The organism is Rhodoplanes azumiensis (assembly GCF_042682915.1).
GTDB lineage: Bacteria > Pseudomonadota > Alphaproteobacteria > Rhizobiales > Xanthobacteraceae > Rhodoplanes > Rhodoplanes azumiensis.
Genome location: NZ_JBHUIW010000010.1, coordinates 110,743 through 161,585, shown reverse-complemented (window position 1 = coordinate 161,585; position 50,843 = coordinate 110,743). Strand labels below are relative to the sequence as shown.

The 50,843-nt window shown below is 70.5% G+C and carries 36 protein-coding genes (1 of these 36 running past the window's edge); 13 read left to right on the top strand and 23 right to left on the bottom strand.

Features of this window, described 5'->3' with window-relative positions:
- Positions 1-97 precede the first annotated feature (97 nt).
- From argJ to ACFSOX_RS10965, 9 genes are all read right to left on the bottom strand, one after another.
- Positions 98-1,336: a bifunctional glutamate N-acetyltransferase/amino-acid acetyltransferase ArgJ gene (argJ, locus tag ACFSOX_RS11005; RefSeq protein WP_378477855.1), complete on the bottom strand. Its 1,239-nt coding sequence runs from the start codon at positions 1,334-1,336 to the stop codon at positions 98-100.
- A gap of 469 nt (positions 1,337-1,805) precedes the next feature.
- Positions 1,806-4,907: a pyruvate, phosphate dikinase gene (ppdK, locus tag ACFSOX_RS11000; RefSeq protein WP_378477854.1), complete on the bottom strand. Its 3,102-nt coding sequence runs from the start codon at positions 4,905-4,907 to the stop codon at positions 1,806-1,808.
- A 187-nt stretch (positions 4,908-5,094) separates the two neighbouring features.
- Positions 5,095-7,413 (bottom strand): glycine--tRNA ligase subunit beta, encoded by a 2,319-nt coding sequence (gene glyS / locus ACFSOX_RS10995; RefSeq protein WP_378477853.1) that lies wholly within the window; start codon positions 7,411-7,413, stop codon positions 5,095-5,097.
- 57 nt (positions 7,414-7,470) lie between these two features.
- Positions 7,471-8,448 (bottom strand): glycine--tRNA ligase subunit alpha, encoded by a 978-nt coding sequence (locus ACFSOX_RS10990; RefSeq protein WP_378477852.1) that lies wholly within the window; start codon positions 8,446-8,448, stop codon positions 7,471-7,473.
- A gap of 186 nt (positions 8,449-8,634) precedes the next feature.
- Positions 8,635-8,832: a hypothetical protein gene (locus tag ACFSOX_RS10985; RefSeq protein ID WP_378477851.1), complete on the bottom strand. Its 198-nt coding sequence runs from the start codon at positions 8,830-8,832 to the stop codon at positions 8,635-8,637.
- Between the two features lie 108 nt (positions 8,833-8,940).
- Positions 8,941-9,891, bottom strand: coding sequence for a S49 family peptidase (locus ACFSOX_RS10980; protein WP_378477850.1), 951 nt, complete (start codon positions 9,889-9,891; stop codon positions 8,941-8,943).
- Between the two features lie 446 nt (positions 9,892-10,337).
- Complete coding sequence (locus ACFSOX_RS10975) at positions 10,338-11,183, bottom strand: tRNA1(Val) (adenine(37)-N6)-methyltransferase (RefSeq protein ID WP_378477849.1); 846 nt, start codon at positions 11,181-11,183, stop codon at positions 10,338-10,340.
- Positions 11,173-11,403, bottom strand: coding sequence for a putative signal transducing protein (locus ACFSOX_RS10970; RefSeq protein WP_378477848.1), 231 nt, complete (start codon positions 11,401-11,403; stop codon positions 11,173-11,175). Before ACFSOX_RS10970 ends, ACFSOX_RS10975 begins: the two co-directional genes overlap by 11 nt.
- Positions 11,400-12,386: a glycosyltransferase family 2 protein gene (locus tag ACFSOX_RS10965; RefSeq protein ID WP_378477860.1), complete on the bottom strand. Its 987-nt coding sequence runs from the start codon at positions 12,384-12,386 to the stop codon at positions 11,400-11,402. The genes ACFSOX_RS10970 and ACFSOX_RS10965 overlap by 4 nt, the downstream gene beginning before the upstream one ends.
- 132 nt (positions 12,387-12,518) lie before the next feature.
- Between ACFSOX_RS10965 and ACFSOX_RS10960 the strand changes: the two genes are divergently transcribed.
- Positions 12,519-13,529, top strand: coding sequence for a polyprenyl synthetase family protein (locus ACFSOX_RS10960; RefSeq protein WP_378477847.1), 1,011 nt, complete (start codon positions 12,519-12,521; stop codon positions 13,527-13,529).
- Between the two features lie 198 nt (positions 13,530-13,727).
- Here ACFSOX_RS10960 and ACFSOX_RS10955 read toward each other — a convergent pair whose 3' ends face one another.
- The 3 genes from ACFSOX_RS10955 to ACFSOX_RS10945 form a co-directional block, all read right to left on the bottom strand.
- Positions 13,728-14,618, bottom strand: coding sequence for a 4-(cytidine 5'-diphospho)-2-C-methyl-D-erythritol kinase (locus ACFSOX_RS10955; protein ID WP_378477846.1), 891 nt, complete (start codon positions 14,616-14,618; stop codon positions 13,728-13,730).
- A gap of 178 nt (positions 14,619-14,796) precedes the next feature.
- Positions 14,797-16,602: a tetratricopeptide repeat protein gene (locus ACFSOX_RS10950; protein WP_378477845.1), complete on the bottom strand. Its 1,806-nt coding sequence runs from the start codon at positions 16,600-16,602 to the stop codon at positions 14,797-14,799.
- A 406-nt stretch (positions 16,603-17,008) separates the two neighbouring features.
- On the bottom strand, positions 17,009-18,676 hold the full coding sequence (locus ACFSOX_RS10945; protein WP_378477844.1) for an electron transfer flavoprotein-ubiquinone oxidoreductase: 1,668 nt from the start codon (positions 18,674-18,676) through the stop codon (positions 17,009-17,011).
- A 297-nt stretch (positions 18,677-18,973) separates the two neighbouring features.
- Between ACFSOX_RS10945 and ACFSOX_RS10940 the strand changes: the two genes are divergently transcribed.
- Positions 18,974-19,885 (top strand): uracil-DNA glycosylase, encoded by a 912-nt coding sequence (locus tag ACFSOX_RS10940; protein WP_378477843.1) that lies wholly within the window; start codon positions 18,974-18,976, stop codon positions 19,883-19,885.
- Between the two features lie 81 nt (positions 19,886-19,966).
- Here the strand turns inward: ACFSOX_RS10940 and ACFSOX_RS10935 are convergent, their stop codons facing one another.
- On the bottom strand, positions 19,967-20,434 hold the full coding sequence (locus ACFSOX_RS10935; RefSeq protein ID WP_378477842.1) for a hypothetical protein: 468 nt from the start codon (positions 20,432-20,434) through the stop codon (positions 19,967-19,969).
- A gap of 1,010 nt (positions 20,435-21,444) precedes the next feature.
- On the opposite strand from ACFSOX_RS10935, the gene ACFSOX_RS10930 reads away from it, so the two are divergent.
- Positions 21,445-22,002, top strand: a complete 558-nt coding sequence (locus ACFSOX_RS10930) for a helix-turn-helix transcriptional regulator (protein ID WP_378477841.1) — start codon at positions 21,445-21,447, stop codon at positions 22,000-22,002.
- Positions 22,003-22,102: 100 nt separating this feature from the next.
- Here the strand turns inward: ACFSOX_RS10930 and ACFSOX_RS10925 are convergent, their stop codons facing one another.
- Entirely contained in the window at positions 22,103-23,173 is a 1,071-nt protein-coding gene (locus ACFSOX_RS10925) for a KpsF/GutQ family sugar-phosphate isomerase (RefSeq protein ID WP_378477840.1), read from the bottom strand.
- 140 nt (positions 23,174-23,313) lie between these two features.
- Here ACFSOX_RS10925 and ACFSOX_RS10920 point away from each other — a divergent pair, with 140 nt between their 5' ends.
- Positions 23,314-25,032: an outer membrane beta-barrel protein gene (locus tag ACFSOX_RS10920; protein WP_378477839.1), complete on the top strand. Its 1,719-nt coding sequence runs from the start codon at positions 23,314-23,316 to the stop codon at positions 25,030-25,032.
- A gap of 216 nt (positions 25,033-25,248) precedes the next feature.
- Here ACFSOX_RS10920 and galU read toward each other — a convergent pair whose 3' ends face one another.
- Positions 25,249-26,130: a UTP--glucose-1-phosphate uridylyltransferase GalU gene (gene galU / locus ACFSOX_RS10915; RefSeq protein ID WP_378477838.1), complete on the bottom strand. Its 882-nt coding sequence runs from the start codon at positions 26,128-26,130 to the stop codon at positions 25,249-25,251.
- A 257-nt stretch (positions 26,131-26,387) separates the two neighbouring features.
- Here galU and ACFSOX_RS10910 point away from each other — a divergent pair, with 257 nt between their 5' ends.
- Both ACFSOX_RS10910 and ACFSOX_RS10905 read left to right on the top strand, forming a co-directional pair.
- The gene (locus tag ACFSOX_RS10910) at positions 26,388-27,791 is read left to right on the top strand and encodes a lytic murein transglycosylase (RefSeq protein ID WP_378477837.1); all 1,404 of its coding nucleotides are present in this window, start codon (positions 26,388-26,390) and stop codon (positions 27,789-27,791) included.
- 184 nt (positions 27,792-27,975) lie between these two features.
- Positions 27,976-29,769 (top strand): SGNH/GDSL hydrolase family protein, encoded by a 1,794-nt coding sequence (locus ACFSOX_RS10905; RefSeq protein WP_378477836.1) that lies wholly within the window; start codon positions 27,976-27,978, stop codon positions 29,767-29,769.
- A gap of 167 nt (positions 29,770-29,936) precedes the next feature.
- Here ACFSOX_RS10905 and ACFSOX_RS10900 read toward each other — a convergent pair whose 3' ends face one another.
- Together ACFSOX_RS10900 and gltB are read right to left on the bottom strand one after the other, a co-directional pair.
- Complete coding sequence (locus ACFSOX_RS10900) at positions 29,937-31,352, bottom strand: glutamate synthase subunit beta (RefSeq protein ID WP_378477835.1); 1,416 nt, start codon at positions 31,350-31,352, stop codon at positions 29,937-29,939.
- A 223-nt stretch (positions 31,353-31,575) separates the two neighbouring features.
- Complete coding sequence (gene gltB / locus ACFSOX_RS10895; RefSeq protein WP_378477834.1) at positions 31,576-36,330, bottom strand: glutamate synthase large subunit; 4,755 nt, start codon at positions 36,328-36,330, stop codon at positions 31,576-31,578.
- 552 nt (positions 36,331-36,882) lie between these two features.
- Here gltB and ACFSOX_RS10890 point away from each other — a divergent pair.
- Entirely contained in the window at positions 36,883-37,389 is a 507-nt protein-coding gene (locus ACFSOX_RS10890) for a hypothetical protein (RefSeq protein ID WP_378477833.1), read from the top strand.
- Positions 37,390-37,578: 189 nt separating this feature from the next.
- Here ACFSOX_RS10890 and ACFSOX_RS10885 read toward each other — a convergent pair whose 3' ends face one another.
- Positions 37,579-38,058: an Hsp20 family protein gene (locus ACFSOX_RS10885; RefSeq protein ID WP_378477832.1), complete on the bottom strand. Its 480-nt coding sequence runs from the start codon at positions 38,056-38,058 to the stop codon at positions 37,579-37,581.
- A 261-nt stretch (positions 38,059-38,319) separates the two neighbouring features.
- On the opposite strand from ACFSOX_RS10885, the gene ACFSOX_RS10880 reads away from it, so the two are divergent.
- The 4 genes from ACFSOX_RS10880 to ACFSOX_RS10865 all read left to right on the top strand — a co-directional run bounded on the left by ACFSOX_RS10880 (position 38,320) and on the right by ACFSOX_RS10865 (position 41,634).
- The gene (locus ACFSOX_RS10880; RefSeq protein ID WP_378477831.1) at positions 38,320-39,267 is read left to right on the top strand and encodes an alpha/beta hydrolase; all 948 of its coding nucleotides are present in this window, start codon (positions 38,320-38,322) and stop codon (positions 39,265-39,267) included.
- A 288-nt stretch (positions 39,268-39,555) separates the two neighbouring features.
- On the top strand, positions 39,556-39,831 hold the full coding sequence (locus tag ACFSOX_RS10875) for a DUF6460 domain-containing protein (RefSeq protein WP_378477830.1): 276 nt from the start codon (positions 39,556-39,558) through the stop codon (positions 39,829-39,831).
- Between the two features lie 156 nt (positions 39,832-39,987).
- Entirely contained in the window at positions 39,988-40,617 is a 630-nt protein-coding gene (locus tag ACFSOX_RS10870) for a S24 family peptidase (RefSeq protein ID WP_378477829.1), read from the top strand.
- Between the two features lie 219 nt (positions 40,618-40,836).
- The gene (locus ACFSOX_RS10865) at positions 40,837-41,634 is read left to right on the top strand and encodes a carbonic anhydrase (RefSeq protein WP_378477828.1); all 798 of its coding nucleotides are present in this window, start codon (positions 40,837-40,839) and stop codon (positions 41,632-41,634) included.
- A 554-nt stretch (positions 41,635-42,188) separates the two neighbouring features.
- On the opposite strand, the gene ACFSOX_RS10860 is transcribed toward ACFSOX_RS10865, so the two are convergent.
- Both ACFSOX_RS10860 and ACFSOX_RS10855 read right to left on the bottom strand, forming a co-directional pair.
- Positions 42,189-42,932, bottom strand: a complete 744-nt coding sequence (locus ACFSOX_RS10860; RefSeq protein WP_378477827.1) for a TSUP family transporter — start codon at positions 42,930-42,932, stop codon at positions 42,189-42,191.
- Between the two features lie 397 nt (positions 42,933-43,329).
- Positions 43,330-44,973: a lysine--tRNA ligase gene (locus tag ACFSOX_RS10855; protein ID WP_378477826.1), complete on the bottom strand. Its 1,644-nt coding sequence runs from the start codon at positions 44,971-44,973 to the stop codon at positions 43,330-43,332.
- A 223-nt stretch (positions 44,974-45,196) separates the two neighbouring features.
- On the opposite strand from ACFSOX_RS10855, the gene ACFSOX_RS10850 reads away from it, so the two are divergent.
- Positions 45,197-46,348 (top strand): DUF3616 domain-containing protein, encoded by a 1,152-nt coding sequence (locus ACFSOX_RS10850; RefSeq protein ID WP_378477825.1) that lies wholly within the window; start codon positions 45,197-45,199, stop codon positions 46,346-46,348.
- Here ACFSOX_RS10850 and ACFSOX_RS10845 read toward each other — a convergent pair whose 3' ends face one another.
- Positions 46,349-47,293 carry a transporter substrate-binding domain-containing protein gene (locus ACFSOX_RS10845; RefSeq protein ID WP_378477824.1) on the bottom strand — a complete coding sequence of 315 codons (945 nt, stop codon included), beginning with the start codon at positions 47,291-47,293 and terminating at the stop codon, positions 46,349-46,351.
- A 276-nt stretch (positions 47,294-47,569) separates the two neighbouring features.
- On the opposite strand from ACFSOX_RS10845, the gene ACFSOX_RS10840 reads away from it, so the two are divergent.
- On the top strand, positions 47,570-49,564 hold the full coding sequence (locus ACFSOX_RS10840) for a glycosyltransferase family 2 protein (RefSeq protein ID WP_378477823.1): 1,995 nt from the start codon (positions 47,570-47,572) through the stop codon (positions 49,562-49,564).
- Here the strand turns inward: ACFSOX_RS10840 and ACFSOX_RS10835 are convergent.
- Both ACFSOX_RS10835 and rlmN read right to left on the bottom strand, forming a co-directional pair.
- Positions 49,456-49,968 (bottom strand): hypothetical protein, encoded by a 513-nt coding sequence (locus tag ACFSOX_RS10835; RefSeq protein ID WP_378477822.1) that lies wholly within the window; start codon positions 49,966-49,968, stop codon positions 49,456-49,458. The two genes, ACFSOX_RS10840 and ACFSOX_RS10835, sit on opposite strands and share 109 nt — an antisense overlap.
- 154 nt (positions 49,969-50,122) lie before the next feature.
- Positions 50,123-50,843: the 3' portion of a dual-specificity RNA methyltransferase RlmN gene (rlmN, locus tag ACFSOX_RS10830; protein WP_378477821.1), read on the bottom strand. 548 nt of this gene lie beyond the right edge of the window; 721 of the gene's 1,269 nt are visible here — the last part of the coding sequence; the start codon falls outside the window, past its right edge; its stop codon occupies positions 50,123-50,125.

Below are 50,843 nucleotides of genomic sequence, written 5' to 3'. Positions count from 1 at the left end.
GGCAGGCGATCTCGCCTGTCCACAAATCCCCAGCTCCTAAACCACTCAAAATCTAATGGTTGCTACGTCTACGTCGAACGCGGCGACGGTCGAACACTCACGACCGATAGTCGCCGTTGATGGCGACGTATTCCTTCGTGAGATCGCAGGTGAGCACGCGGTCGCGGCCCTTGCCGATCCCGAGATCGACCTTCAGCTCGATCTCCGGCTTCTTCATCAGGGCCGAGACCTTCGCCTCGTCATAGGCGGGATCGCGCGCGCCCCTGTGGGCGACCCGCACGCCGCCGAACCAGATCGACAGCTTGTCGCGATCGGCCTTCTCGCCGGCCTTGCCGACCGCCATGACGACGCGGCCCCAGTTGGCGTCCTCGCCGGCGATCGCCGTCTTCACCAGCGGCGAGTTGGCGATCGACATGGCGATCTTCCGCGCCGCCTTCTTGGTCGCCGCGCCCTGGACGATCACCTCGACCAGCTTTCGCGCGCCCTCGCCGTCGCGCGCCACCTGCTCGGCCAGATCGGCGAGCACGCGGTCGAAGCCTTTGCGGAACGGCTCGAGCCGCGGATCGCTGGCGCGCGATATTCTCGCCACGCCGCGTTTCGCCGCCGCGCCGGTCGCGAACGCCAGAAGCGTGTCGGACGTCGAGGTGTCGCCGTCGATCGTCACCGCGTTGAACGTGTCCGCGACGCCCTTGGTGAGCAGGCTCTGCAGCACGGCGGGCGCCAGCGGCGCGTCGGTGAACACGAAGGAGAGCATGGTCGCCATGTCGGGCGCGATCATGCCGGCGCCCTTGGCGATGCCGCAGATCGTCACCGGCTTGCCGTCGATGCGCACCACCGCGGCCGCCCCCTTCGGGAACGTGTCGGTGGTCATGATGGCGCGCGCCGCCTCCTCCCAGCGGCCGGGCTGCACGGCCGCGACGAGATCGTCCATCACGCCGGCGAACTTCTCGGCCGGCAGCGGCTCGCCGATCACGCCCGTCGAGGCGAGGAAGACCTCGGCCGGCTTGCAGCCGGCGGATTTCGACGCGATGTCGGCCGTCAGCTTGACGGCGGCGACCCCGGTCTTGCCCGTGAAGGCGTTGGCGTTGCCGGAGTTGACGACGAGGGCGCGCGCCTTGCCGCCCTTCAGCTTGCCGCGGCACCAGTCGACCGGCGCCGACGGGCACTTCGACCTGGTGAACACGCCGGCGACCGCGGTGCCCGGATCGAGCAGCGCGAGCAGGACGTCGGTGCGGCCCGCATAGCGGATGCCGGCCGCCGCGGTCGCGACCGCGACGCCGTCGATCGCCGGCATTTCGGGAAAGCGCTCGGGCGCGAGCGGTGAGACGGCGGCCATCGGCCTTGCCCCCTGGTCGACGGGCGCGAGCCTGCCCCGCGCCACGAAAGTCGTCGCAGGGTCGATTAGGTGGGCCGGCGCACCGGGTCAAGCGGGAGGGGACAGGCAATCCCGCGGACCGGACCTCCCGTGTCCCGGACGCGTTGCAGCGCGCAGCGATGCAGCGCGAGCCGGGATCCAGGGGCGCGAAAATCCGCCTCGGCCTGTCGGCGCTCGTTGTCCACGCAGGCGAGGGCTTTGCATCCGTCGTCACCCCGGGGCGCGGACCGCAAGTCCGCGAGCCCGGGATCCATAGCCCCGGTGCAGGCGGCTCACGAAAGACAGGGCGTATGGATCCCGGGCTCGGCGCTGACGCGCCGCCCCGGGACGACCGAGCAATCCTGCAAAGCCGTCCGCAGGGGACAGGTAAAGGGAGTGCTCCCGGTACAGCTCCGGCCATACGGCCGGAGCCTCGATCGTCAAGCCCCGCTCACACCGTGCCGGACGAGCCGCCGCCGAGCGCCGCCTGGGCGGCGGCGAGGCGGGCGATCGGCACCCGGAACGGCGAGCACGACACATAGTCGAGCCCGAGCTTGGCGCAGAACATCACCGAGGCCGGATCGCCGCCGTGCTCGCCGCAGATGCCGGCCTTGAGCTTCTCGCGCACCGCGCGGCCGCGCTCGGTGGCGATCTTCATCAGCTCGCCGACGCCCTCGGTGTCTATCGACACGAACGGATCGACGGGGACGATGTTCTTGGCCGTGTAGGTGCCGAGGAAGCTCGCGGCGTCGTCGCGGCTGATGCCGAAGGTCGTCTGGGTGAGGTCGTTGGTGCCGAACGAGAAGAACTCGGCCGACTCGGCGATCTCGCCGGCCCGCAGGGCCGCCCGCGGCAGCTCGATCATGGTGCCGACCTGATACTTGAACTTGGTTCCGGTCTCCTTCATCACGGCCTGCGCCATGGCGTCGATGCGCGCCTTGACGAGGTCGAGCTCGGCCTTGGTGGCGATCAGCGGCACCATCACCTCGGGCACCACCGGCTCGCCGGTCTTCTTGGCGGCGTCGACGGCCGCCTCGAAGATCGCGCGGGCCTGCATCTCGGCGATCTCGGGATAGACGACGGCCAGCCGGCAGCCGCGGAAGCCGAGCATCGGGTTGAACTCGGCGAGCTCCTTGGCGCGGTCGGCGAGCTTGCGCGCGTCGGCCCCCATCGCCTGCGCCACCTCGGCGATCTCCTGCTCGGTGTGCGGCAGGAACTCGTGCAGCGGCGGGTCGAGCAGCCGGATGGTCACCGGCTTGCCCTTCATCACCTCGAAGATCTGGGCGAAGTCGCCGCGCTGCATCGGCAGCAGCTTGGCGAGTGCGTTGCGCCGGCTCTGCTCGTCGTCGGCGAGGATCATCTCGCGCACGGCGCGGATGCGGTCGCCCTCGAAGAACATGTGCTCGGTGCGGCACAGCCCGATGCCCTCGGCGCCGAACTTCACCGCCACCTTGGCGTCGTTCGGCGTGTCGGCGTTGGTGCGCACCTTCAGCTTGCGGACCTTGTCGGCCCACGTCATCAGGGTGGCGAAGTCGTCCGACAGGGCCGGCTCCTGCATCGGCACGCGGCCGGCCAGCACGTGGCCGGTGCCGCCGTCGATCGTGATCACGTCGCCCTTCTTGAACACCTGGCCGCTCGCCGTCATGGTGCCGGCCGCGTAGTCGACCCGGATCGAGCCGGCGCCGGCGACGCAGGGCTTGCCCATGCCGCGGGCGACGACGGCGGCGTGCGAGGTCATGCCGCCGCGCGTCGTGAGAATGCCCTCGGCGGCGTGCATGCCGTGGATGTCCTCCGGGCTGGTCTCGACCCGCACCAGGATGACCTTGCGGTTCTGCGACTTCAGCAGCTCCGCCTCGTCCGAGTTGAAGACGATCTCGCCCGCCGCCGCACCCGGCGAGGCCGGCAGGCCGGTGGCGATCAGCTTGCGCTCGGCCTTGGGGTCGATGGTCGGGTGCAGGAGCTGGTCGAGCGAGGCGGGCTCGATGCGCAGCACCGCCTCGTTGCGGCTGATCACGCCCTCGTTGGCGAGGTCGACGGCGATCTTGAGCGCCGCCTTGGCGGTGCGCTTGCCGTTGCGGGTCTGCAGCATCCACAGCCGGCCGCGCTCGACCGTGAACTCCATGTCCTGCATGTCGCGGTAGTGCTTCTCGAGCTTGGTGTAGTATTTCACCAGCTCCTTGAACGGCTCCGGCATCGCCTTCTCGAGCGACGGCTTGTCGGAGCCCGAGGCGATGCGGGCTTCTTCCGTGATCTCCTGCGGGGTGCGGATGCCGGCGACGACGTCCTCGCCCTGCGCGTTGATCAGGAACTCGCCGTAGAGCTTGCGCTCGCCGGTCGACGGGTTGCGCGAGAAGGCGACGCCGGTCGCCGAGGTCTCGCCGAGATTGCCGAACACCATGGCCTGGACGTTGACGGCGGTGCCCCAGCTCTCCGGCACGCCGTTGAGCCGGCGATACGTGATGGCGCGCTGGTTCATCCACGAGCCGAACACGGCCCCGATGGCGCCCCACAGCTGCTCGTGCGGATCCTGCGGGAACGGCTTGCCGGTCTCGCGGATCACCCGCTCCTTGTAGCGGACGATCAGCTTCTCCCAGTCGTCCGCCGTCAGGTCGGTGTCGAGCTTGTAGCCGTGCTCGTCCTTGTGCTCGTCGAGCAGCTCCTCGAAATTGTGATAGCCGACGTCGAGCACCACGTTCGAGTACATGGTGATGAAGCGGCGATAGGAGTCGAACGCGAAGCGGCGGTCGCCGGACTGCTTGGCCAGCGCCTCGACCGTCTCGTCGTTGAGGCCGAGATTGAGCACCGTGTCCATCATGCCGGGCATCGAGGCCCGCGCGCCGGAGCGCACCGAGACGAGCAGCGGGTCGGTCTTGTCGCCGAATTGCTTGCCGACGATTCGAGCGACGTGCTCGAGCGCCGCCTCGACCTGCGGCTTGAGCGACTTCGGATAGGTGCGGTTGTTCTGATAGTAGTAGGTGCAGACCTCGGTCGAGATGGTGAAGCCGGGCGGCACCGGCAGACCGAGGCCGGCCATCTCGGCGAGGTTGGCGCCCTTGCCGCCGAGCAGGTTCTTCATGCCGGCGGCGCCTTCCGCCGTGCCGTTGCCGAACGTGTAGACCCACTTGCCCTTCACGGCGACCGGCGTCGGCGCCTTCACGGGCGGCTTCACGGCGCCGGCCTTGGCGACGCGCGCGGCCGGCTTCGTGGCGGACTTGGCGACCGGCTTGACGGCGCGGGCGGCGGGCTTCGCGGGCGACTTGATCGGCTTCGTCGCTGGCTTGGTGGCGGCCGGCTTGGTCGCCGTCTTGGCGGCGGGCTTGAAGGTCTTGGTGGCCTTGACGGCGGGCTTCGACGACTTGGCGGCCGGGACGGCGCGACGCGCCGCCGCGACCTTGGCGGCCGGTTTCGCCGCCGCGACGGCTTTCGCCGGCTTGGTGCCGACCGGCTTGGCGGCGCGCGGCTTCGCGGCGGTCGCCTTTGCGGGTCCGGCAGCGGCTCGCCCTCCCTTGGCGGTCGCTACGGGACGGCGCGATGCTTTGCTCGTCTTGGCCATGGACTGCTCCGGTGTGCGCTTCGATGGGCGCTTCGTGCGCTTGACGCAAAAGACTCCGCGGGCGGCGGGCGCAATCTGCACGCCACGTCCGGGGGTCGGTCCCTCCGGTCCTCGACGGACCTTGTCGTCCGAACCTCAAATCGTCCGGTTTGCTGGACCGCAGTGTCCACCGGACGCGCCGATTTTTCTAGCCCTCGATGCGGGAAAAATCCGCGACCGCCAAAGTCGCCGCGCGAATCCCGTCGAGCAGGCGCAGACGATTCGCCCGCACGGCCGCGTCGTCGGCGTTCACCGTGACCGCGTCGAAGAAGGCATCGACCACGGGACGCAGGGTCGCCACCGCGGCCATGGCGGCCGAAAAATCCTCGCGCACCACCGCCGCCTCGGCCTCGGTCCGCGCCGTGTCGACGGCGCGCGCCAGCGCCCGCTCGGCGTCCTCGCGCAACAGCGCCGCATCCACGGCCCCGGCGTAGCGGATGCCGTCGCGCTTCTCCTCGATGCGCAGGATGTTGGTCGCCCGCTTCACGCCGGCCAGAAGATTCTTGCCGTCCTCGGTGTCGAGGAATTTGGCCAACGCCTCGACGCGGCGGACGATCTTGACGAGATCGTCCTGGCCTTCGAGCGCGAACACGGCGTCGACGAGATCGTGCCGGGCGCCCTGCTCGCGGAGTTGCACCTTCAGGCGATCGGCGAAGAAGGCGAGGAGATCCTTGGTGAGGCCGTCATGCGCGGGCTTGTCCCGCGCATCCACGCTCTTTCCGGCCCGCGTCGCCGAGGAGGCGTGGATGGCCGGGACGAGCCCGGCCATGACGCCGAGATGCACGTCGGAGATCGAGACCAAGCCGAGCCGCAGCCCGTTCTCCAGCACGATCCGAATCACCCCCAGCGCCGCCCGGCGAAGCGCATACGGATCCTTCGAGCCGGTCGGCTTCTCGTCGATCGCCCAGAAACCCACCAGCGTGTCGAGCTTGTCGGCGAGCGCGACCGCGATCGAGACCGGGTCGGTCGGCACCCGGTCGGCCGGCCCCTGCGGCTTGTAGTGCTCCTCGCAGGCCGCGGCGACGCTCGCGTCTTCCCCTTGCGCGAGGGCGTAGTACTTGCCCATCAGGCCCTGCAGCTCGGGGAACTCTCCGACCACCTCGGTCAGCAGGTCCGCCTTGCACAGTTTGGCGGCGCGCCGCACCTTCTCCACGTCGGCGCCGACCAGGGGCGCGAGCTCCACGGCGAGCCGCTCGATGCGGGCAATGCGCTCGGCCTGCGTGCCGAGCTTCTCGTGGAAGACGATCTGGTCGAACTTCTTCAGCCGGTCCTCAAGCTTCGTCGAAAGATCCGTCTCGTAGAAGAACTTGGCGTCCGACAGCCGAGCCCGGATCACCCGCTCGTTGCCGGCGACGATCGCCTTGCCGCCGTCGGTCGCTTCCGTGTTCGACACGAGAATGAAATGAGGAGCGAGGCTTCCTTCACCTCTCCCCTGGTCGCGCGGCGAAGCCGCGCCGGAGAGGTCGGCGCGCAGCGCCGGGTGAGGGGGTGCCGACGTCGAGGGGGGGCCCCCCTCACCCGCCGTCGCGCTGCCGCGCGCCATCGACCTCTCCCCGCCGGGGAGAGGTGAAAAGGAGGCACCGGGAAGAGGTGAAGACGAGCGCCTCACCACGAAGCACTTCTGGTTCGCCCGGATGGTCGAGCGGATCACCTCGTCCGGGATTTTCAGGAACGCCGGGTCGAACGACCCCATCAGCACGACCGGCCATTCGACCAGCCCGGCAACCTCCTCCAGGAGCCCCTGGTCCTCGACGAGCTCGAGCCCTTGCGCGAAGGCGAGCTGCTTGGCCTCGTGCAGGATGATGTCGCGGCGGCGCGCCGGATCGAGCACCACCTTGGCTTGGAGGAGTTTTTCCACGTAGTCGTCGTGATGCTTCACCCGGAACGACCCGGGCGAGAGGAACCGATGCCCGCGGGTCGTGTCGCCCGCCGTGATGTGGTCGACCGTGAACGGCACGATGTCGGGATCCTCGGTCTCCGGCCCGAAGGTCGCGACGATCGAGTGCAGCGGCCGCACCCAGGTGAGCCGCCCGGAGCCCCAGCGCATCGACTTCGGCCACGGGAAGGTGCGCACCACGAGCGGCAGGATCTCGGCCAGCACCTCGATCGCCGGCCGGCCGGGCTTCTCGACGAGAGCGACGTAGAAGTCGCCCTTCTTGGGATCCTTCTGCACGGTCGCCTGATCGATGGAGGCGAGGCCGGCGGACTTGAGAAAGCCCTCGATCGCCTTGTCGGGCGCGCCGACGCGCGGGCCCTTCTTCTCCTCGCGCAGATCGGGCTGGCGGGCCGGGATGCCCTGCACGGCGAGCGCGAGGCGCCGCGGCGTCGCGAACGCCGTCGCGCCGTCGTAGACGAGACCGGCGTCGACGAGCTTGTCGGTGACGAGCTTCTTCAAGTCCTCGGCCGCCCGCCCCTGCATGCGGGCCGGGATTTCCTCGGAGAAGAGTTCGAAGAGAAGGTCGGGCATGATTCGAAAAGCTCGGGTGTCGCGATGTCGGACGGGTGACGGGCCGGCGGGCGCGCCCTACCCCGCCCCGCCGCCGGCGGTGGCGAGCCAGGCTTCGCCGCAGGCTTTCGCCAATTCGCGCACCCGCAGGATGTAGCTCTGCCGCTCGGTCACCGAGATCACGCCGCGGGCGTCGAGCAGGTTGAAGACGTGGCTCGCCTTGATGCACTGGTCGTAGGCCGGCAACGCCATCAGGTGGCGCGACGCCGTGGCGTCTTTCGCGTCGCGCCGCCAGCCGGCGTCGAGATACGACTTGCAGGCGCCCTCGGCCATGCGGAACTGCTCGAACAGCATGGTCGTGTCGGCATGCTCGAAATTGTGCCGCGAATACTCCTGCTCGGCTTGCAGGAAGACGTCGCCGTAGGAGACCCGCTCCGGCCCCTCGCGACCGTTGAAGTTGAGGTCGTAGACGTTCTCGACGCCCTGCACGTACATGGCCAGCCGCTCGAGCCCGTAGGTCAGCTCGCCCGCGACGGGCGCGCATTCGAAGCCGGCGACCTGCTGGAAGTAGGTGAACTGGCTCACCTCCATGCCGTCGCACCAGCACTCCCAGCCGAGCCCCCAGGCGCCCAGCGTCGGGCTCTCCCAGTCGTCCTCGACGAAGCGCACGTCGTGCACGGCCGTGTCGATGCCGATGGCGCCGAGACTGTCGAGATAGAGTTCCTGCAGGTTCTCGGGCGACGGCTTCAGGATCACCTGGAACTGGTAGTAGTGCTGCAGCCGGTTGGGATTTTCGCCGTAGCGGCCGTCCTTGGGCCGGCGCGAGGGCTGGACATAGGCCGCGTTCCACGGCTTCGGCCCGAGCGCGCGCAGCGTGGTCGCCGGGTGGAACGTGCCGGCGCCGACCTCCATGTCGTAGGGCTGAAGGATCACGCAGCCCTTGTCGGCCCAGTAGCGTTGCAGGGCGAGGATGAGGCCCTGGAACGAGCGCTCGGGCCGCATGTGCGGCGGCAGGCCGGGCTGTAGGTCGGACAATGGGGCGGCGGACGGTGTCATGGCGGCTCGCAGCGACGGACGAGCGGCCGCGCCGGCGGCGCCCGTCGCGAGCGCGCCCGGTCCGCGGCCGAGGGCGCGCGGACCGTAGAGGCAGGGATTTTCAGGGTCAAGGCGAGGACGCCTCGCAGCGGCCCTCCCTCTCCCCGCCGCGCAGGGAGAGGTGAAATTCGGCTGATCGGAAAAGTCCTATTCCGGCCGATAGACGCCGGTCCGCGGATCGCGGCGCAGCTTCGGCAGGCGGCTCGGGTCGATCGCCTCGGCGGGCTGCATCTGCTCCAGCTCCTCGTTGATGCGCCGCCACTCCCGGGCGAGCGCACGGCCGAGGGCCGCGACCCCGAGGGCGGCGGCGGTGAGGGCGATCACGGGCGGGATCACGAACGGCATGCGACCGTCTCCTCTGCACGACCCGCGGGGGTGAATGCGGCGCGGGCAGGCCGCAACGTCCAAGATCCAAGATCCAGGGTCCAGGGTCCAGGGTCGAACGTCCAGGGTCTAGAGCCCGTAGCGCGCCCAGACGGCACGCGCTTCGAGCGCCGCGATCGCGTCCTCGGCGAGGCTGTGGGCGCCGCCGAAGCCGGTGGCACCGGCCAAGCCACCCTGGCTCGTCCCCATCAGGCGGCGGGCCAGGAAGCCGCGCTCCGGCGACACCACGGGCGTCAGCACGTCCTTGCCGAAGCGCTCGCGCAAGTACGAGCGAAGGTCGCCGAGCCGGTCGACGATCCCGTGACCGAGCGCCGTCGACGCCGTCCAGTACTCGCCCGAGAACAGGGTTTTTTCCGGGCCGGCCAAGCGGTCGCCACGACGCGCCTTCACCAGCGCGATGAACAGCGTGTGGATCTCGGTCTGGATCGCCTTGATGCGGGCGACGTCCTCGGGCTTCTCCGGCAGGAACGGGTCGAGCGACGACTTGTTCTCGCCGGCCGTGTAGACGCGCCGCTCGATGCCGAGCTTCTCGATCGCCTTGTCGAGCCCGAAGGTCGCCCCGATCACCCCGATCGAGCCGACGATCGAGGCCGGATCGGCGACGATCTCGTCGGCCGCGCAGGCGATCATGTAGCCGCCCGAGGCGCCGACGTCCTCGACGGCGGCGATCACGGGCAGGTTCTTCTCCTCGGCGAGCTGGCGGATGCGCCGGAAGATCAGGTGCGACTGCGCCGCCGCTCCGCCCGGCGAGTTGATCGCGAGCGCCACCGCCTTGGCGCCGCGCATCGCGAAGGCGCGGTCGAGCGCGCGGGCGAGCCCGGCGAGCGTGACGCCCGGCCGCAGCGGCGAGGCGACGCCGATCACGCCGTTGATGCGCACCACCGGGACCACCGCGGTGTCGGGCCGCCACCGCTTCGGCAGCGCCGGCGTCACCAAGCGGCGCACCCCGGTGACGAAGTCGTGCAACCCGCCCCCGGTCGTGTCGCCGCGCCCCGGCTCGGTCCTGCTCCCGAACGTCATGATCCCCTGAGCCTCCGCGGCCTGGTCGCCGGCCCGCCGATCCGCCACGGGCTCGGGCCCGCGCCGACGATCCCGCGCCGCGCCGCCGGGTTTCGCACCGCACCGACCAGGATCATAGGGACGCGACGTCGCGGCCGCGAGTTACGGATCGTTTACCTGACCCGTGTCGTATGGACGTCCCGACATGGTGAACCGGCGGTGACCGCCGATCACGGAATCGACACCAGCGCACACTGAATCGAACCCCGGTCGCGGTCGCGCGTTGCAGGCGTGCGGTCGGGTCCGCCCTTGGGAGCGCAGTCATGGACATCAAGGTCATGATCATCGCGTCGCTGTTCGGCGTGATCGCGACGCTCTACCACGTCGCCGACCGCCGCCTGGCCCGGTCCGGCGAGCGCCTGCGGGCCGAGGAGGCCTGAGCCGCCGAGGCTCGTCGACCATCGCGGTCACGGCGCGGCGAGCGGCAGCGCCGCGCCATCGCGCAGAACCGCCTCGGCCGCTGCGGTCGGCCGTCCGGCCGCGTCGGCGAGCACCAGCCCCGGCAGCAGGGCGAGCGGCGCCCGGCCGCCCTGTGTCGCCCGCACGAGAATCCGAATCGCCGGCTGGCCGTCCTTGCCGTGCACGGGCGCGATCGCGATCCTGCCGAATCCCGCCGACAACCGCGCCAGCACCGGGCCGAGCCCCGCGGCCGGCCAGATCAGCGACAGGGTGCCGCCCGGCCGCAGCAGGCGCGCGGCGGCGCCGACCCAGACGTCGAGCAGCGGAATTTCCCCTTGTGAGACGGCCACATGGGCGCGCCGGCGCGCCGGATCCGGCGAGGCGGACAGCGTTTCGGGATCGTTGAACGGCGGATTCATCAACACCCGGTCCGCCACACCGGGCGAAAGCCCGGCCTCGGCCCAGGCCGCGGCCGGCGCCGCGACGTCGAGCCGCACCGCCACGACCCGGTCGCCGAGCCCGTTGCGGGCGGCGTTCTCGGCGCCCGCACGGACGAGCGCCGGGTCGATCTCGACGAGCGTCAGGCGTAACCCCGGCACCCGCCAGGCGAGCGCCAGACCGGCCGCGCCCACCCCCGAGCCGAGCTCGACGGCCCGCTCCCCGGCCAGCGCCGGGGTGGCCGCGGCCAGCAGGATCGCGTCATGCCCGAAACGGTGACCGCGCCGCGGCTGCAGGAGCCGCAGCCGGCCGCCCAGGATGCCGTCGTCGCTCCACGCGGCTTCCGGGAAGTGCTGCGACCGGGCGAGCGCGGCCGGGTCTGCGGTGGCGCCCCCGGCGCCGGCCTCAGGCGCCATCGGGCCGCAGCTCCTGGCCGAGCCCGGCGTCGCCGAGCAGCCGCCGCGCCTCCTTTGCCCGCGGCTCCGCGACGAGAATCCGGCGCGGCAGGATGCCGATCGAGCCTTCCAGCACGCTCATGTTCTGGTCGAGCACCAGATGCTCGATGCCGGCGGCGTCGAGCAGGGCCACCACGGCCGACACCAGCACCGGGTCGTTGGTGCGCACGAGCTCCTTCATGACTCGATCCCCGAAGTCCCGGCGCGGCGCGCCGGCTCGCCCGGCGCCGGCTGGGCCAGATAGGCGAGCAGCTTGATCTCCCGCCGCCCGCGCGTGACCGTGTCGAGCACGAGGCCGCAGGCGAACGACAGGAAGGCGAGAATCATCAGCCCGGTCGACAGCACCGCGGTGGGCAGCCGCGGCACCACGCCCTGCTCCAGGAACGTGACGATCACGGGCACGGCGAGGCCGACCGACAGGACGGCGAGCAACAACCCGGCACCGGCGAAGAACGGCAGCGGCCGCTCGACCCGGTAGAGCTTGGCGATGGTCCACAGGATGCGGAAGCCGTCGCGCCAGGTGGCGAGCTTCGATTCCGAGCCCTCCGGCCGGGCATAATAGGGGGTCGGAACCTCGGCGACCGGCATGTCGAGCTCGAGCGCGTGGACGGTCAGCTCGGTCTCGATCTCGAAGCCGCCGGACAGCACCGGGAACGACTTCACGAAACGGCGCGAGAACACCCGATAGCCCGACAGCATGTCGGAGAACGGCGTGCCGAACATCTGCCGCACCACCCCGGTGAGCAGGCGGTTGCCGGCCCGGTGGCCGCGCCGATAGGCGGCGGCGCCCGCGGGACGGCGCACCGCCACGACCATGTCGAGGCGCTCCTCCAACAACCGCGCGATCATGTCGCGGGCGCTCGGGGCATCATAGGTAGAATCCCCGTCGACGAGGACGTAGACATCGGCATCGACGTCGCTGAACATGCGCCGGACGACGTGGCCCTTGCCCTGCGGCGTCGCCCTGCGCACGATCGCCCCGGCCTCGCGCGCGGCCTCGGCGGTCCCGTCCGTCGAGTTGTTGTCGTAGACATGAATGGCGGCGTCGGGCAGCGCCGCGCGGAAATCGGCGACCACCTTTGCGATCGACGCTCGTTCATTGTAACACGGCACCAGGACCGCGATCCGCCGGCCATGTTCGGGCGTCGCGACCCGCAGGTCCATCCGATCGAACAGACGTGTCACGACCATCCTGTTCCGGGGCGTCTCGGCCGTTCCGCCAGGGGAAAACACCGTACTTGCCGGTGAACGGTAGCATTTCTATCGTCGCTGGTCCTTGATTTCGGAGAATCGGCTTTGGCCGTCGTAATTCCTTTCGAGTCTCCTGCCGGCGCTTCGGTCGACCGTCTGGTGTCCCATGTGTCCCGCGACATGACCCGCGTCAATGCGGCGATCCTGTCGTGCACCGGGTCCGAGGTCACGATGATCCCGGAGGTCGCCAATCATCTCATCACGTCGGGGGGCAAGCGGCTGCGGCCGATGTTGACCCTCGCGATGGCCCAATTGTCGGGCTACGAGGGCGAGGGGCATGTCAAGCTCGCCGCCTCGGTCGAGTTCATGCACACCGCGACGCTGCTCCACGACGACGTCGTCGACGAGAGCGACATGCGGCGCGGCAAGCTCGCCGCCCGCATGCTGTGGGGCAACGAGGCGAGCGTGCTGGTCGGCGACTTCCTGCTCGGCCAGGCCTTCAAGCTGATGGTCGAGGTCGGCTCGCTGCGCTCGCTGGAGATCCTCTCCAACGCCGCCGCCGTGATCGCCGAGGGCGAGGTGCGCCAGCTCGCCGCCGCCAAGAACACGGCCACCACCGAGGACGAGTATCTCGCCGTGGTGCGGGCCAAGACGGCCGAGCTGTTCGCCGCCGCCTGCGAGGTCGGCCCGGTGGTCGCCGACCTGCCCAAGGCCGAGCAGGCCGCCTGCCGCTCCTTCGGCATGAATCTCGGCATCGCGTTCCAGCTCGTCGACGACGCGCTCGACTACGGCGGCAAGGCCGCCAAGCTCGGCAAGAACGTCGGCGACGACTTCCGCGAGGGCAAGATCACGCTGCCCGTGGTGCTGGCGTTCCGCCGCGGCTCCGACTCCGAGCGCGAGTTCTGGCGCCGCACGCTGGAGACCGGCGAGATCGGCGACAACGACCTCGAGCAGGCCATCGCCCTGATGGCCAAGCACCGGGCGCTCGACGACACCATCACGCGGGCGCGCCACTACGGCGCCATCGCCCGCGACGCCCTCGCCCTCTTCCCCGACTGCGAGATCAAGCAGGCGCTGGAGGAGGCGGTCGAGTTCGCGGTGTCGCGCACGCATTGACCGGTCCTGGAGTCGCGGACTCGTGCCCCGGACAAGACAGGTCGGGCCGCAGGCCTGACCTGCCGCAGAGCCGGGGCCCAAGGGCGGGTCGGCACGGCGTTATTCTATCGCCCTGGACCCGGTTCGCGGCGCGGTGCGCCGCGCCCGGGACACGGAACTGCCGGCGCATGACCGGCGGCGCGCCGAGCGCGCCCCGCCTCACCGCGCCAGCATCGTCGCGCGCACCCACCAGCCGGTGTTGGCCGGGCCGAGCTTCATGGCGGCGTCGGCCGACGAGCGGGCGTCGTCGAACAAGGCGAAGCAGGTCGAGCCCGAGCCCGACATGCGCGCGAGCCGGCAGCCCGGCAGCGTGCGCAGCCGCTCCAGGAGGTCGCCGATCGCCGGCGCCAGTCCGATCGCCGCCGCCTCGAGGTCGTTGCCGTTCTCGGCCAGATAGGCGTAGAGGCCCTCGCGATCCTTCGGGACGGCGCCGTCCGGCGTCGGCTCGCCGCGGGTCTCGCCGGGCGCGAGACCGAGCGCCGCGAACACGTCCTTGGTGGCGAGCGGGAAGCCCGGGCCGACCAGCACGGCGAACAGCGGCGGCAGCGCCACGGGTGGCGACAGCACCTCGCCGACGCCGCGCATCACCCGCGGCTTGCCGTCGAGGCAGACCGGCACGTCGGCACCGGCCTTCAGGGCGGCCTCGGCGATGCGGGCGTCGTCCGGCGCGAGCTGGTTGAGACGGGCGAGCAGCCGCAGCGCCGCCGCCGCATCCGACGAGCCGCCGCCGAGCCCGCCGCCGGCCGGCAGGCGCTTGAGGAGATCGAAGGCGCCGAGCGCCAGGTCCGGCACACGCTCGGCCAGCAGCTTCGCCGCCTTGAGCACCAGATTGTCCTCGACCGGCCCGGACTGCGCGGCGGTCGGACCCGACACCGAGAGGCCGAGATCGACGCCGGACTTCAGCGTCAGCCGGTCGCCGATCGTCGTGAAGCTGACCAGGCTTTCGAGCGTGTGATAGCCGTCGTCGCGCTTGCCCAGCACGCGCAGCGTCAGGTTGACTTTTGCAGGCGCGGTCTCTTCGAGGAGGCCGGTCAGTACCGTGGTGGTCATGCGAGATCCCGAGAGGCGAGCGTCGCACGACAGGGGTCGCGCGGTATCGCCGGACGTTCTTCTCGGGAGGAAGGCGGCCCGGGTCAAGCCCCGAGCGCCACCACGTCACGGATGCCGGACGATCGCGCCGGACATCGGCGCCGGTCGCCGCCGGAGCGGCGCCGCGACAGGATCGTGATCAGCCGCCGTTGTTGCCGGGCTCGGCCGGCTTCGGCTTGTCGGCCTCGGCCGCGGCGGACGGCGCGTCGTCGAGCCCGACCTTCAGCTTCTTCTCGATCTTGGCGAGATCCTCGGGCTCGGGCTTGAGGTCGCGCGCATGCGTCCACTGGAACTTGGCTTCCAGCTGGCGCCCGACCTTCCAATAGGCGTCGCCCAGATGGTCGTTGATGGTCGGGTCCATCGGCTTGAGCTCGACGGCGCGCTCGAGATGCTTGATCGCCTCGTCGTACTCGCCGATGCGGTAATGGGCCCAGCCGAGCGAATCGACGATGTAGCCGTCGTCCGGGCGCTGGTCGACGGCCTTGCGGATCAGCCGCATGCCCTCGTCCAGGTTGACGTGCTGGTCGATCCACGAATAGCCGAGATAGTTCAGGACGTGCGGCTGATCGGGATAGAGCTCCAGCGCCTTCTTCAGGTCGGCCTCGGCCTTCGGCCACTGCTTGGAGCGCTCGTAGCAGATGCCGCGGAAGTAGAAGGTCGTCCAGTTCGGCCGGGTCGGCGTCTTCACGAGATCGAGCGCCTTCGTGTAGACGTCGGCGCACTCCGCGTACTTCTTGCGGTCGCGCAGGATGTTGCCGAGCGCCATGATGGCGTCGACGTCGTCGCCGTGAGCGGCGATCAGCTTGCCGAGCTGCTCGCGCGCCTCGTCGGTGCGCTCCAGCGAGTCGAGATTCATCGACATCTGGATGTCGGCGTTGCGGCGCAGCGGCGAGTCTTCGGGCACCCGCTTGTAGACCGCGATGGCGAGCTCCGGCTTCTTCATCGCCTCGTAGAGATCGGCGAGCGACAGGAGCGCCAGCGCGTGGGTCGGCTCGAGGTAGAGGGCGAGCTGGAGATAGGCGAGGCCGCGATTGGCGAGGCTCAGCTCCTCCTCGCGCCGCGCCAGGGCGGCGCCGAGGCCGTACAGCGCCTCGGCGGCGCCGGCGCCCGGGCTCTCGACCAGGCGCGGAACCTGCTCGCCCTTCTCGATCGCCGCGATCGCGCTGCGGATCAGCGGATGGCGCGGCAGCGAAGCGTCGAAGGTCTGGTAGACCTTGAGGGCCTCGTCGCGGCGGCCGTTGCGCGACAGCCAGCCGCCCCAGGCCTGCACGACGCGCAGCGCCGAGGAGTCGAGCTTGTAGGCCCGCTCGAAGCGCTTGCCCGCCTCCTTCTTGTTGCCGGCGAGGTCGTAGGCGAGGCCGGCATGCAGATCCTTGAAGATGCCGTACCAGTCGGGGCCCGACAGGCGGTCGATGGTGTCGATCGCGCCCTTGGTGTCGCCGGCGCCCTGCTGGGCCCAGGCGCTCACGAGCGTGGCGATCAGATCCGTCACCGGACCACGCGCCGCCTGGCCGAGCTGGGTGCGGGCGGGACCGTACTGCTTCTGCTTGAGCGAGCGGATGCCGAGCACCAGCCGCGCGTTCGGATTGCGGGCGGTGCGGTCGGCCTGCAGCAGCCGCTCGCCGAGCTTGGCCGCCTCGTCGATGTCGCCGTCCGCCAGCACGGCGTAGAAGGCGAACTCGAGCAGATCGGGATTCTTCGGGTCGGCCTTGAGGGCGGCGCGGTAATAGGCCGCCGCCGAGGCGGCGTCGCGCCCCACACTGGCGTGGCGCGCCGCCAGATAATCGCCCGCCAGGCTGGTGCGCGCCGTCTCGCGGACCGGTTCGCGACGCGCCATGGCGGCCGTGGTCGACGACGTCTGCGCCGCGACGGTGCCGGGGAGGCCGGCGAGGAGAACGGCCGTGGCGGCGAGAGCCGCGGCTCGGATGGGCGACGCTCGTCTCACGGCTGGATCTTCTCCTTGTGGGCGACACCTGGCAGGCGACACACCCGGTGGGCGACACCTCGTGGGCGACGACCGTCTCGTCCCGCTGGACGAAGAGCGGTATCGCCCGGATAGACGACATCCGTCGCGGTGGTCTCCGCCGCGCGCACCGCCGTCGCGGTGCCTGCATCCGGCGGTCGTACCCCCGCACGTTTCGCGTGCCGATTCGCCGACCGGTGGACCGCCCCCGCCATGACGACGCGAGGCGGGCACGGCGATCGACAATGACCGGTTTGATGGGCCCCCGCAAGGGAGCCGCGGCCGCACGCTGCTCGACCGAGCAGAGACCGCGGGAACACGGCCGTTTGGTGGCATCGTGACGGAGAACCGCCGCGGACGGGCCGCCGGCCGTCCCGCTCGGCCGCGCTCACATGCTCGGATAGACCGGGCCGCCGCCGCCTTCCGGAGCCACCCAGGTGATGTTGCCGTTGGGATCCTTGATGTCGCAGGTCTTGCAGTGCACGCAATTCTGCGCGTTGATCACGAAGCGCATGCGGGCCTGCGGTCCGTCGTCCTCGCGCACCCATTCGTAGACGCCGGCCGGGCAGTAGCGCGCCGACGGCCCGGCGAAGACGTCGTATTCGGACGCCTTCTGCAGGCCCGGATCGGCGAGCTGCAGATGCACGGGCTGGTCTTCCTCGTGATTGGTGTTGGAGAGATACACCGAGGACAGCCGGTCGAAGGTGAGAACCCCGTCGGGCTTCGGATAGGCGATCGGTCGGCAGCTCGCCGCCGGCTTCAGGCAGGCCGAATCGGGTTTTCCGTGCGGCCTCGTCCCGAAGAACGAGAAGCCGAGCGTGTTGGTCCACATGTCGAGCCCGCCGAGGCCGATGCCGACGGCGGTGCCGAAGCGCGACCACAGCGGCTTGGCGTTGCGCACCTTCCAGAGATCCCGCCCGACGTCGGAGGAGCGCCAGCCCGTCTCGTAGTCGGTCAGCTCGTCACCGGCGCGGCCGGCCGCGAGCGCGGCCGCCACGTGCTCGGCCGCCAGCATGCCGGACAGCATCGCGTTGTGGGTGCCCTTGATGCGCGGCACGTTGAGGAAGCCGGCGTCGTCGCCGATCAGCACGCCGCCCGGGAACGCCACCTTGGGCACCGACTGCCAGCCGCCTTCGGCGATGGCGCGCGCCCCGTAGCCGATGCGCTTGCCGTCCGTGAAGGTGCGGCGGACCAGCGGATGCGTCTTGAAGCGCTGGAACTCCTCGAACGGCGACAGATACGGATTCTCGTAGTTGAGGTGCAGCACGAAGCCGACGGCGACGAGATTCTCGCCGTAGTGATACAGGAACGAGCCGCCGCCGGTCTTGTTGTCGAGCGGCCAGCCGAAGGTGTGCTGGACGAGCCCGGGATGATGGCGGTCCGGCGTGACCTGCCAGAGCTCCTTGATGCCGATGCCGAACTTCTGCGGCTCGCGGCCCTTGCACAGGTCGTAACGGGCGAGCAGGCGCTTGCCGAGATGGCCGCGGGCCCCTTCGGCGAACAGCGTGTACTTCGCCCTGAGCTCCATGCCGCGCGTGAACGTGTCCTTGGGCGCGCCGTCGCGGCCGACGCCCATGTCGCCGGTGGCGACCCCGACCACCTCGCCGTCGTCGCCGAACAGCACCTCGCTCGCGGCGAAGCCCGGATAGATCTCGACGCCGAGCGCCTCGGCCTTGGCGGCGAGCCATTTGCACACGTCGCCGAGCGACACGATGAAGGCGCCGTGGTTGTTCAGGAGCGGCGGCATCAGCGCGTTGGGCAGGCGCAGCGCGCGCTGGCCGAACAGCATGTAGAAGCGGTCGTCCTTCACCTTCGTCTTGAGCGGCGCGTCGGCCTCGTCGCGCCAGCCGGGCAGCAGGCGATCGAAAGCGATGGGATCGACGCAGGCGCCCGACAGGATGTGGGCGCCGACCTCGGCGCCCTTCTCGACGATCACCACCGACGCGTCCGGGCTGATCTGCTTCAGCCGGATCGCCGCGGCGAGGCCCGAGGGGCCACCGCCGACGATCACCACGTCGAATTCCATCGCCTCGCGGGCGGGCAGTTCGTCGGACATCACATCACCCCGATTCGATCGGCCGGCGCCGCGTCGTGGCGTCGCGCCGACATGCAGGCCGTGCCCGTGGCGCACCCTGCGACAAAGTGGAAACCGCGGCGCGGGACGGTCTCGCGGCGGCGGAACCTCGCCCGTCCGCCGGGCCGCATCACCCGCCCCGCATCGGTATCACCACGCAAGCGGCAGGGCGACTCCTTGATCTGCCGCAAGACGACGTGTCGCGAGGCGAACGGCCACGTCCGGCGACCCACGAGCGGCCGGCGCACCGCGCCGCGTCTTGTTGTATGAAGGGCCGGCATGAGCCCCGACCACACCGCCGCCGTCCGCGACCTGCTCGCCTTCTATCTGGAGGCGGGCGTCGACGCGCTCCTCGCCGAGGCGCCGCGCGATCGCCTGCGCCCCGAGGAGGCGGCCGAGCCGGCGGATGGCGCGGCCGCGGCCGCGGCCGCGGCGACGGCCTGGACATCGCCGCCCGCCGCGCCGCGCCGACCGGGCGTCGGCATGGCGGCCGAGCGCCCGGCGAGTGCGCGGCCCGCGAGCCCCGCGCCGGCGGCGCCGGCGGCGCCCGACGAGGCCGTGATGGCGGCCCGCGAGGCGGCCCGCACGGCGGCGACCCTCGACGACCTCGCCGCCATCCTGGCCGGCTTCGAAGGCTGCGCCCTGAAGGCGACGGCCAACAAGCTGTGCTTCGCCGACGGCAAGCCGGGCGCGCCTCTGATGCTGGTCGGCGAGGCGCCGGGCCGCGACGAGGATCTCGAAGGCCTGCCCTTCGTCGGCCGCTCCGGAAAGCTCCTCGACCGCATGCTGGCGGCGATCGGCATCGACCGGCACGGTCCGGTGGAGACGGCCGCCTATATCGCCAACACGGTGCCGTGGCGGCCGCCCGGCAACCGCACCCCGACGCCGATCGAGACGCAGACCTGCCTGCCGTTCATCCGACGCCAGATCGAGCTCGCCGATCCGGCCGTGCTGGTGTGCCTGGGGGCGCCCGCCGCCCAGGCCCTGATCGGCACCAAGGAGGGGATCATGAAGACCCGCGGGCGGTGGTTCACGTATCACACGGGGCGGCGCGAGATCCGCGCCATCGCCACCTTCCACCCGGCCTATCTGCTCCGCCAGCCGCTGGCGAAGCGACTCGCCTGGCGCGACTTTCTCGCCGTGAAGGCGGCCCTCGCCGAGGCCGCCGCGAGGGGGCGCGGCGGCGCGTGACGGCGCCCGCGCAGCGGGGTCGGCGGCGTTCGGGCAGGAGGATCGTCGGCGCGGCGGCCGCGGCGCGCCGGTCGTTACGGCCTACGGCCGGGCCATCTTGCAGGCCGGATTGTAAGCCCAGTTGCGGTCGAGCCCGACCACGCACCATTCCACGCCGGAGCTCGCACCGGCGAAGCCGGTGCTCTCGGCGACCGAGTAGTGGATGGTCCGGGCATGCCCGTCCGAGGTCAGCACCCGCCCGGAGCAGAAGCGGCGCGGAATGGTGCCCGAGGCCCACGGCATGAACTTGACCTCGTGGACCCGCTCGAACCCGACGATCTTGAGGTCGGAGTTCCAGAAGCGGCGCTCCTTCTCGGCGAAGGCCTCCTGGATCTGCAGGAGCGGCCAGGACTCCTCGCACAACGGCACCACCGCGTCGTAGCGCGGGCCGGAGAGCCAGAAGTTCAGCTCGAACAAGTTGGCGGCCCGCGATTCGGCCGCGACGCTCACAGCGAGCGCCGCGGCCGCAGCCGTCGCCAGCAACCGGACGGATTTCCGAGTGGCGCTCATGGCCAGTCCCCCACCTTCCCCCGCGCCGACCGTGGCGCGCCGGCTCGCGGGGGTCAAGCGCCGCCGGGCGTCAGGGCGCACGAAGCCGGTCCAGTGTGGCCCGGCTGCACCGGCCCCCTCTCTGGAGCGGCCGGCTCTGCATGCGGCGGAGAGCAGGGGGGGGGGGGGGGGGGGGGGGGGGGGGGCCGGTCGCGACCCTCGACCCGGGCAAGCCAACGCCGGACGTCGTCGGCCCGCTGGCGCGACTCCGACATGATCGCGCGCAGCGCCCTTGACCTCTGGAAACCCGTGACGAACGCGCATTCGGGCGAGGTTCGAGGCGTTCGACACCTCCGAAACCCGGCGATAGGTGTCATCTTTCGGTTATACAACCAGAATCTCTGCGCGGTCGCGAGTCGCGCCCCGCACTTTGTGATGCACACCGAAACAAATCGGGGATGTTCGTTTCGCCGAGCCGGCGCCTAACCACAGGACCGAGCAGGCCGATCGCTTCATTTTTGAAATGAATTCCCGACGCATGGCCACTACCTGAAATTGCATCGCGCGCCGGAAGCCGGGAACGTATAGAGAACATCATCCCTTTCGGCTGGAATACTAGCCCATAAAGTCTAGACAATGACGGTCGTCATTCATGAATCGAAGTTGGCCTCAGTTGATCCGAGCCGAAGCGCTGCTTGTCCCGCCCGATCTACTTAGAATAGATTTAAACGGCGACTCGGACTATGCGGCTCATCGTAGGATACGAAGCAAAGCTGATGATAGATAACCTCGCGACGTGCAGCACACATCCGGAGCTCGAACGCGCTTTTGCAGCCAGCGAAACGCTGTTCTCTGGACAATCCGTTCGTATCGTCATTCTCGCCCGCTCGGGAACGATCCTGGCCGCGAATGCCGGCTGGAAAGAGTTCGCCCAGAGCGCGGGCCTGAACTTGCCGAACAGCGGCATCGGCCAAAACTACCTTCAGTATTGCGCGTTCGCGGACGAGCAATCGGGCCGGATCATCGACGGCGTGACCCAGCTGTTGAACGGCCGGGTCGATTGCCTGTCGTTCATCTATCCGTGCCACACCCCGACCACCCAGAGCTGGTTCCTGATGCTCGGGTTTCCCTATGCGAAGGACGACGCGCGGGCGATCCTCCTGCATCTCGACATCTCGCGGCTGATGCCGGCCGCCTCGGCGGACCGGCCGAAGCCGGTCGTCCTCAAGGACGATTTCGGGGTCGAGCCGTTCAACGCGCGGCTCGAGCGGATGATGGAGACGATCGAGCGCTCGATGCGCTCGGTGGCCCCGGCGGCCGACACGATCGAGCCGGCCGACCCGCACGGCCTCCTCGACCCCAAGGTGTCCGGTCCGTCGGTCGCCCTCAGCCGGCGCCAGCGTCAGGTGCTCGAGCTGATGGCCAAGGGGCTGAGCAACATCGAGATCGGCCGCATGCTGGCGATCTCGCCGAACACCGTGAAGATCCACGTCTCCGGGATTCTGGCGCGGCTCGGCGTCCCCAATCGCGCCCAGGCGATCCACTGGACCCTGACGCGCCCGCAAGAGGCGATGCGGCGGCTCCCCTGAGCCCCGTCCGTGGCCCGGAGCCGCGAGGCTCCGGGTCGCCGGCGGCCGCGCCTGTGCACCCGACCGCGCCCGGCGCGCATGCACCGTCCCCCGTCTCCGATCACGCCACCCCGATCCGCAACAGATCGTGCAGATGCACGATGCCGACCGGCGTCGGGCCGTCGAGCACGAACACGGCCGTGATCTTGGCCCGGTTGAGCACCTGCAGGGCCTCGCTGGCGAGCTGGTCCGGCCTGGCGCAGATCGGCCGTCGCGTCATCACCGCATCGACCGGGATCTCCATGAGGTCCGGCCGCATGTGACGGCGCAGGTCGCCGTCGGTGACGATGCCGACGAGTCGTCCTTCGGCGTCGACGATGCCGACGCAGCCGAACCCCTTGGTCGACATCTCCAGCACGGCCGCGCCCATGCGGGCGCCGAGCCGGCACAGCGGCATCGCCTCGCCGGTGTGCATCAGGTCGCGCGCGAACTTCAGCGCGGCGCCGAGCTTGCCGCCCGGATGCAAGGCGCGGAAATCGAGCGGCGTGAAGCCGCGGCTCTCCAAGAGCGCGATCGCCAGCGCGTCGCCGAGGGCGAGCTGCATCAGCGACGAGGTGGTCGGCGCAAGGTTGTGCGGGCACGCCTCGCGCGCCTGCGGCAGCGCCAGCACGATGTCGGCCGCCTTGCCGAGCGTGCTCGCCGCCTCCGACGTGACGGCGACGAGCGGAATCGAGAAGCGCCGCGAATAGTCGATCAGGGCGCGCAGCTCGACGGTCTCGCCCGACCACGACAGCGCGATCACCACGTCGTCCGGCGTGATCATGCCGAGGTCGCCGTGCCCGGCCTCGGCCGGATGCACGAACAGCGCCGGCGTGCCGGTGGAGGCGAGCGTCGCCGCGATCTTCTTGCCGACGTGCCCGGACTTTCCCATCCCGCTGACGACGACGCGGCCGCGCGCCGCCCGGATCGCCGTGCAGGCGGCCGTGAAGGGCGCCCGCAGGCCGTCCCGCATGGCGGCGGCGAGCGCCGCGATGCCCTCGGCCTCCGCCTCCAGGGTGCGCAGGCCGGTCTCGACGAGATCGCGGTCGGCGCCGGACGCGAGATCGGTCGAAGCGACCCCGGCGGGCGGGAGACCGGACGGCGCGAGATCGCGCGGCGGGTCGTCGGTCGGCGGCAGGATGACGTCTGACATGCGCCGTCTCTACTCGTTTTTGGCCGGCGCGCAACCGTCGCCGACGCGGGGCGGAAACGCCCGTGAACCGGCCGTTAACCATACGGGCGCTATTCCGGTTGACCAGTTTTGTTCCGCCGGCCGGCGTGGAGGATGTATCGGTGCCGCGCCCCAGCTCTCGAACGGCCGCATGGCTCGGTCCGGGCGCGCTCGTCGGCGCCGGACTGGTGCTCGCGGCGATCGACCCGGCCGGTGCCCAGACGACTCCCGACCCGGCCGCCGCGGCCCCGGGCCTGTTCGCGCCGACCCGCGACGGCGGCGCCACGCTCGCCCCGGGCTTCCAGCCGGGCGATCCGACGGCGGCGAGCCCCGACGGCCGCTCCCGCTTCGGCGCGATCGACGAGACCGCCCCGCCGGGATCGCGCCCGCCGACCCGGCCGGCGACCCAGTTCGATTCGAAGAACGCCCGCAAGCCGCGGGTGCCGCTGTCGTTCACCCAGCGCCAGCAGGAGGCGGCCCGCCTCAAGCGGGCACCGGTCCCGGCCACGCTCGTGCGCGGCACCAATCCGCATCAGATCCCGGTCGTCATGCTGGACCGGCTGCGCCGCCGCGGCGGCCCCGACATCGACACCACGTCGCGCCTCAACGTGCCGGTCGCGGCGATCATCCCGCGCCGCGCCGTCAGCGTCGAGGAGGATCCGTTCGCCCCGACCGGCGTGAGGGTCGGCGCCTTCACGCTGCGCCCGGCGATCGAGACGACGACGGGCTACGACACCAACCCGACCCGCATCCAGGGACTCCCCGGCTCCGGCTTCACCCGCGTCGCCCCGGAGCTGATCATCCGCTCCGACTGGCAGCGTCATCGGCTCGACGCGGACCTGCGCGGCTCGTACACCTGGTACGGCCAGACCTACCCGCCCGTGACCGAGAACGCCGGCACCGTCACGGCGACCGCGACGCCCGAGATCATCGACCGTCCCAACATGGATTCGCGGGTGACCGGCCGCTACGACGTCGACAAGCTGTCGCATTTCGACGGCGAGGCGCGCGCCCTGATCTCGACCGACAATCCGGGCAGCCCCAACGTGCAGACCGGCCTGAGGCGGTTCCCGATCGTCACCACGGTCGGCACCACGTTCGGCTACACGCAGGGCTTCAACCGGCTCGAGGTGACCGGCAAGGGCACGTTCGATCACCAGGTCTACTCGGACTCGCTGCTCGCCGACGGCACCACGTCGAGCAACGCCGACCGCGAGTACAATCAGTACGGCGGCGCGCTGCGCGTCGCCTACGAGCTCAAGCCCGCTCTCAGGCCGTTCGTCGAGGCCGGCGGCGATACCCGGATCCATTCCCAGAAGATCGACCGCAACGGCTACGATCGTGATTCCAAGGGCGTGTTCGTCAAGGCCGGCAGCACCTTCGAGTTCTCGCGCAAGCTCGTCGGCGAGGCGTCGCTCGGCTGGCTGTGGCGCTTCTACGTCGACGACGAGCTCACCAACATGTCGGGCCTCACGATCGACGCGGCGCTCACCTACACGGCCTCGGATCTGACCACCGTGAAGCTGATCGGCACCACGGTCGCGTCCGAGATCATCGTGCCGGGCCTGTCGGGCGTGTTCAGCCGCAACGTCACGTTACGGGTCGATCACGCCTTCCGGCGCTGGCTGATCGGCACGGCGCAGATCGGCACCGGCATCGACTCCTATGTCGGGTCGGACCGCGTCGACCACCGCTATCTCGCATCGCTCGCTCTGGTCTACAAGCTCACCCGCGAGGTGCAGCTCAAGACCGAGCTGCGGCACGATTGGCTGCGCTCCGACCTCGCCAATGCCGACTGGGACGCGACCCAGGTCACGGTCGGCCTGCGCCTGCAGCGCTGAGACGGACAGATACGGATGACGCCCGGCGACAAGCGGACACTTTATCACGACAGCGGCGGCTCGTTCCTTCACCTCTCCCCAGCGGGGAGAGGTCGGATCGCGACAGCGATCCGGGTGAGGGGGTGCCGAGGCCAGACATCGGCGCCGTAAACCCTCACCCCGCCGCGCTCCGCGCGTCGACCCTCTCCCTCAGGGAGAGGGTAAGGCGCGACCTGATCACTCGCCGAGCAGGCGCTTCAGCTCGGTGCGGAAGGCCGGCGCGATGTCGTCGCGGGCGAGCGCATAGGCGACGTTGGCGGCCAGGAAGCCGATCTTGGACCCGCAGTCGAAGGCGCGGCCTTCGAACTTCACGCCGAAGAACGGCTGGGTCATGGCCAGCTTGATCATCGCGTCGGTGAGCTGGATCTCGCCGCCGGCGCCCCAGCTCTGGTTCTCCAGGATGCCGAAGATCTCCGGCTGCAGGATGTAGCGGCCCGTGATGATCAGATTCGACGGCGCCTTGCCGCGTGCCGGCTTCTCGATCATCTCGGTGACGGCGAACGCCTTGCCGGTCGACTTGCCGGCGCCGACGACGCCGTACATGTGCAGCTTGTCGTCCGGCATCTCCTCGACGGCGATGACGTTGCCGCGCTGACCGACCTCGTTATAGGCGTCCATCATCTGGGCGAGGCAGCCCCGCTCGGCCTGCACCAGCACGTCGGGCAGCAGGAGCGCGAACGGCTCGTCACCGACGATGTCGCGGGCGCACCACACCGCGTGGCCGAGCCCGAGCGGCGACTGCTGCCGCGTGAAGCTGGTCTGGCCGGGGATCGGCAGGTCGCGCTCGAGATGCTCGAGATCGGCGAACTTGCGCCGCTCGGTCAGCGTCACCTCCAGCTCGTACTGGCGGTCGAAGTGATCCTCGATGACCGCCTTGTTGCGGCCGGTGACGAAGATGATGTGCTCGATGCCGGCCTCGCGCGCCTCGTCGACCACGTGCTGGATCAGCGGGCGGTCGACGACGGGCAGCATCTCCTTGGGCATGGCCTTGGTCGCCGGCAGGAACCGGGTGCCGAGACCGGCGACGGGAAGAATCGCTTTGCGGATGGGCTTGGTCATGTCGCTGTTCGCATGAATGGGGCAGGCCGACAGGGGTCGGAAGCCGCGGCAAAGAACCACGGCGCGGCGCCGTAGTCCATGGATAAACAGGCGGTCGGACGCACCGCCGCGCGGCCGCCGCGACCGCTGCGCGACACTGCCGTGGAGACGCCGCAATTGCGCCGTGACGACGCCACGCGCCGTTAAGATGGCACTAACGGCGCACGGCCTTCACTCGACGATACCCGCGGACGCGCGGGGCCGGACGGAGGGACGCGATGACGAGGACCACGACGAGGACCGGGACGACGACCTCGGTCCGCGCCGCCCTGGTGGCCCTGACGGTCGCGACCGGCGGGCTCGCCGGCGGCACGCCCCCGGCCGCCGCCCAGAGCTTCCTCGACGACCTGTTCGGCCGCCGCGCGACCGGCAGCGTCACGCCGGTCGGCACACAAGGCGCGGTTCCGGCCGGCGTCCCGGGCGAGCGGCCGTGGAGCGGCGAATCGGGCAGCTCCGGCCATCCCGAGATGACGGCCCAGGCGATCCGGGCGGCCGCCGCCCGCTTCCCGGCCTGCGTCCAGCAGATGTGGCCGGAGGCGGCGCGCCGCGGCGTGCGGCGGCAGAGCTTCGACGCGCTCACGGCCGGGCTGACGCCGGAGCTGCGGCTGATGGATCTGATGGACGCCCAGCCGGAGTTCACCAAGGCGTTCTGGGATTATCTGGACCTCCTGGTCAGCGACGCCCGCATCAAGCGCGGCCGCGAGATCCTCGCCCAGCACGCCGCGACCTTCGCGGCGGTCGAGAAGGCCTACGGGGTCGATCGCCACATCGTCGCGGCGATCTGGGGCGTCGAGTCGAACTTCGGCACCCAGATCGGCGACCGCTCGGTGCTGCGCTCGACCGCGACGCTCGCCTGCGTCGGCCGCCGCCAGGCCTATTTCCGCGACGAGTTCCTGGCCGCGCTCGAGATCCTCGACCGCGGCGACGTCGTCCCCGAGCATCTCAAGGGCTCGTGGGCCGGCGCCTTCGGGCCGACCCAGTTCATGCCGACCTCGTTCAAGCGCTACGCCGTCGATTTCGACGGCGACGGCCGCCGCGACGTCGTCGATTCGATGCCCGACATGATCGCCTCGACGGCCAACAACCTGAAGAAGGACGGGTGGGAGCCGGGCCGCACCTGGGGCTACGAGGTGGTGGTGCCGCCGGGCTTCGATTACCTCATGGCCGACGGCAAGCGTTGGATGACCCTGCAGGAGTGGTCGCGGCTCGGGATCCGGCGGGCGTCCGGCGAGGCGTTCCCGCGCCCGGCCGACAAGGCCTATCTGCTGGTGCCGGCCGGCCGCCGCGGCCCCGCCTTCCTGATGATGAACAACTTCCGCGCCATCATGAAGTACAACCCGGCCGAGGCCTATGCGCTGGCGATCGGCCATCTCGCCGACCGGATGCGCGGCGGCGGGCCGATCATCCAGCCGTGGCCGCGCGACGAGCGCGTGCTCACCGCGGCCGAGCGCTACGAATTGCAGGAGCATCTGGTGCGGCGCGGCTTCGACATCGGCGGCGAGCCCAACGGCCGCGTCGGGCCGCGCACCCGGGCCGCCATCAAGCGCTTCCAGGTCGCCGCCGGGCTGCCGCCGGACGGCTTCGCCTCGGCGGCCCTTCTGGATCGCCTGCGGTCGCGGTAGGCCCTTGCGGAGCAGGTGAATTCCGCCGCGCGGCCGGGTCGCGCCGCGGCTTGAAAACGCCGCCTTCTTCGACGATCTTGACGAACCGCCGCCGCGCCCCGCGTGGCGGCGGCGGCTTGCTTCGCGCAGCCGGCGCCAACCCACCGGACCCGGACCCCCGACCCACCGGAAGCGGATCTCGAGCATGACACAGCGGCGCCCGACCGAGTGGTTCCCGGCCCAGGGAAGCCCGGCGCAAGGCCTCCCGGCACGGACAGCCCCGATCCGCCGGCTGCTCGGCGCGCTCGTCGCGGTCGCGCTCGTGATCGTCGCCCAGGCCTCCGTCGCGGTCCTGTCCGGCGCCCTCGTCCCCGGCGTCGCGACGCCGGCCCGCGCCCAGCTGTTCGACGACCGCTTCCCGTTCCAGAACCCGTTCGGCAACCCGTTCCAGCGGCAGCGCCAGCGCGAGCAGCAGCAATACTGGAACCCGTTCGCGCCCCCCCAGGAGCAGCGCCAGGCGGCGCCACCGCCGGACTTCTCCAAGGCGCCGCCGCCCAAGAAGCACGAGGGCACGCCGACCACCAACGTCGTGGTGCTCGGCGACTCGATGGCCGACTGGCTCGCCTACGGCCTGGAGACGGCCTTCGCCGAATCGCCCGAGATGGGCGTCGTCCGCAAGCACCGCACCCAGTCCGGCCTGATCCGCCAGGACGTGCGCTCCGATCCGCGCGGCGAGCATCCCGACTGGCCGAAGGCCCTCCAGGACGTGCTGGGAACCGACAAGCCCGATTTCATCGTGATGATGATCGGCGTCAACGATCGCCGCCCGATCCGCGAGCCGCGCGCCGCGCGTGCCGCCGTCGGCCGCGCCGGCCAGCAGGGCCAGCAGGCGCAGCCCGGGCAGCCGGGGCAGCCGGGCCAACCCGCCCAGCCCGGCCAGCAGGCGACGCCCGGCCAGCCGGCCCCGCCGGCGGACGACGCCGCCGGCGGCGACGCCCAGCAGGCCGGTGGCGGCGCGCTCCACGAGTTCCGCTCCGAGCGCTGGTCCGAGCTCTACATCCGCCGCATCGACGAAACGATCGCGGCGCTCAAGAGCAAGGGCGTGCCAGTGTTCTGGGTCGGCCTGCCGCCGGTGCGCGGCACCCGCTCGATGGCCGATTTCGGCTACCTCAACGACCTCTATCGCAGCCGCGCCGAGAAGGCCGGAATCGTCTACATCGACGTGTGGGACGGCTTCGTCGACGAGCAGGGCCGCTTCGCCCAGCAGGGCCCCGACGTCGAAGGCCAGATCCGCCGGCTGCGCGCCGGCGACGGCGTCCACTTCACCCAGGCCGGCGCTCGCAAGCTCGCCCACTATGTCGAGCGCGAGCTGCAGCGCTGGATGACGGCACGCGGCACCGTCGCGCTGCCGGTCGACGAGCCGGCCAAGGAGCCGGAGCTGCCCGCCGCCGCCCCCGAGGTGCCGGGCGCTCCGTCGCGGCCGGCCGGCACGGCGCGGCCGCTCGCCGGCCCGGTCATCACGCTCTCGATGGTGCCGATCGCCGCCGAAGGCGACGACCAGCTCGTCGGCGCACCGCGCCAGACCAAGACGGCGGCGCTCGACGTGGTCGCCGCCAAGGTGCTGCAGAAGGGCGAGGCGATGCCCTCGCCGGCCGGCCGGGCCGACGACTTCGCCTGGCCGCGGCGCGAGCCGGCGGCCGTCGGAGCCGATCCGGTGGTCGCCTACACGACGCTGCCGATGACGCCGATGAAGGGCGAGAAGCAGATGGTCGCCGACGCTCCGGCGGCCGTGGCGCCCGCCACCGCGGCGGCACCGAAGCCGCCCGGTCAGAGCGCGCCGCGCGTCGCCCGGGCGCCGCAGCCGCAGTACCAGCAGCAGCAGTCGTTCTTCGGCGGCGGCGGCTGGTTCGGTCAGCCCTATCGTCAGCCGCAAGGCCAGCAGTACCGGCAGGTCCAGCGCCCGACCTTCTTCCCGTTCCTGTTCGGCGGCGGGCGCTGACTTCGAGTTCGGGATTCGGAGGATGGGCAAAGGCGCGTCGCGCCGCGCCCACCCTGTCCTGATCACGCTGTCCTGACAACGACGGAATTGCCGAGTTGTCGGCCACGCGCCGACCGCGTGGACGCGGCGCGCCTTCGCCCACCCTGCGGCGACGGCGCTACGGCGCTTTACCGCGGCAGCGCGGAGACGCCCATCAAAAACTCGTCGACGGCGCGGGCGGCCTGGCGGCCCTCGCGGATCGCCCAGACGACCAGCGACTGGCCGCGCCGCATGTCGCCGGCGGCGAACACCTTGTCGATCGAAGTGCGGTAGCCCTCGGTGTCGGCCTTGACGTTGCCGCGCGGATCGAGGGCGACGCCCAGCTCGGCCAGCATGCCCTCCTTGACCGGATGCACGAAGCCCATGGCGAGCAGCACGAGGTCGGCCTCGATCTGGAACTGCGAGCCCGGGATCGGCTTCATCTGGCCGTCGACGCGCACGCAGTGGAGCGTCTTCACCTTGCCGTTCTCGCCCGAGAACTTTTCGGTCAGCACCGAGAACTCGCGCGTCGCGCCCTCGTGATGCGACGAGGAGGTGCGCAGCTTGAGCGGCCAGTTCGGCCAGGTGGTCAGCTTGTCGGCCTTCTCGGGCGGCATCGGCAGGATCTCGAGCTGGACGATCGAGGTCGCGCCCTGGCGGGCCGAGGTGCCGATGCAGTCGGAGCCGGTGTCGCCGCCGCCGATCACGACGACCTTCTTGCCGGTGGCGAGAATGTCGGTCGCGTCGAACGCCTCCTCGCTCACCCGCCGGTTCTGCTGCGGCAGGAAGTCCATGGCGAAGTGGATGCCGTCGAGCTCGCGGCCCGGGACCGGCAGGTCACGCGGCTTCTCGGCGCCGCCGGCCAGCACCACGGCGTCGAAGCCGTCGATCAGCTCCTTCGCCTTCACGGTGACGCCGACATGGGCGCCGTAGTGGAAGGTGACGCCCTCGCTCTCCATCAAGGAGATGCGGCGGTCGATCAGGTGTTTCTCCAGCTTGAAGTCCGGGATGCCGTAGCGCAGCAGGCCGCCGGCCTTGGCGAACTTCTCGAAGACGTGGACGTCGTGGCCAGCGCGGGCGAGCTGCTGGGCGCAGGCGAGGCCGGCCGGGCCGGAGCCGACCACGGCGACCTTGCGGCCGGTCTTCTTCGCCGGCACGTCCGGCTTCACCCAGCCGTTCTCGAACGCCTTGTCGACGATGGCGCACTCGATCGTCTTGATGGTGACGGGCGAGTCCTCGAGGTTGAGGGTGCAGGCCTCCTCGCAGGGCGCCGGGCAGACGCGCCCGGTGAACTCCGGAAAGTTGTTGGTCGAGTGGAGGTTCTGGGCGGCCCGCTGCCAGTCGTCGAGATAGACGAGGTCGTTCCAGTCGGGGATCTGATTGTTGACCGGACAGCCCGTGTGACAGAACGGGATGCCGCAGTTCATGCAGCGCGCCGCCTGCTGCTTGAGATCGCTCTCCGGCAGCGGAATGACGAACTCGTTGTAGTTGCGCAGGCGCTCCTCGACCGGCGCGTACTTGCGGTCGGTGCGCTCGAACTCCAGGAAACCCGTGACCTTACCCATCGTCTAAGTCCTTGCCGTCGACCCGATCCACGAAGGGCCGGCCGTGCTGCATCCAGTCTCGCCGCACCGACGCGGCCACCCCGTTCGAGGCCTCGTCATGGCCGGGCTCGACCCGGCCATCCACGTCTTCGTCGCGGTCGCGCTGGAAGATCGTGGATGCCCGCGACGGGCGCGGGCATGACGGACATCTTCGGCGGATCGCCTTTTCTAAACCGCGAACCGCTCACTCGGCCGCCTGCATGGCGGCCTCCTGCTCCTTGGCGAGCTCGGCGAGCGCGCGCTTGTACTCGAGCGGCATCACCTTGCGGAACTTGGGCAGATACTCCGCCCAGTTGTCGAGGATCTGCTGGGCGCGGCGCGAGCCGGCGAGGCGGGCGTGCCGCGTGATCAGGAGATGCAGCCGCTCGCAGTCGTACCGCGTCATGTCGCGCAGCACCTCGACGCGGCCGGGCGTCTCGAGATCCTTGGCGTGGCCGTAGGCCTGCGCGTTGACGGCCTCCTCGGCCGGCAGCGGCGCGAGCTCGACCATCGCCATGTTGCAGCGGCTCTGGAACGAGCCGTCCTCGTCCAGCACATAGGCGACGCCGCCCGACATGCCGGCCGCGAAGTTGCGCCCGGTCTTGCCGAGCACGACGACGATGCCGCCGGTCATGTACTCGCAGCAGTGATCGCCGGCACCCTCGACGACCGCGACGGCGCCCGAGTTGCGCACCGCGAAGCGCTCGCCGGCGACGCCGCGGAAGTAGCACTCGCCCGCGATGGCGCCGTACATCACGGTGTTGCCGACGATGATCGACTCCTCCGGCACGATGCCGGAGTCGGGCGCCGGTCGCACGATGATGCGGCCGCCCGACAGGCCCTTGCCGACATAGTCGTTGGCGTCGCCCTCGAGCTCCATGGTGACGCCGTGGGCCAGCCAGGCGCCGAAGCTCTGCCCGGCGGTGCCGACGAGGCGCACATGGATGGTCCCGTCCGGCAGGCCGGCATGACCGTAGCGCTTCGCCACCTCGCCCGACAGCATCGCGCCGGCGGAGCGGTCGGTGTTGTGGATCGCCGCGACGATGCGGACCGGGGCGCCGCGGTCGAGCGCCGCCTGCGCTTCGGCGATCAGCTTGCGGTCGAGCACCTTGTCGAGCCCGTGGTCCTGGCTCTCGACCTTGCGGATGTGTACGCCCTCCGGCGCCATCGGCTTCATGAACAGGCGCGAGAAGTCGAGACCCTTGGCCTTCCAGTGCTCGACCAGGCGACGCTGGTCCAGCATCTGCATCTGGCCGACCATGTCCTCGAAGCGGCGATAGCCCATCTCGGCCATCAGCTCGCGCACCTCCTCGGCGACGAAGAAGAAGTAGTTGATGACGTGCTCGGGCGTGCCCTTGAAGCGGGCGCGCAGCACCGGATCCTGGGTGGCGACGCCGACCGGGCAGGTGTTGAGATGGCACTTGCGCATCATGATGCAGCCGGCCGCGATCAGCGGCGCGGTGGCGAAGCCGAACTCGTCGGCGCCGAGCAGCGCACCGACCACCACGTCGCGGCCGGACCGGATGCCGCCGTCGACCTGCACGGCGATGCGGCCGCGCAGCCGGTTGGCGACCAGCGTCTGGTGGGTCTCGGCGAGGCCGATCTCCCACGGGCTGCCGGCGTGCTTGATGGCGGTGAGCGGCGAGGCGCCGGTGCCGCCCTCGAAGCCCGAGATCGTCACGTGATCGGCGCGCGCCTTGGAGACGCCGGCCGCGACCGTCCCGACCCCGACCTCGGAGACGAGCTTCACCGAGACGTCGCCCGACGGATTGACGTTCTTCAGGTCGAAGATGAGCTGCGCCAGATCCTCGATCGAGTAGATGTCGTGATGCGGCGGCGGCGAGATCAGGCCGACGCCGGGCGTCGAGTGACGCACCCGGGCGATCGTCTTGTCGACCTTGTGGCCGGGGAGCTGGCCGCCCTCGCCGGGCTTCGCCCCCTGCGCCATCTTGATCTGCATGACGTCGGAGTTGACCAGATATTCGGTGGTCACGCCGAAGCGGCCCGACGCCACCTGCTTGATGGCCGAGCGCATCGAGTCGCCGTTCGGCATCGGCTTGAAGCGGTCGGTTTCCTCGCCGCCCTCGCCCGTGTTCGACTTGCCGCCGATCCGGTTCATGGCGATCGCGAGCGTCGTGTGCGCCTCGCGCGAGATCGAGCCGAACGACATCGCGCCCGTGGCGAAGCGCTTGACGATCTCGGCGGCCGGCTCGACCTCGTCGAGCGGCACCTTGCCGCGGCCGTCCTCGGTCGCCGACTTGATGCGGAACAGCCCGCGGATCGTGAGCAGCCGCTCGGACTGCTCGTTCACCATCGCGGCGAAGGCGCGGTAACGCTCCTGCGAGTTGCCGCGCACCGCGTGCTGGAGCGCCGCGACCGTCGCCGAGGTCCACACGTGCTCCTCGCCCCGGGTCCGGTAGGCGTACTCGCCGCCGACGTCGAGCGCGTTGCGGTAGACCGGCGCGTCCCCGAAGGCGTCGCGATGCCGCCGCACCGTCTCCTCGGCGATCTCCTCGATGTCGACGCCCTCGATGCGGGTCGCCGTACCGGTGAAGTAGGCGTGGACGAAATCCGACTTGAGGCCCACCGCGTCGAAGATCTGGGCGCCGCAATACGACTGGTAGGTGGAGATGCCCATCTTGGACATCACCTTGAGGAGACCCTTGTTGATCGACTTGATGTAGCGCTTCACGATCTCCTTCTCGTCGAGCTTGACGGGGAGATCGTCCTTCATGGCGAGCAGCGTCTCGAAGGCGAGCCAGGGGTTGATCGCCTCGGCGCCGTAGCCCGCCAGGCAGCAGAAGTGATGCACCTCGCGCGGCTCGCCGGACTCGACGACGAGGCCGACCGAGGTGCGCAGGCCCTTCCTGATCAGATGGTGATGCACGGCCGCGCAGGCGAGCAGCGACGGGATCGGGATCCGGTCGGACGACACGGCGCGGTCGGACAGGATCACGATGGTGATGCCGTCGCGCACCGCCTGTTCCGCCTTCGCGCACAGCTCGGCGAGCGCCGGCCGCAGGCCGTCGGGGCCGCGCGCCGCCGCCCAGGTGGTGTCGAGCGTGACCGAGCGGAACTCCGACCCGTCGAGGTCGGCGATCGAGCGGATCTTCTCCAGATCCTCGTTCGTCAGGATCGGCTGACGCACCTCGAGCCGCTTGGTGCGCGACACGCCCTCCAGATCGAACAGGTTCGGCCGCGGCCCGATGATCGAGACGAGGCTCATGACGATCTCCTCGCGGATCGGATCGATCGGCGGGTTCGTCACCTGGGCGAAGTTCTGCTTGAAGTAGGTGAACAGGAGCTTCGACTTCGACGACAGCGCCGAGATCGGCGTGTCGTTGCCCATCGAGCCGACCGGCTCCTCGCCGGTCGCGCCCATCGGCGCCATCAGGATGCGGACGTCCTCCTGGCTGTAGCCGAAGGCCTGCTGGCGATCGAGCAGCGGCAAGTTGGAGGCGGCCGAGACGCTCTTCGCCTTGGGCAGATCCTCGAGCACGAGCTGGGTACGGGCGAGCCAGTCGCGATACGGGTTGGCGGAGGCGAGCCGCGCCTTGATCTCGTCGTCCGGGATCAGCCGGCCCTCGACGAGATCGACGAGCAGCATCTTGCCGGGCTGCAGGCGCCATTTGAGGACGATGTCCTTCTCCGGGATCGGCAGCACGCCCATCTCGGAGGCCATCAGGATGCGGTCGTCGCGGGTGACGATGTAGCGGGCCGGCCGCAGGCCGTTGCGGTCGAGGGTCGCGCCGATCTGGCGGCCGTCCGTGAAGGCGATGGCGGCGGGGCCGTCCCACGGCTCCATCAGGGCGGCGTTGTACTCGTAGAAAGCGCGCCGCTCCTCGTCCATCAGCGGGTTGCCGGCCCACGCCTCGGGGATCATCATCATCACGGCGTGGGCGAGCGAGTAGCCGCCCTGGACCAGGAACTCGAGCGCGTTGTCGAAGCACGCCGTGTCGGACTGGCCCTCGTAGGAGATCGGCCACAGCCGCTCGATGTCGTCGCCGAACAATTCGGAGCGCGCCGAGGCCTGGCGGGCCGCCATCCAGTTGACGTTGCCGCGCAGCGTGTTGATCTCGCCGTTGTGGGCGATGAAGCGGTACGGATGCGCCAGCGACCAGGTCGGGAACGTGTTGGTCGAGAAGCGCTGATGGACCAGCGCGAGCGCGCTTTCGAAGTCCGGCTCGGAGAGGTCCGGATAATAGGTGCCGAGCTGGTCGGCCAGGAACATGCCCTTGTAGATCACGGTGCGGCACGAGAACGACACCGGATAGTACATCGCGGTGTTGCGGCCGCGCTTCTCGTAGAGCAGGCCCGAGATGGTCTTGCGCAGGATGTAGAGCCGCCGCTCGAACGTGTCCTCGTCGAGCTTGCGGCCCCCGAGCCCGATGAAGATCTGGCGGTGGAACGGCTCGGTCGGCTTCACCGACCAGCCGAGCGTGGAGTTGTCGGTCGGGACGTCGCGCCAGCCGAGCACCGTCATGCCCTCGCGATGCGCCTGCGCCCGGACCAGATCCATGATCTCCTCTCGGCGCTCCTCGTCGTGCGGGAGGAACACCTGGGCGACGCCGTAGCGGCCCGGCTCCGGCAGCGTGAAGCCGAGCTCGGCCGCCTTGCGGGCGAAGAAGGCGTGCGGGATCTGGACCAGGATGCCGGCGCCGTCGCCGGCACGCGGATCGGCCCCGACGGCGCCGCGATGCTCGAGGTTGCACAGGATCGCGAGCGCGTCGGCGACGATCTGGTGCGACTTGCGGCCCTTGATGTCGGCGATGAAGCCGACGCCGCAGGAGTCCTTCTCGAGCGCCGGATCGTACAGGCCGCGCGCCAGCGCGGCGGCCGGCAGCGTCGTGCCGACCGCGTCCGTCGTCGCTTTCGTCGCCGCAGTCGCCGTCTGCCGGGGGGCCGCCTCGTCTTCGAAACGCGTGCCCTCGATATCCGAGCCGGACCTGATCGCGGTCATGTGCAAACCCTCTTCGCTCGCCGCTCCGGGCCGACCGTTCACCAAACGACCGTCCCGACGCGGGCGCGCCCGTCGCGCCGCCGCACCCCTCGGTGCAGCGCCGCCAACGGGCTCGTTGTCACCGGCCGGAGATCGGGCCGATCGACGCCAGGTGGCACCCTCCGGTCATCGCACGTCGGTTGTCCGCGTGAATCGGATCGCAGGCGACCCGGACCGGAGCTGTCAGTACCAATTCGTCAAACTGGGACAGCAATGCTGTCCTAAATAACAATGCCAAACTCTTGCCATGCATTCAAGGCACCGGGTTTCAGATTCGGCGACTTTGCCCGAATTTCATTGCGCGCGCCACTGAAGGCCGATCGCGCGCTGCATCGAAGTACCGGCCCGGCGGCGGTTTTTCGCGCCCGGCCCACGGGTCGGCGATCCGCGTCCGAAGCGCCCCAGCCCTGCCCGATTCAGAGGGCTCTCTGGCGACCGGGGGGAGGGGTCGCCATGCGGAATGCCACCACTTCGATCTGTCGACGGTCGACCGAGCGGTCGACGTGCCGTCCGGTGGTCTCACTCCGGGGGGGCGCGACGGCCGCGATCTTCGCCGTCGTCTACGGCATGGCCGTGACGCCGGCCGCGGCGCTGTCGGCCCGGGTGGACGCCCTGCCGGGCGAATCCGCCGCGGCGACCGCCCCGCCACCCGCCGCCGAGCCCAGACCCCGCCCGCCCGCCGAGCCTCGCCCGACCGCGAAGCCCAAGCCGACCGCTGCGCCGCGCGCCGTCTTGCGGCCCGCCCCGCAGGCGCGCCGGCCGATCCCGCCCTGGATCTTCGGGCGCGGCCCCGAGCCGCGGCTGGTGCCGCCGCGCAGCATCCCGACCGGCCGGACGACCCGTCCGGCCGACGCGGCGGCGCGCCCACCGGCGGCGCGCGCGGGCACGGTCGGCGCCGGAAGCGACCCCGCCACCACGGCATCCACCCGGCTTTCCACGCCGGCCGGGACCGGGCCGAAGCCGAAGCTTCCACCACGCGCGCCCGGCGCCATCGACGTGCCGGTCGCGCCGCTCGACTGAGCACCGGCCGCGTCGGATCGGCGACGAATCGGAGCCCGCACGAAAAGAAAACGCCCCGGGCGGGGCGCTTCCAGTTTCGCGATCAGGCGCACTCTCGGGCGCGCTCCTCGCGGGCCTTTTCGGAGGCGACGGGCGACCGCGGTCGGACAGGCCCAAGCCGTCACACCGGGATCGTCACGCCGGGATCCGTCACGCCGCCCTGGCGTCGATCACCTTTCCGGCCCCCGACGTGGTGCCGATGGCGATCTGGCGCGGCTTCATCTTCTCCGGAATCTCCCGGACCAGGTCGATGTGCAGAAGCCCGTTCTCCAGCGAGGCGCCACGCACCTCGACGAAGTCCGCGAGCTGGAACGCGCGCTCGAAGGCGCGGGCCGCGATGCCCTGGTAGAGAACCTCGCCCTTCTTCTCCTCCGGCTTGGCGGCCGGCTTCTCACCGCGCACCGTCAGGGTGTTCTCCTTCGCCTCGATGGCGAGGTCGGCGGCCGCGAAGCCGGCGACGGCGAGCGTGATGCGATAGGCGTTCTCGCCGGTCCGCTCGATGTTGTAGGGCGGGTAGCTGGAGCCCTGGCCCGAGCCGTCGTAGCCGGCCACCTGGTCCAGCATCGAGAACAGCCGGTCGAAGCCGACGGTCGAGCGGTAGAGGGGCGTGAGATCGAAAGTCGTGCGCATAGCATATCCTCCTAGGAGCGATGAGCTGTCGCGAAACGGTCCGCCTGCTGGCCGGACCCGTTCGAGCGCCGCCGGATGGCCGGCGCCACTGGTGATATGGGAGGCTCGAAACCGGCTTCAAGACCCCCGGCGAGGGCGCGCGGCGACCGCCGACACGGTTCGGCGACACCGCGCCGGAGAGCCCGGCGCGCCGGTTGAGCGAGCGGCCCGGCCTGCTATAAGCGGCCGTCCGCCCGGCCCCTCGCGACGAAAGTCCCCGCCGTGAAGCTCGTGTCCATTCCGGCCAATCCGGCCCCCTCCGACGCGGCCGTCGGCGCCATCGCGACCCCGGACGGGGTGACGCTGCGCTACGCCCGCTTCGCGCCGCCGCCGGGCCGCAAGGGCACGGTCTGCCTGTTCCAGGGCCGGGCCGAGTTCATCGAGAAGTATTTCGAGGTGGTGCACGACCTGCGCAGCCGCGGCTTCGCGGTGGCGACCATCGACTTCCGCGGCCAGGGCCTGTCGCAACGCGTCGTGCGCGACACCCGCAAAGGCCATGCGCGCCGCTTCTCGGACTATCTGATCGACCTCGAGACCTTCGTGAAGCAGGTGGTCCTGCCGGACTGCCCGCCGCCCTTCTTCGCGCTCGGCCAGGGCATGGGCGCGACCGTGCTGATCGAGTCGGCGGCGCGCGGGCATCGCTGGTTCGACCGCATGGTGCTGGCCTCGCCGATGATCGGGCTGGCGCGACGGCCGCTGTTCGGCGCCGGGCCGGCCTTCGCTCGCTCGCTGCGCCTGCTCGGCTTCGGCCGCCTCGCCGCACCGGGCGGCGGCCGGCAGGCGGCCGCGGCCGAGCCGTTCGCCGACAATCCGCTGACCTCCGACCCGATCCGCTTCGCCCGCACGGCGGCCGTGCTCGAGGCAGAGCCCGCCCTCGCGGTCGCCGCCCCGACGATCGCCTGGACCGACGCCGCCTTCCGCACCATGACGGCGATGCAGCGGCCGCAATATGCGGCCCGGCTGCGCCAGCCGATGCTGCTGATCGCCGGCGGCCACGACACGATGATCTCGACCGCGGCGATCGAGCGCTTCGGATTCAACCTGCGGGCCGGCTCGCACTTGGTGATCCCGGGCGCCCTGCACGACCTGATGATGGAGCAGGAGCCGCTGCGAAAGCTGTTCTGGGCCGCCTTCGACGCCTTCGTCCCCGGCACGCCGCTGTACGGTTAGGTGGCCGAGCCCCCGGCCCGAGCGCTCATCGGCTGGCCCCCACGCGGGGCGGGAACGCGGGAGCCGCGGCTCACGCCAGCGCGGCACGGCTTACAAATAACGGCGGGAGCACGGTTGCGTTCGGGCGGCCACGGTTCCGCCTGCGAGAGCCTGCACGCTGGCCCCGCTGCCGCCATCGTCTGTGCTATGGTGCCGGCCGGACGGTGGCACATCCAGGGACACGGCATGACGATGCGGGATCCGGAACGGCGGCCGATCCATTACGCGAACGGAACCGACGGGACCGGCATGCAGCAACGGACAGGCAGCCTCGAACGCTTTCTCGGCGGCTCGCCCGGCGCCGTCGCGGCGCGGCTCGTCCTCCTGTCGATCCTGGTCGGGGTCGTGCTCTCCGCGGTCGGCCTCGATCCGCTCAACATCATCCATTCGATCGAGCGCCTCGTGCGCAGCGTCTGGGACATGGGCTTCGATGCGATCGTCTGGCTGTGGCGCTACTTCCTGCTCGGCGCCGTGCTGGTGATCCCGATCTGGCTGGTCATCCGGCTCGGCAAGGGCGGGCGCTGAGGCGCGACGACCGGCCTCGCGGGCATCGGCGCGCCCGCCGGGTGGGCGCCGAGCAGCCCTGCGGTCGGTGTCGGCGCATTCCGCTTGGCAGACCCAGGCTAAAATTCCTATACTGATCCGAATCCATCGTGGCCCCGGCGTTCCGCAGGAGGTCCAATGCTGACCCATGCCCAGATCTGGACGGCGATCGACCGGCTGGCGGCGCGCGCCGGCCTGTCCGCGTCCGGGCTCGCCAAGCGCGCCGGCCTCGATCCGACCACCTTCAACAAGTCGAAGCGCATCACCCCGGACGGGCGCGCCCGCTGGCCGTCGACCGAGTCGGTGGCGAAGTCGCTCGCCGCCACCGGCGTGACGATCGACGAGTTCGTCCGGCTGATCACCGAGGACGGCAGCAATGCCGAGCAGGCCGTGCCGCTGATCGGCTTCGCCGAAGCGGGCACGGGCGGCTATTTCGACGACGGCGGCTTCCCGGTCGGCAAGGGCTGGGACGAGATCCCGTTCCCGGCCGTCGAGGACGAGCATGCCTATGCGCTCGAGATCTCGGGCGACTCGATGCAGCCAGCCTACCGGGACGGCACCGTGATCATCGTCTCGCCGCTGGCGCCGATCCGGCGCGGCGACCGCGTCGTGGTGAAGACCCGCGACGGCGAGGTGATGGCCAAGGAGCTGCGTCGCAAGACCGCGAAGACGCTCGAGCTGCGCTCGCTCAATCCCGAGCACCAGGACCGCGTCCTCGCCGCCGAGGACGTCCTGTGGGTCGCCCGCATCGTCTGGGCGAGCCAGTAGACCGTAGACCGTCCCGGCCGAAGGTCTCGGTGTGACCAGCCGCGGTTTTCGAGCGTGCCCTGCGCCTCACGGCGTGGTGTCTTGCGACCGTCGTCGCACGCCCGGTAAGAGCGAGCCGTCAGCACCAAGCGAGCGATTCGGGCGCGCCCGGCACGGGCCCGCTCGCGTGCCCGCCCGCGTGCCCGCACCGCACTTGCACTGCACTTGCACGGAGGCCTCATGAAGCTCGATCGGCGTCACACCCTCAAGGCCCTCGCGGGCCTCGCGCTCTGCCCGCTCTGCGCGCCCTCCGGCTTCGCGGCCGAGACCGGGCACGCCCACTGGGGCTACGAGGGCGCCGGCGGCCCGTCGCATTGGGGCGACCTCGACGCCGCCAGCAAGGTCTGCTCGGTCGGGTCGCAGCAGTCGCCGATCGACATCGACCACACGATTCGGGCCGAGCTGTCGCCGCTCGACATCAAATGGGGGCCCGACGTCGCCGCGATCGTCAACAACGGCCACACCATCCAGGTGAACGTCCCGGCCGGCTCGACCCTGACGCTCGACGGCAAGTCCTACACGCTCTTGCAGTATCACTTCCACCGGCCGAGCGAGCACACGGTCGGCGGCAAGGCGTTCCCGATGGAGGTGCACTTCGTCCATCGGAACGACGCCGGCGGGCTCGCCGTGGTCGGCGTGCTGATGACCGAAGGGGCCGGCAACGCGGCCTTCTCGCAGGTCGTCGCCGCCATGCCGCAGCACGAGGGACCGCCCGTGCCGGTGTCCGGATCCTGGCCGTGGAAGAACGCGAGCGCGCCGGGGATGGATCCCAACGCCTTCCTGCCGAAGGGCCGCGGCTACTATCGCTACACCGGCTCGCTGACGACGCCGCCGTGCAGCGAGACGGTCGAGTGGCTCCTGATGGCCGAGCCGGTCGAAGTCGCGGCCGCCGACGTCGCCGCCTTCGCCAAGCTCTATGCGATGAACGCGCGCCCCGTGCAGAAGCTGAACCGGCGGTTCGTTCTTCGCGGCGGGTGAGCTGGCGCGAAACCCCGAAGCCTCCGTGTTCCGGACGCGATGCCGCGCGCGGCATCGCGAGCCGGGACTCCGGGCCGCGTCACGGCGGGCTGGACGACAGGACTCATTGCACCGGCGGGCCACCGCGGCAGGCCGCGTAGCCCCAGGTCGGGATATCGCATTTCGAACAGCCGGCGAGCCCGAGACCCAGGCCGACCACAACCAGAATCGCCACGGTACGCATAACGCCGCAAAACCCCTGCGAAGCCGATCCGTGTCCCCCACCGGAAGACTAGGCGAGCCCTAGCCCGCCGCGCCAGGGGGCTTTACATGCCGTTTACACTGGACCGGACGGGTGTGGCCGCGGCGCCGCACCGCGCGCCGTGTCCGCTCATGGCGCCAACGGCCTGCGACACGCCTTCTTGCTCCGCAGCTCTCACGGTCCGTCATGGCCGGGCTCGTCCCGGCCATCCACGGTCTTGTGCTGGCGATGCCTCGAAGGTCGTGGATGCCCGCGACGAGCGTGGGCATGACGGAGCGAGGGGCAGAAGGCTTCGTGAGATTTGTGCGAAGAATCAGCCGCCGATCACCAGCGCGCTGCCGCGGGCCAGATAGACGACCCCGATGGCGAGAATGATCCAGCGGGTCCACTTGCGGAACCCGTGGTCGGTCATCCGCTCGAGCACCAGCACGGCGAGCGACGTGCCGGCGATGCTGAGCAGGAAGGCGGGCGCCAGCGCCCACAACGGGTCGATCCTGGCGGCGCCCGCGAAAGAGGCGAAGTAGGTCGCCCGCAGCACGTGGCTGAAGGTCTGGCTCACCGCCTTGGTGGCGACCGTGGTCTTGCGGTCGATCATGCTCTTCTGGAAGAACATGTCGAGAAACAGCCCGCCGACGCCTGACAAAAGCTGCACGATCGTCGTCAGCAGGCCGGCCAGGAACGGCATGCCGCGCCACTCGATGTTGGGCCGCCAATTTTTGGGCAGCATCTCGACCAGGAACGGCATGATGCCGAGCGCCAGATAGACGGTCGCCTTGTCGGGGATGAAGGCGACGAGCCGCATCGCCGCGAAGGCCAAGAGCGCGCCGCCCGCGTACCACCAGAAGATCGGCCAGCGCACATGCGCCCGCCACATCGTGGCGCGCCAGCCGTTCGCCGCGAACTGGATGATCGAGAACAGCACCATGGCGGTGGCGACGTCGTAGAGCGTCAGCAGCACGCCGAGCAGGATCATGCCGCCCGCCATCCCGAAGATGCCGGAGACGAAGGACGAGCCGACGATGGTGACGCCGATCAGCGCGTAGGCGGCGAGGGTCATGTGATCAGCAACTCGGAGCCGTCATACCCGCGACGCGCCCCATAGGCGCCGAATTCAGGTTCGAAGCCTCTCCGTCGTCATGCTCCGCGAAGGCGGAGCACCCAGTACGGCGCAGCGCTCCGACTGAAACGACGAACGCCGGTGAATACTGGGTCGTCCGCCTGCGCGAGGGCTTTGCAGAATGGTCATTCCGGGGCGCGCCGAAGGCGCGAACCCGGAATCCAGCAGCAAACTCGGCATTCTGGGTTGGATTCCGGGTTCGGCGCTGCGCGCCGCCCCGGAATGACAGAATAATGCAAAGCCCTCGCCTGCGCGGACGACGACCACCGAGTGGCAGTGCCTTCGCTCCAAACGCTGGGACTTCGGGGACGAGCCCGGCCATGACGAGCCTGTCATATCAAGCCGAGCGTGCCAATGCGCCGTCGATCATGTCGATGGTGTTCTTCAGCCCGTAGATGGCCACGAACGAGCCGAAGCGCGGGCCCTTCTCCTGGCCGAGCAGCACCTGATAGAGCAGGTTGAACCAGTCGAGCGAGACGCCCGGCTTGCCGTCCTTGCCCTTCTTCTTCTCGTCCAGGAAGGGCGGCCTTCGGCCGACCTCGTAGACGACCTCCTGGATCGCCTCGGCGGTGGCGTCGTCGGGGAGCTGAGAGAGCGCGTCGCGCAGATCCATCAGGGCCGCGCGCTCGCCGTCGCTCGGCTCCCGGAACTTTTTCGCGGGCAGGACGAAATCGCGAAAATAATGGATCGCGTACTCGACCTCGCGCTGCAGGCGCGGGTGCGACTGCGGCGTCACGCCCGGCCAGTAGCGGCCGATGAAGCCCCACAGCGTCTCGGCGTTCTCGGCGTTCGAGGCGGAGACGAGGTTCAAGAGCATCGTGAACGAGAGCGGCACGCTCGTGTCGGGCGGTGTGCCGGCATGGATGTGCCACACCGGATTCGTCAGGCGCTGCTTGCCGTCCTGCCGCTTGTAGCCGTCGAGGAACTGAGCGTACTCGTCGACATTGCGCGGGATCACGTCGAAGTACAGCCGCTTCGCCGCCTTCGGCTCGCGATACATGAACAGCGACAGGCTCTCCGGGCTCGCATAGCGCAGCCACTCGTCGATGGTGAGGCCGTTGCCCTTCGACTTCGAGATCTTCTGGCCCTTGTCGTCGAGGAACAGTTCGTAGGTGAAGCCCTCGGGCGGCCGCCCGCCGAGAACGCGGCAGATTTCGCCGGAGAGCTTGACCGAGTCGATCAGATCCTTGCCGGCCATCTCGTAGTCGATGCGGAGCGCGGTCCAGCGCATCGCCCAGTCGGCCTTCCACTGGCACTTCACCATGCCCTTCGTCACCGAGGTGGTGACGCGCTCGCCCGTGTCCGGGTGCTCGTACGTGACGGTGCCGCGCTTGGCGTCGCGGGCGACCATCGGCACCTGCAGGACCATGCCGGTGCGGATGTCGACGGGGAGGAACGGCGAGTAGGTGGCGCGCCGCTCCGGCCCCAGCGTCGGCAGGATGATCTCCATCACGGCGTCGTAGTGCTCGAGCATTTTCAGCAGCGTCGCGTCGAAGCGGCCGGACTTGTAGTACTCGGTCGACGACGCGAACTCGTAGTCGAAGCCGAAGGCGTCGAGGAAGGCGCGCAGCCGCGCGTTGTTGTGCTCGCCGAAGCTCGGATGCGTGCCGAACGGGTCGGGCACCCGGGTCAGCGGCTTGCCGAGATGCGCCGCGACGAGCTCCTTGTCGGGGATGTTGTCGGGCACCTTGCGCAGCCCGTCCATGTCGTCCGAGAAGGCGATCAGCCGGGTCTTGATCTTGTCGTCGGTCAACACCCGGAAGGCGTGGCGCACCATGGTGGTGCGCGCCACCTCGCCGAACGTGCCGATATGCGGCAGGCCGGACGGGCCGTAGCCGGTCTCGAACAGCACCTCGTCCTTCGGGTGCTGCTTCAGCCGCGCGACGATTTTCCTCGCCTCCTCGAACGGCCAGGCCGTGGAGGATTCGGCGAGCGCCCGCAGGGCGGCGGGATCGAGATCGGCGGCGGCGGAATCGGACATGCTTGGTCTCCGGCAGGGCCGGGGCGCGCAAGCCGCATCGGGGCGGCGCAGCGGACAGCCCGGCCCGCCTCGTCTAGAGCATTTCCGGGGGAGGTGGAAACCGTCTGCCGGAAAATGCCGGCGGTGCGCCGCGCATCCGCCCCCACAGCCTCGAACCGCGGCCTTCTCGGTCGTAGTGGTTGTATGGCATGATCGCGCAACCGAACGCGGCCGAGGGAGCGACATGGCGACGACGCGCATCCGGAGGCACCGCAAGCGAAAGACCGCCGATGCGATCGGCCGGCTTCCGGTCGCGAAGCCGGTCGATCGGCTTCGGCTCGCCTTCGGCAGGTCGGCCGCCGGAGGCGCGAAGGCGCTCCGGGAGCTGCGCGCGAATCTCTCCGGGATCGAGATCGCCGGCGACACGGTTTTCGTGGCGAGCGACGAGGGGACGTCGCTCGACGTGCTGACCCGCACCGGGCGCGGCCAGGTCTATGCCCAGCACCGCCGCTTCCCGCTGGCGCGCAGCTTCGCGCTGAAGCAGACCGGCAAGAACACGGAGGCCGATCTCGAGGGGATCAGCCGCGACGGCGCGCGGCTCTGGCTGCTCGGCTCGCATTGCCGGATCCGCAAGCCGGACCCCGACAAGGCGGCGAAGAAGGGCGAGGATCTCGACGCCTGCGAGATCCTCTCGCGCCGCAAGACCCGCAACCGCCATCTGCTCGGCTGTCTCGATCTGGACGATCCGCCCGACGACCCGCAGGCGGGCTTCCGGCCACGCGCCTCGGCCCGGCTGCCGTTCACCGACGACGGCAACACCTTGATCGAGCTGTTGGCCGCGGCCGACCCGCAGCTCGCGCCGTTCCTCGACCTCCCGGCAAAGGAGAACGGCTTCGACCTCGAGGGGCTGGCGGTGCGCGGCGACCGGGTCTTCGTCGGCCTGCGCGGTCCGGTGATCGCCGGCCGGTCGTTGGTGCTGGAACTCGGCGTCGCGATCCACCGCACGGCGCGCCGCATCGACCTCGTGCCGGTCGCCGGCGTGCCGTTCGCCAAGCATGCCCTGCCGCTGCAGGGCCTCGGTATCCGTGATCTCGCCTTCCGGGGCGACCGGCTCCTTGTCCTCGCCGCCCCGACCATGCCCCTCGACGGGGTCGCGGCGGTGTTCGAGTGGGATGCGCATCGCCGCGACCCGCGGGGCGGCATCGTCGCCGAGACGCGCTGCCGGCCGCTGCTGCGCCTGCCGGGCGGCGACGGCCACGGTTATCCGGAGGGCATCTCGTACCTGCCCGACGCGGACACGATCGCGGTCGTCGTGGACAATCCCGAGCCCGCGCGGCTGCGCGACCGGTCCGGCATCATGGTCGACGTCTTCGCCCTGCCATCGCGGCGGCGCTGATCAGAACGGGTTGATCGGAAAGTATTTCAGCCAGAGGTCGGCGAAGCGGCCCTTCTCCCACAGGCGGAACAGCGCCCAGTTCATCGCCAGGCGGAGCTGGTCGTTGCCCTTCTTCACCGCGATGCCGACGCCCTCGCCGAAATAGCGGCTCTCGACGAACGGCCCGCCGACGAAGGTGCAGCAGCCGGCGGCGTCCGCGCCGTTGAGCCAGAAGGCGAGGCCGTAGCCGTCGCCGAACAGGAGGTCGACCTCGCCCTTCTGCAGGGCCGCGCGGGCGTCCTCCGCGCTCGGGTAGGGCTTGAGCTCCGCCTCGGTGAACAGCGCCTTGAGATACGCCTCGTGCGCCGTGCCGGCGACCACCGCGATCGTCTTGCCCTCCACCCGCTCGGGCAGCACGGTGTCGAGCCCCGACCCGCGCCGCGCCGCGAAGCGCGCCACCGGCCGGTAATAAGGATCGGAGAAGTCGATCTTCTTGCGGGTCTCCGGCGTCACCGCGATCGACGCGATGGCGGCATCGCCGCGATTCTCGGCGAGCGACTCGATCAGCGTGTCGAAACGGCGCATCTGGATCGTGCAGGCGATCTTCAGCTCGTCGCAGATGGCGCGGGCGAGATCGATGTTGAACCCCGCCGGGTTGCCGTCCGGCCCCGCATAGTTGAACGGCGGGTAGTCGACCTCGCTCATGAAGCGGATCAGGGTGAGACGCAGGTCGGGCCGCTCGGGGCGGCGCTTGGGATCCCAGAAGCCGGGAATCGGCAGGCCCGGCGAGGCGGTCTGGGCGTGCGCCGTGGACGGCCCGAGCGGGCCGGGACCGCCGACGATGCCGGTCAGTCCGGCCAGTCCGGCCACGAGACCGGCGAGCAGCGCAATCTTGACGCGCTTTTGAACGGACGCTCGCGCAACTTGTCGCAACTTCCGCGTGCCTGGGCTAGTCTGTCGTCGCATCCGGTCGTCCGGGGATAGAGCGCGCGAGATCTCGCAGGCCGCCCTTATAGACGAAGTTCCGGGCCGGAGCAGCGTCGAAGTCGCAGTCCAGTCGAAGTCGCAGACTCGGTTCAAGTGGCGTGCCGGACCGTCCGGCCCGGAGGCGTGATGCTCGATCGCGGCGACAGCCCGCGACCGCGGGAGGGGATTCTCGAACGAGGCGGGGCGATCGTGCCGCGCCCCCCGGCGGGGGCGCGCGCGTCAGGCGAATCCCCGGTCGCCCCCGGGCTCTTGCGGTTGGCGAATCCCGCGCCGCGGCCGACGCTGCGTCGCGCCCGCAGCGCCTGCCCGGAGCTCGACTGTGTCCGCGACCGGCTCTCTCCGGGCGATCTCGCCTTCGCCGAGCGGCGCGCCCGCGCGATCGGCACCACGGCCGACCGGGTGCTGGTCGCCGCCGGCCTCCTGAGCGACGACGACTATGTCCGGGCGCTGGCCCGCCATCTCAGCGTGCGGTTCGAGCCGCTGGACGAGACCCCGCGCGACGCCGTGCCGGTCGACGACGACGCCCTGATCGACGCCGCGGTGGCAGGGATGCTGCCGCTCGACACCGGGCTGCGCCGCGAGATCGTGGTGGCGCCGCAGGGCGCCGCGGCCCGCCGCCTCGCCGAGCTCGCCGGCTCGGCCGACGCGCCGCGCGGCATCCGGCTCACCACCGAAGCGCGTCTGCGCGGCTTCGTGGCGCGCGCGGCCGACACGGCGCTCGGCCGCCGAGCGGCCTTCGGGCTCGCGACCGCGCATCCGGGTCTCTCGGCGGCGCCGCGTCGGCTGGCAGCGGCCCGGGTCATGACCGCGATGGCGGCCGCGATCCTGGTCGGCGTGGCGTGGCCCGGCGGCACGGCGATCGCGCTCGGCATCGTGCTGGCCGTGCTGTTCCTCGCCTGGACGGCGCTGCGGCTGTTCGCGGTGGCGACCCCGCCGCAGCGTCCGCCGTCGTCCCCGTCACGCGACGCGGACGAGACGCTGCCCGTCTACACGATCGTGGTCGCGCTCTATCGCGAGGCTGCGACCGTGCCGCAGCTCGTCGCGGCGCTCGACGGGCTCGACTGGCCGCCCGAGAAGCTGCAGATCGTCGTCGCGCTCGAGGCCGACGACACCGCGACGCGGCGCGCCTTCGCGACCGAACGGCTGCGATCCCAATGGGAGCTGCGGACCGTCCCGCTCGCGGGTCCGCGCACGAAACCGAAGGCGCTCAATGCCGCCCTGCCGTTCGCGCGCGGCGAATATCTCGCCGTGTTCGATGCCGAGGACCGGCCGGAGCCCGACCAGCTCCGCCGCGCCGCTGCGGCGTTCGCGAGCGGCCGCGACCGCCTCGCCTGCGTGCAGGCCCGCCTCGCCATCGACAACACGCGGGACAGCCTGCTCACCGCGCTGTTCACGGCCGAATATGCCGGGCTGTTCGATGTCTTCCTGCCGGTGCTCGCGGCCCTGCGGCTGCCGCTGCCGCTCGGCGGCTCGTCGAATCACTTCCGCACCGCGGCGTTGCGGGCGGTCGGCGGCTGGGACGCCTTCAACCTGACCGAGGATGCGGATCTCGGCGTGCGGCTCGCCCGCTTCGGATTCTCGACCGACGTGATCACGTCGACCACGCTGGAGGAGGCGCCGGCGACGCTCGGGCCCTGGCTGCGCCAGCGCCGGCGCTGGTTCCAGGGCTGGATCCAGACCGTCGTCGTCCACATGCGCGCGCCCCGCAAGGCGCTGGGCGAGCTCGGACCGGCGGGCTTCGCCACCCTGCATCTCGTGGTCGGCGGCACCGTGCTGGCCGCGCTCGTCCACCCGGTGTTCGCCACCACGCTCGTCGTGAACCTGGTCCGCGGCGGCGGGCTCGCGCTCGGTGATCCGGCCACGATCGCGCTCACCGGGCTGTTCGGCCTCACCGCCGTGGCCGGCTGGGCCGCCTCGTTGCTGCTCGGGCTCGTCGGGCTGAAGCGCCGCGGCCTTCTCGGCATCGCCTGGGTGCTGGCGCTGGTGCCGTTGCACTGGATCCTGCTGTCGGTCGCGGCCTGGCTGGCGCTGATCAAGGTCTTCCGCGACCCGTATCGCTGGGACAAGACCGAGCACGGGCGGGCGAAGACCTCGCGCAGCGGGGCGCGCGTCGTCGCGTGCACTGGCGTGCGTTCCGGCGTTCAGTGCGGCGCCGTCTCCGGGGCGGGCCGATCGGCTGCGGGCGGATCGGGTGGGCGGTTGCGCCACGGCTTGAAGAAGCCCGAGGTCGCGCCGGCGACCAGCCAGTAGGCGAGGCCGGCCGCGATCCCGGCGGCGACCAGGCTGATCGGCGTGGAGAGCATGCGCATGCCGCCTTCGGTCGCCGCCGCCGACCAGCCGACCGCCGCCGCGAGCCCGCCGTTGGCGGCATGGAAGACGAACGAGCGCACCGCGAAAACCTCGGCGATCAGCACGCCGACCGTGGCGACGGCGAGCGCATAGGTCGCGGTCGCGGCGAGCATCATCAGCAGGTCGGGGGCGGCGCTCACGAAGGCGAAGAAGAAGTCGCCTTGCTGCTCCGGCGCGGCGGCGGCGAGGGCCTGGACGGTGCCCAGATTGGCCACGACCACCACGGCGATCGCGACCACGAGCGCGATCACGGCGCCGAGCGGGACCAGGAGAAAGCGCAGGAGCAGGCGGCCGACATCGTCCATGAGATGATCACCTCGAGCCGAGGTCCAACCTCGCTGGCCGGGCCATTCCGGGGCGCTGCGAAGCAGCGAACCCGGAATCCAGCGGCGCGGTCATGAGCGTGGGGCTGGATTCCGGGTTCACGCGCCTGCGGCGCGCGCCCCGGAATGACGAGCCTCACTCCGTCATCGCCATGGCGCGCAGCGCCATGCGCTCGCGCGCCGAGAGCTTTTCCGTGGCGCTCTTGAGCTGGCCGCAGGCGGCGAAGATGTCGCGGCCGCGCGGCGTGCGCACCGGCGACGAGTAGCCGGCGTCGAACACGAACTCGGAGAATTTCTCGATCTGGTCCCAGTCCGAGCACTCGTATTTGGTGCCGGGCCACGGGTTGAACGGGATCAGGTTGATCTTGGCCGGGATACCCTTGAGGAGCTTCACCAGGGCGCGCGCGTCGGCGAGCGAGTCGTTGACGCCCTTCAGCATCACGTACTCGAACGTGATGCGCCGCGCGTTGTTCAGGCCCGGATAGTTGCGGCACGCCTCCATCAGCTGCGCGATCGGGTACTTGCGGTTCAGCGGCACCAGCTCGTCGCGGATGTCGTCGCGCACCGCGTGCAGCGACACGGCGAGCATCACGCCGATCTCGTCGCCGGCCCGCACGATGTTGGGCACGACGCCCGAGGTGGAGAGCGTGATGCGGCGCTTGGAGATGCCGATGCCCTCGCCGTCGGCGACGACGAGCAGCGCGTCGCGCACCGCCTCGAAATTGTAGAGCGGCTCGCCCATCCCCATCATCACGATGTTGCTGATGAAGCGGCCGCCGTCGGTCGGCACGATGCCGTCGGCCGGCGGCACGCCGTCCGGCCAGTCGCCGAGCCGGTCCTTCGCCACCAGCACCTGG

What these genes read in the sequence shown, in the direction of transcription:
- argJ (WP_378477855.1), bottom strand. Translation starts at nt 1,336, where the DNA reads ATGGCCGCCGTCTCACCGCTCGCGCCCGAGCGCTTTCCCGAAATGCCG.
- ppdK (WP_378477854.1), bottom strand. Translation starts at nt 4,907, where the DNA reads ATGGCCAAGACGAGCAAAGCATCGCGCCGTCCCGTAGCGACCGCCAAG.
- glyS (WP_378477853.1), bottom strand. Translation starts at nt 7,413, where the DNA reads ATGCCCGACCTTCTCTTCGAACTCTTCTCCGAGGAAATCCCGGCCCGC.
- ACFSOX_RS10990 (WP_378477852.1), bottom strand. Translation starts at nt 8,448, where the DNA reads ATGACACCGTCCGCCGCCCCATTGTCCGACCTACAGCCCGGCCTGCCG.
- ACFSOX_RS10985 (WP_378477851.1), bottom strand. Translation starts at nt 8,832, where the DNA reads ATGCCGTTCGTGATCCCGCCCGTGATCGCCCTCACCGCCGCCGCCCTC.
- ACFSOX_RS10980 (WP_378477850.1), bottom strand. Translation starts at nt 9,891, where the DNA reads ATGACGTTCGGGAGCAGGACCGAGCCGGGGCGCGGCGACACGACCGGG.
- ACFSOX_RS10975 (WP_378477849.1), bottom strand. Translation starts at nt 11,183, where the DNA reads ATGGCGCCTGAGGCCGGCGCCGGGGGCGCCACCGCAGACCCGGCCGCG.
- ACFSOX_RS10970 (WP_378477848.1), bottom strand. Translation starts at nt 11,403, where the DNA reads ATGAAGGAGCTCGTGCGCACCAACGACCCGGTGCTGGTGTCGGCCGTG.
- ACFSOX_RS10965 (WP_378477860.1), bottom strand. Translation starts at nt 12,386, where the DNA reads ATGGACCTGCGGGTCGCGACGCCCGAACATGGCCGGCGGATCGCGGTC.
- ACFSOX_RS10955 (WP_378477846.1), bottom strand. Translation starts at nt 14,618, where the DNA reads ATGACCACCACGGTACTGACCGGCCTCCTCGAAGAGACCGCGCCTGCA.
- ACFSOX_RS10945 (WP_378477844.1), bottom strand. Translation starts at nt 18,676, where the DNA reads ATGTCCGACGAACTGCCCGCCCGCGAGGCGATGGAATTCGACGTGGTG.
- ACFSOX_RS10940 (WP_378477843.1), top strand. Translation starts at nt 18,974, where the DNA reads ATGAGCCCCGACCACACCGCCGCCGTCCGCGACCTGCTCGCCTTCTAT.
- ACFSOX_RS10935 (WP_378477842.1), bottom strand. Translation starts at nt 20,434, where the DNA reads ATGAGCGCCACTCGGAAATCCGTCCGGTTGCTGGCGACGGCTGCGGCC.
- ACFSOX_RS10925 (WP_378477840.1), bottom strand. Translation starts at nt 23,173, where the DNA reads ATGTCAGACGTCATCCTGCCGCCGACCGACGACCCGCCGCGCGATCTC.
- galU (WP_378477838.1), bottom strand. Translation starts at nt 26,130, where the DNA reads ATGACCAAGCCCATCCGCAAAGCGATTCTTCCCGTCGCCGGTCTCGGC.
- ACFSOX_RS10910 (WP_378477837.1), top strand. Translation starts at nt 26,388, where the DNA reads ATGACGAGGACCACGACGAGGACCGGGACGACGACCTCGGTCCGCGCC.
- ACFSOX_RS10905 (WP_378477836.1), top strand. Translation starts at nt 27,976, where the DNA reads ATGACACAGCGGCGCCCGACCGAGTGGTTCCCGGCCCAGGGAAGCCCG.
- ACFSOX_RS10900 (WP_378477835.1), bottom strand. Translation starts at nt 31,352, where the DNA reads ATGGGTAAGGTCACGGGTTTCCTGGAGTTCGAGCGCACCGACCGCAAG.
- gltB (WP_378477834.1), bottom strand. Translation starts at nt 36,330, where the DNA reads ATGACCGCGATCAGGTCCGGCTCGGATATCGAGGGCACGCGTTTCGAA.
- ACFSOX_RS10885 (WP_378477832.1), bottom strand. Translation starts at nt 38,058, where the DNA reads ATGCGCACGACTTTCGATCTCACGCCCCTCTACCGCTCGACCGTCGGC.
- ACFSOX_RS10875 (WP_378477830.1), top strand. Translation starts at nt 39,556, where the DNA reads ATGCAGCAACGGACAGGCAGCCTCGAACGCTTTCTCGGCGGCTCGCCC.
- ACFSOX_RS10870 (WP_378477829.1), top strand. Translation starts at nt 39,988, where the DNA reads ATGCTGACCCATGCCCAGATCTGGACGGCGATCGACCGGCTGGCGGCG.
- ACFSOX_RS10865 (WP_378477828.1), top strand. Translation starts at nt 40,837, where the DNA reads ATGAAGCTCGATCGGCGTCACACCCTCAAGGCCCTCGCGGGCCTCGCG.
- ACFSOX_RS10860 (WP_378477827.1), bottom strand. Translation starts at nt 42,932, where the DNA reads ATGACCCTCGCCGCCTACGCGCTGATCGGCGTCACCATCGTCGGCTCG.
- ACFSOX_RS10855 (WP_378477826.1), bottom strand. Translation starts at nt 44,973, where the DNA reads ATGTCCGATTCCGCCGCCGCCGATCTCGATCCCGCCGCCCTGCGGGCG.
- ACFSOX_RS10850 (WP_378477825.1), top strand. Translation starts at nt 45,197, where the DNA reads ATGGCGACGACGCGCATCCGGAGGCACCGCAAGCGAAAGACCGCCGAT.
- ACFSOX_RS10845 (WP_378477824.1), bottom strand. Translation starts at nt 47,293, where the DNA reads ATGCGACGACAGACTAGCCCAGGCACGCGGAAGTTGCGACAAGTTGCG.
- ACFSOX_RS10835 (WP_378477822.1), bottom strand. Translation starts at nt 49,968, where the DNA reads ATGGACGATGTCGGCCGCCTGCTCCTGCGCTTTCTCCTGGTCCCGCTC.